This window comes from Pseudoalteromonas luteoviolacea DSM 6061 (assembly GCF_001625655.1).
Lineage (GTDB): Bacteria > Pseudomonadota > Gammaproteobacteria > Enterobacterales > Alteromonadaceae > Pseudoalteromonas > Pseudoalteromonas luteoviolacea.
The window spans coordinates 1-57671 of sequence record NZ_AUYB01000095.1; the positions used below are offsets into that span (position 1 = coordinate 1).

Annotated in this window: 52 protein-coding genes and 1 pseudogene (1 of these 53 running past the window's edge); 29 read left to right on the forward strand and 24 right to left on the reverse strand. The window is 42.1% G+C overall.

Annotated elements, in window-relative coordinates:
- Positions 1-218: pseudogene (locus N475_RS07325) on the reverse strand (signal recognition particle-docking protein FtsY); the annotation flags it as partial.
- A gap of 285 nt (positions 219-503) precedes the next feature.
- Between N475_RS07325 and rsmD the strand changes: the two are divergent.
- The 12 genes from rsmD (at position 504) to N475_RS07385 (ending at position 13431) form a co-directional block, all read left to right on the forward strand.
- Positions 504-1085 carry a 16S rRNA (guanine(966)-N(2))-methyltransferase RsmD gene (gene rsmD / locus N475_RS07330; protein ID WP_063358730.1) on the forward strand — a complete coding sequence of 194 codons (582 nt, stop codon included), beginning with the start codon at positions 504-506 and terminating at the stop codon, positions 1083-1085.
- Between the two features lie 179 nt (positions 1086-1264).
- A complete protein-coding gene (rpsU, locus tag N475_RS07335; RefSeq protein WP_010362466.1) occupies positions 1265-1480 on the forward strand; it encodes a 30S ribosomal protein S21 in 216 nt (71 codons plus the stop codon).
- 21 nt (positions 1481-1501) lie between these two features.
- Positions 1502-1948: a GatB/YqeY domain-containing protein gene (locus tag N475_RS07340; protein ID WP_063358729.1), complete on the forward strand. Its 447-nt coding sequence runs from the start codon at positions 1502-1504 to the stop codon at positions 1946-1948.
- 75 nt (positions 1949-2023) lie between these two features.
- A complete protein-coding gene (dnaG, locus tag N475_RS07345) occupies positions 2024-3781 on the forward strand; it encodes a DNA primase (protein WP_063358728.1) in 1758 nt (585 codons plus the stop codon).
- A gap of 103 nt (positions 3782-3884) precedes the next feature.
- Positions 3885-5726, forward strand: a complete 1842-nt coding sequence (gene rpoD / locus N475_RS07350) for an RNA polymerase sigma factor RpoD (protein WP_063358727.1) — start codon at positions 3885-3887, stop codon at positions 5724-5726.
- Between the two features lie 190 nt (positions 5727-5916).
- A complete protein-coding gene (gene prmA, locus N475_RS07355) occupies positions 5917-6792 on the forward strand; it encodes a 50S ribosomal protein L11 methyltransferase (protein ID WP_063358726.1) in 876 nt (291 codons plus the stop codon).
- Between the two features lie 279 nt (positions 6793-7071).
- Positions 7072-8043, forward strand: a complete 972-nt coding sequence (dusB, locus tag N475_RS07360; RefSeq protein WP_081232394.1) for a tRNA dihydrouridine synthase DusB — start codon at positions 7072-7074, stop codon at positions 8041-8043.
- Between the two features lie 15 nt (positions 8044-8058).
- On the forward strand, positions 8059-8349 hold the full coding sequence (gene fis / locus N475_RS07365; RefSeq protein ID WP_010374122.1) for a DNA-binding transcriptional regulator Fis: 291 nt from the start codon (positions 8059-8061) through the stop codon (positions 8347-8349).
- A gap of 262 nt (positions 8350-8611) precedes the next feature.
- Positions 8612-10198, forward strand: coding sequence for a bifunctional phosphoribosylaminoimidazolecarboxamide formyltransferase/IMP cyclohydrolase (purH, locus tag N475_RS07370; protein ID WP_063358725.1), 1587 nt, complete (start codon positions 8612-8614; stop codon positions 10196-10198).
- A gap of 100 nt (positions 10199-10298) precedes the next feature.
- Positions 10299-11129, forward strand: a complete 831-nt coding sequence (locus tag N475_RS07375) for a class I SAM-dependent methyltransferase (RefSeq protein WP_063358724.1) — start codon at positions 10299-10301, stop codon at positions 11127-11129.
- 14 nt (positions 11130-11143) lie between these two features.
- The gene (gene purD, locus N475_RS07380) at positions 11144-12427 is read left to right on the forward strand and encodes a phosphoribosylamine--glycine ligase (RefSeq protein WP_063358723.1); all 1284 of its coding nucleotides are present in this window, start codon (positions 11144-11146) and stop codon (positions 12425-12427) included.
- Positions 12428-12618: 191 nt separating this feature from the next.
- Positions 12619-13431, forward strand: coding sequence for a DUF2797 domain-containing protein (locus N475_RS07385; RefSeq protein ID WP_063358722.1), 813 nt, complete (start codon positions 12619-12621; stop codon positions 13429-13431).
- On the opposite strand, the gene N475_RS07390 is transcribed toward N475_RS07385, so the two are convergent.
- Positions 13407-15923: an EAL domain-containing protein gene (locus tag N475_RS07390; protein WP_063364974.1), complete on the reverse strand. Its 2517-nt coding sequence runs from the start codon at positions 15921-15923 to the stop codon at positions 13407-13409. The genes N475_RS07385 and N475_RS07390 overlap by 25 nt on opposite strands.
- A gap of 80 nt (positions 15924-16003) precedes the next feature.
- Here N475_RS07390 and N475_RS07395 point away from each other — a divergent pair, with 80 nt between their 5' ends.
- Positions 16004-16303 (forward strand): DUF4144 family protein, encoded by a 300-nt coding sequence (locus N475_RS07395; protein WP_063364975.1) that lies wholly within the window; start codon positions 16004-16006, stop codon positions 16301-16303.
- Here the strand turns inward: N475_RS07395 and N475_RS07400 are convergent.
- The 5 genes from N475_RS07400 to N475_RS07420 all read right to left on the reverse strand — a co-directional run bounded on the left by N475_RS07400 (position 16300) and on the right by N475_RS07420 (position 20792).
- Positions 16300-17217, reverse strand: a complete 918-nt coding sequence (locus N475_RS07400) for a histone deacetylase family protein (RefSeq protein ID WP_063358719.1) — start codon at positions 17215-17217, stop codon at positions 16300-16302. The two genes, N475_RS07395 and N475_RS07400, sit on opposite strands and share 4 nt — an antisense overlap.
- 82 nt (positions 17218-17299) lie before the next feature.
- Positions 17300-18874 carry a serine hydrolase gene (locus N475_RS07405; protein ID WP_063364976.1) on the reverse strand — a complete coding sequence of 525 codons (1575 nt, stop codon included), beginning with the start codon at positions 18872-18874 and terminating at the stop codon, positions 17300-17302.
- A gap of 9 nt (positions 18875-18883) precedes the next feature.
- Positions 18884-19381 carry a gamma-glutamylcyclotransferase family protein gene (locus N475_RS07410; RefSeq protein WP_063364977.1) on the reverse strand — a complete coding sequence of 166 codons (498 nt, stop codon included), beginning with the start codon at positions 19379-19381 and terminating at the stop codon, positions 18884-18886.
- Positions 19382-19390: 9 nt separating this feature from the next.
- Positions 19391-20014 (reverse strand): LysE family transporter, encoded by a 624-nt coding sequence (locus N475_RS07415; RefSeq protein WP_063358716.1) that lies wholly within the window; start codon positions 20012-20014, stop codon positions 19391-19393.
- Entirely contained in the window at positions 20007-20792 is a 786-nt protein-coding gene (locus tag N475_RS07420) for a hypothetical protein (protein ID WP_063358715.1), read from the reverse strand. Before N475_RS07420 ends, N475_RS07415 begins: the two co-directional genes overlap by 8 nt.
- 208 nt (positions 20793-21000) lie before the next feature.
- On the opposite strand from N475_RS07420, the gene N475_RS07425 reads away from it, so the two are divergent.
- The 5 genes from N475_RS07425 to N475_RS07440 all read left to right on the forward strand — a co-directional run bounded on the left by N475_RS07425 (position 21001) and on the right by N475_RS07440 (position 25018).
- Entirely contained in the window at positions 21001-21330 is a 330-nt protein-coding gene (locus N475_RS07425) for a 5-carboxymethyl-2-hydroxymuconate Delta-isomerase (protein WP_063358714.1), read from the forward strand.
- A gap of 48 nt (positions 21331-21378) precedes the next feature.
- Positions 21379-22089, forward strand: coding sequence for a 16S rRNA pseudouridine(516) synthase RsuA (gene rsuA, locus N475_RS07430; RefSeq protein ID WP_063358713.1), 711 nt, complete (start codon positions 21379-21381; stop codon positions 22087-22089).
- 148 nt (positions 22090-22237) lie between these two features.
- Positions 22238-23869 (forward strand): methyl-accepting chemotaxis protein, encoded by a 1632-nt coding sequence (locus N475_RS07435; protein WP_063358712.1) that lies wholly within the window; start codon positions 22238-22240, stop codon positions 23867-23869.
- Between the two features lie 348 nt (positions 23870-24217).
- Positions 24218-24355: a hypothetical protein gene (locus N475_RS25380; RefSeq protein WP_155730969.1), complete on the forward strand. Its 138-nt coding sequence runs from the start codon at positions 24218-24220 to the stop codon at positions 24353-24355.
- A gap of 42 nt (positions 24356-24397) precedes the next feature.
- Positions 24398-25018 carry a hypothetical protein gene (locus N475_RS07440; protein ID WP_185843612.1) on the forward strand — a complete coding sequence of 207 codons (621 nt, stop codon included), beginning with the start codon at positions 24398-24400 and terminating at the stop codon, positions 25016-25018.
- A 1-nt stretch (position 25019) separates the two neighbouring features.
- On the opposite strand, the gene N475_RS07445 is transcribed toward N475_RS07440, so the two are convergent.
- From N475_RS07445 to queA, 8 genes are all read right to left on the reverse strand, one after another.
- Positions 25020-25811 carry a substrate-binding periplasmic protein gene (locus N475_RS07445; RefSeq protein WP_063358711.1) on the reverse strand — a complete coding sequence of 264 codons (792 nt, stop codon included), beginning with the start codon at positions 25809-25811 and terminating at the stop codon, positions 25020-25022.
- 214 nt (positions 25812-26025) lie between these two features.
- A complete protein-coding gene (locus tag N475_RS07450) occupies positions 26026-27804 on the reverse strand; it encodes a GGDEF domain-containing protein (RefSeq protein WP_405127428.1) in 1779 nt (592 codons plus the stop codon).
- Positions 27805-28003: 199 nt separating this feature from the next.
- A complete protein-coding gene (locus tag N475_RS07455; protein ID WP_063358735.1) occupies positions 28004-28534 on the reverse strand; it encodes a hypothetical protein in 531 nt (176 codons plus the stop codon).
- 164 nt (positions 28535-28698) lie between these two features.
- Positions 28699-29640, reverse strand: a complete 942-nt coding sequence (gene secF, locus N475_RS07460) for a protein translocase subunit SecF (RefSeq protein ID WP_063358709.1) — start codon at positions 29638-29640, stop codon at positions 28699-28701.
- A gap of 8 nt (positions 29641-29648) precedes the next feature.
- Complete coding sequence (gene secD, locus N475_RS07465; protein WP_063358708.1) at positions 29649-31508, reverse strand: protein translocase subunit SecD; 1860 nt, start codon at positions 31506-31508, stop codon at positions 29649-29651.
- A 21-nt stretch (positions 31509-31529) separates the two neighbouring features.
- Complete coding sequence (yajC, locus tag N475_RS07470) at positions 31530-31868, reverse strand: preprotein translocase subunit YajC (protein WP_063358707.1); 339 nt, start codon at positions 31866-31868, stop codon at positions 31530-31532.
- Between the two features lie 32 nt (positions 31869-31900).
- Complete coding sequence (gene tgt, locus N475_RS07475; protein WP_063364978.1) at positions 31901-33031, reverse strand: tRNA guanosine(34) transglycosylase Tgt; 1131 nt, start codon at positions 33029-33031, stop codon at positions 31901-31903.
- A gap of 202 nt (positions 33032-33233) precedes the next feature.
- On the reverse strand, positions 33234-34271 hold the full coding sequence (gene queA, locus N475_RS07480) for a tRNA preQ1(34) S-adenosylmethionine ribosyltransferase-isomerase QueA (protein WP_063358705.1): 1038 nt from the start codon (positions 34269-34271) through the stop codon (positions 33234-33236).
- A 269-nt stretch (positions 34272-34540) separates the two neighbouring features.
- Between queA and N475_RS07485 the strand changes: the two genes are divergently transcribed.
- Positions 34541-37048 (forward strand): two-component system response regulator, encoded by a 2508-nt coding sequence (locus N475_RS07485; RefSeq protein WP_063358704.1) that lies wholly within the window; start codon positions 34541-34543, stop codon positions 37046-37048.
- A 154-nt stretch (positions 37049-37202) separates the two neighbouring features.
- Positions 37203-37400, forward strand: a complete 198-nt coding sequence (locus tag N475_RS26030) for a hypothetical protein (RefSeq protein WP_081216044.1) — start codon at positions 37203-37205, stop codon at positions 37398-37400.
- 52 nt (positions 37401-37452) lie between these two features.
- Here the strand turns inward: N475_RS26030 and N475_RS07490 are convergent, their stop codons facing one another.
- The 7 genes from N475_RS07490 to N475_RS07520 form a co-directional block, all read right to left on the reverse strand.
- Positions 37453-38358, reverse strand: coding sequence for a hydrogen peroxide-inducible genes activator (locus N475_RS07490; protein WP_063358734.1), 906 nt, complete (start codon positions 38356-38358; stop codon positions 37453-37455).
- A gap of 74 nt (positions 38359-38432) precedes the next feature.
- Complete coding sequence (locus N475_RS07495; protein WP_063358703.1) at positions 38433-39701, reverse strand: inorganic phosphate transporter; 1269 nt, start codon at positions 39699-39701, stop codon at positions 38433-38435.
- Between the two features lie 180 nt (positions 39702-39881).
- Positions 39882-40559 (reverse strand): TIGR00153 family protein, encoded by a 678-nt coding sequence (locus N475_RS07500; protein WP_063358702.1) that lies wholly within the window; start codon positions 40557-40559, stop codon positions 39882-39884.
- Positions 40560-40690: 131 nt separating this feature from the next.
- Positions 40691-41392, reverse strand: a complete 702-nt coding sequence (gene phoU / locus N475_RS07505; RefSeq protein ID WP_063358701.1) for a phosphate signaling complex protein PhoU — start codon at positions 41390-41392, stop codon at positions 40691-40693.
- 70 nt (positions 41393-41462) lie between these two features.
- Complete coding sequence (pstB, locus tag N475_RS07510; RefSeq protein WP_063358700.1) at positions 41463-42290, reverse strand: phosphate ABC transporter ATP-binding protein PstB; 828 nt, start codon at positions 42288-42290, stop codon at positions 41463-41465.
- A gap of 29 nt (positions 42291-42319) precedes the next feature.
- Positions 42320-43969, reverse strand: coding sequence for a phosphate ABC transporter permease PstA (pstA, locus tag N475_RS07515; protein ID WP_063358699.1), 1650 nt, complete (start codon positions 43967-43969; stop codon positions 42320-42322).
- Positions 43970-43983: 14 nt separating this feature from the next.
- Entirely contained in the window at positions 43984-46218 is a 2235-nt protein-coding gene (locus tag N475_RS07520) for an ABC transporter permease subunit (protein WP_063358698.1), read from the reverse strand.
- Between the two features lie 270 nt (positions 46219-46488).
- On the opposite strand from N475_RS07520, the gene N475_RS07525 reads away from it, so the two are divergent.
- The 3 genes from N475_RS07525 (at position 46489) to N475_RS07535 (ending at position 50765) form a co-directional block, all read left to right on the forward strand.
- Positions 46489-46995: a glycine cleavage system transcriptional repressor gene (locus N475_RS07525; RefSeq protein ID WP_063358697.1), complete on the forward strand. Its 507-nt coding sequence runs from the start codon at positions 46489-46491 to the stop codon at positions 46993-46995.
- Between the two features lie 181 nt (positions 46996-47176).
- A complete protein-coding gene (gene ppk1, locus N475_RS07530) occupies positions 47177-49264 on the forward strand; it encodes a polyphosphate kinase 1 (RefSeq protein ID WP_063358696.1) in 2088 nt (695 codons plus the stop codon).
- Between the two features lies 1 nt (position 49265).
- A complete protein-coding gene (locus N475_RS07535) occupies positions 49266-50765 on the forward strand; it encodes a Ppx/GppA phosphatase family protein (protein WP_063364979.1) in 1500 nt (499 codons plus the stop codon).
- A gap of 29 nt (positions 50766-50794) precedes the next feature.
- Here the strand turns inward: N475_RS07535 and N475_RS07540 are convergent, their stop codons facing one another.
- Both N475_RS07540 and N475_RS07545 read right to left on the reverse strand, forming a co-directional pair.
- Entirely contained in the window at positions 50795-52072 is a 1278-nt protein-coding gene (locus N475_RS07540; protein ID WP_063358694.1) for an EAL and HDOD domain-containing protein, read from the reverse strand.
- Between the two features lie 201 nt (positions 52073-52273).
- Positions 52274-53110, reverse strand: coding sequence for a 23S rRNA (adenine(2030)-N(6))-methyltransferase RlmJ (locus N475_RS07545; protein ID WP_063364980.1), 837 nt, complete (start codon positions 53108-53110; stop codon positions 52274-52276).
- 227 nt (positions 53111-53337) lie between these two features.
- On the opposite strand from N475_RS07545, the gene N475_RS07550 reads away from it, so the two are divergent.
- From N475_RS07550 to N475_RS07575, 6 genes are all read left to right on the forward strand, one after another.
- Complete coding sequence (locus tag N475_RS07550; protein WP_405127422.1) at positions 53338-53565, forward strand: DUF904 domain-containing protein; 228 nt, start codon at positions 53338-53340, stop codon at positions 53563-53565.
- A complete protein-coding gene (locus N475_RS07555; RefSeq protein WP_063358692.1) occupies positions 53565-53852 on the forward strand; it encodes a cell division protein ZapA in 288 nt (95 codons plus the stop codon). Before N475_RS07550 ends, N475_RS07555 begins: the two co-directional genes overlap by 1 nt.
- Position 53853: 1 nt before the next feature.
- Positions 53854-54837 (forward strand): MBL fold metallo-hydrolase, encoded by a 984-nt coding sequence (locus N475_RS07560; RefSeq protein WP_063364981.1) that lies wholly within the window; start codon positions 53854-53856, stop codon positions 54835-54837.
- Positions 54838-54984: 147 nt separating this feature from the next.
- Positions 54985-56418, forward strand: coding sequence for a transglycosylase SLT domain-containing protein (locus tag N475_RS07565; protein ID WP_081216046.1), 1434 nt, complete (start codon positions 54985-54987; stop codon positions 56416-56418).
- 55 nt (positions 56419-56473) lie between these two features.
- A complete protein-coding gene (locus tag N475_RS07570; RefSeq protein ID WP_063358690.1) occupies positions 56474-56968 on the forward strand; it encodes an FKBP-type peptidyl-prolyl cis-trans isomerase in 495 nt (164 codons plus the stop codon).
- Positions 56969-56977: 9 nt separating this feature from the next.
- Positions 56978-57671 carry the 5' portion of an SDR family NAD(P)-dependent oxidoreductase gene (locus tag N475_RS07575; protein WP_063364982.1) on the forward strand. It continues 35 nt past the right edge of the window, so only the first 694 of its 729 coding nucleotides appear in the window; it begins with the start codon at positions 56978-56980; its stop codon lies off the right edge, out of view.

Below are 57671 nucleotides of genomic sequence, written 5' to 3' on the forward strand. Positions count from 1 at the left end.
GCTTGCTCTTTAGCTAAACGCGCTGCTTCTTCACGTTCCGCTTGCTCTTTGGCTAAATGCTCAGCTTCTTCACGTTCCGCTTGCTCTTTGGCTAAATGCTCAGCTTCTTCTCGTTCAGCTTGCTCTTTAGCTAAACGCTCCGCTTCTTCACGTTCCGCTTGTGCCTTATCAGATTTACCAAAACCCAACCAAGACAAAAATTTATTCTTCTTTCCCATAACCAACTAATACCATGAAATTTTTGAATTGCGATTCAGTGCTCATCACTGTGTACGATCCACCGTATTAAAGCCCAGCCAATCACACATTTTAAACATGAATGCCTGTTAGCTTATTACAGCTTTAACTTTAGAAACTTTGCAAAGACATTAACAATCAACTTAAACACTCAGTAATCGTTGTTATAATCACCGAGTTAACGCCATAATGTGCGCCTAGTGTATCATGTTCCAAGTAGATGAAAAATTTATAATCGTGCACATGCAACTCGATAGTGAAGTTATATGAGAAAAAAGAAGCCTCAAACCCAAAGCAATGGCCACATAAGGATAATCAGTGGTAAATTTAAGGGACGCAAGCTCCCTGTAAAAGACGTTGAGGGTCTTAGACCGACAACAGATAGAGTTAAAGAAACACTGTTTAATTGGTTAATGGCCGATATCAGAGATGCATCTGTATTAGATTGCTTTGCCGGTTCTGGTAGCTTAGGTTTTGAGTGCTTATCACGATTCGCTCAAGACGCGACGTTTGTAGAATTAGACAAAGGAGCCGCAGCTCAAATTAAAGCAAATGTGGTGACGCTTGGGTTAGAAAACGCTACAGTCTTTAATACGAGCGCTCTAGAATATTTAAAGCACAATGAAAAGAAGCAAACTTTCGATGTAATTTTTCTTGACCCACCATTCAGAAAAAGCTTACTTGAACCCTGTTGTGAGTTACTAGAAAAGAATCAATGGCTAGGTGAAAACACACTTATTTATGTGGAATTCGAAAGAGAATCGCAATTTGAGTTTCCCGCTAAGTGGCAGCTTTTGAAGGAAAAACAAGCTGGTCAAGTAACCTGTATGCTGTTCAGCAGGTCTTGAAAGCCTAGTGGCAATTTAATTGACCCGATTTGGGGCATGACACAATAATTTAGATCCGCTATAATTTGATCTTTACACGCGGTCTCGCTTCGGCTTACAATACCGCACCATTTTTGAACCAATTGACCATTTTTCGGTCAATTTGAGCCAAGCTCATAATTTAGGTAGGTGAATTTTTAATGCCAGTAATTAAAGTAAGAGAAAACGAACCGTTTGACGTAGCACTTCGTCGTTTCAAGCGTTCATGTGAAAAAGCAGGTATCCTTTCTGAAGTTCGTCGTCGCGAGCACTACGAAAAGCCAACTGCAGAGCGTAAGCGTAAGAAAGCAGCTGCTGTTAAGCGCCACATGAAAAAGCTTTCTCGTGAAAACGCACGTCGCGTTAAACTATACTAATTAACATTTGGTCTTGTACATATGAGCTTATTAGCGACGCTAAAAGACGCCCAAAAGGAAGCAATGAAAGCCAAAGACAAACCTCGTCTTACGGCTATCAGAGCAGCTCTAGCTGAAGTCAAGCAACGCGAAATTGATAACCAGACAACGTTAGACGATGCTGGTATCACCTCCGTGTTGGTAAAACTGGTTAAACAGCGCAAAGACTCTTTCACTCAGTATACTGATGCAGGAAGAGAAGACTTAGCAGACGTTGAAGCTGGTGAAATAAAAGTGCTTGAATCATTCTTACCGCAACCTCTAACAGAGGAAGAGGTTTTAGCAATGATCGACGCAACCATTGCTGACACAGGCGCAGCTGGTATGCAAGACATGGGTAAAGTAATGGGTGTGATTAAAGCGAAGGCTGAAGGTCGTGCCGATATGGGCAAAATCTCTGGTTTAATAAAGCAAAGATTAAGCGCATAATACCCGCATACAAATGTATGAAATTAGTAAACCGAGCCATGCGCTCGGTTTCTTCGTATAAGCGTTAGGAAAATTATGGCAGGCAAAATTCCACGACAGTTTATCGATGACCTATTAGCCAGAACAGATATCGTTGAGTTAATCGATGGTCGTATTGGCTTAAAAAAAGCAGGTAAAGATTATCAGGCTTGTTGTCCATTCCACAACGAAAAGACCCCCTCTTTTACCGTCTCTCGAGATAAACAGTTCTATCATTGCTTTGGCTGTGGAGCAAATGGCAATGCCATCTCTTTTTTGATGGAGTATGACAAACTTGAGTTTGTTGATGCCATTGAAGAGCTTGCGGGTCTCTACAATTTGGATATTCCAAGAGAGCAAGGGTTAGGTGGACCACAACGTAGCTTTGAAGAAAAAAAATCTGATTATGATTTAATGATGCAAACAGCTAATTTTTATCAAAATCAGTTAGCAAATCACAATAACTCTGCCTCTGTTAAAAACTATGTTCAAGGTCGAGGACTTTCTGAGCAAACGGTTAATAAGTTTTTGATCGGATATGCACCGCCAGAATGGGATGCCTTACTCTCTCGATTAGCCAGAACACCTGCACAACGCCAACAACTGGTGGAATTAAAGCTCGCGAGTGAAAAATCTCCAGGCCGTCAATTTGACTTCTTCCGTGACCGTTTAATGTTTCCTATCCGCGACAAACGGGGACGTATTATCGCTTTCGGTGGCCGCGTAATGGGGCAAGATCAGGGCCCTAAGTATTTAAACTCCCCCGAAACACGCATCTTTCATAAAAGTTTTGAACTTTATGGATTTTATGAGGCCAAACAGGCACATAAATCCCTCGAACAAGTTTTAATTGTTGAGGGTTATATGGATGTAGTTGCATTATCTGAATATGGCATTGACTATGCTGTAGCGGCACTTGGCACGGCAACAACCACCGAGCATATGCAAACACTGTTTCGAAACACAGATAAAGTTATTTGTTGTTATGATGGTGACAGAGCTGGTCGAGATGCAGCTTGGCGCGCACTTGAACATGCACTGCCAAATTTAAAAGATGGGAAGTCTCTTGGTTTTGTGTTTTTACCAGATGGAGAAGATCCTGACTCTTTGGTGCAAAAAGAAGGAAAAGCTCTGTTTGAGCAGAGGCTTTCTAACGCTGATGACTACAGTAAAGTGTTGTTCAGTCGCCTGTCAGAACAATGTGACCTGACGACTGACGCCGGCAAAGCTAAATTACTGGCAGAAGCAATTCCTTTGATAAGCAAAATTCCCAGTGAATTTTATCAAGAGTCATTGTTAACTACCCTAGCGAGGCTAATCGGAAGGACGCGAGAACAATTAAGTGCAAAATTGGCTACACCTAAAAAGCAACACGCAATAGAGCGTAAATTTAAGGTGACACCAATGCGAAGAGCTATTGGCCTGCTTTTGCAACATCCAATTTTGGCAAAGAGCGTAGATTACTTGCCTGAGTTAGCCCATATGCAGCTACCAGGTATGGCTTTATTCCTTAAGTTGCAACACACATGTTTGGAAAATGAACACTATACAACCGCACATATTTTAGAAGCGTTTCGTGATACACCTGATTATGAAGCACTTAAAAAGCTAGCAACTTGGCAACATAACATTCAAGAAGAAGCACTTGAAGACGAGTTTAAGCACACTTTTAAATTTATTGAAGATCAGTGTTTAAATCTGCGGTTGGAGACCTTACTTATTAAGGACAAAACAGAGGGCTTAAGTAGCGATGAACGACTGGAATGTGCGTTATTAACACAAGCTTTAAGCACTCGTAGAACTGGCCAGAATTAAATTTTGGTGTTATAATGTTCTATTCACTGCGTCAACCAAAATAACGCTGTTTTTAGCTGGCGCCCGTTGTATAAACTTTATCAGAGTGGAAGCAAAAATCTCTATGGATCAATCTCCTCAGTCACAACTCAAACTTCTGATTCAGAAAGGTAAAGAGCAAGGTTACTTAACTTTTGCAGAAGTTAACGATCACCTTCCACAAGACATCATAGATTCGGATCAAGTAGAAGATATCATTAGCATGATCAATGATATGGGTATTCAGGTTTCTGAAGCAGCCCCTGATGCCGATGAGTTGATGATGCAAGAAACCACCACCGACGAGGATGCGGCAGAAGCAGCAGCAGCTGCGCTAGCAACGGTAGAAAAAGAAATAGGCAGAACAACAGATCCCGTGCGTATGTATATGCGTGAAATGGGTACCGTTGAGCTACTGACTCGGGAAGGCGAAATTCTAATTGCAAAAAGAATTGAAGAAGGGATTAACCAAGTACAGATTTCTGTAGCTGAGTACCCTGAAGCAATTACTTACTTACTTGAACAGTGGGATAAATACCAAGCCGAAGAGATGCGCCTAAGTGACATCGTAACTGGCTTTTTTGATTCTTTAGAAGACGATGAGGCTACAATTTCAGCAACTCACATCGGTTCAGAGCTAAGTGAAGAAGACTTAGAAGACGAAGACGATGAGTCTGAAGACGATGATGACTCAGAAGAAGGCGAGTCAGGACCAGATCCTGAAGTTGCGCGTGAACACTTTGAAGAATTGCGCTCTTTGTATACTAGTGCGCGCCAGTGCTTTGAAGAAAAAGGTCGTAGCCACCCAGATTCACAAGCTGCAATTCAGGAAATCGGCGAATTATTCCGTAAGTTTAAGCTAGTCCCTAAGCAGTTTGACCGCATGGTCAATAACATGCGTGAAATGATGGACAAAGTACGTGTTCAAGAACGTATCATCATGAAGCAAGCTGTACAAATAGCAAAACTGCCAAAGAAAACATTCGTTAAGCACTTTGCAAACAACGAAACTGACGTAGCTTGGATTGATGCCGAAATTGCCTCTGGTGAAAAGCATTCAGAGAAACTACGCCAAGTGAGACCTGAAATCGATCGCTGTATCAATAAGCTGAAAGCGATTGAAGAAAGCACAGGTTTAAGTGTTGAGCGTATTAAAGATATCAACCGTCGCATGAGTATTGGTGAAGCAAAAGCACGCCGTGCGAAGAAAGAGATGGTTGAAGCAAACTTGCGTCTAGTAATCTCAATCGCGAAAAAATACACAAACCGTGGTTTGCAGTTCTTGGACCTTATCCAAGAAGGTAACATCGGCTTGATGAAAGCGGTAGATAAATTTGAATATCGTCGCGGATATAAGTTCTCAACCTATGCTACATGGTGGATCCGTCAGGCAATTACTCGTTCAATTGCAGACCAAGCTAGAACAATCCGTATCCCTGTACATATGATCGAAACGATCAACAAGCTGAATCGTATTTCTCGTCAAATGCTACAGGAAATGGGTCGCGAGCCTAGTCCTGAGGAATTAGCTGAGCGTATGATGATGCCTGAGGATAAAATCCGTAAGGTATTGAAGATTGCAAAAGAGCCAATTTCAATGGAAACGCCAATTGGTGATGATGAAGATTCACATCTTGGTGATTTCATCGAGGATACGACAATTGAATCCCCGATTGACTCTGCGACGATGGAAAGCCTACGTGGCGCAACTAACGAAGTACTTGCAGGCCTAACAGCTAGAGAAGCAAAAGTACTGCGTATGCGCTTTGGTATCGATATGAACACTGACCATACTTTAGAAGAAGTTGGTAAGCAGTTCGACGTTACACGTGAGCGTATTCGTCAGATTGAAGCGAAAGCACTTCGTAAATTAAGACACCCTTCTCGCTCTGATTTACTGAAAAGCTTCTTAGACGTAAAAGGCTAAGAGTAAAACTTACTAAAAAAGGCCGCTTCTTGCGGCCTTTTTATTTGAATTAATAGTGAGCGCGTGACCTCTTCAACTGTATTGCGAGCCGACGTAACAATAGGTCTCCTAACTTACAGGCGCGAACGCTCATAACAAAGAGTGCATATTACTCTTTGTGAAAATTGCGAAATTTAATAGGAACAACATTATGGCTTGGATCCAAATCCGAATTGATGCTAACAAAGAAACCGCAGATCAAATCAGCGATTTACTGATGGACATCGGTTGCCCTTCTGTAACTTTTATCGATAGTCAGAACAATCCGGTCTACGAGCCCAAGCCAGGCGAAGTGATTCTATGGCCAGAAACAACTGTTATTGGCCTTTTTGAAGCAACACACGATATGCAATCTGTGGTCACATATTTGACCGAAAACATGTCTGAGCCTTTAAAATATAAAATTGAGCAATTAGAAGATAAAGACTGGGAACGTGAATGGATGGATAACTTCCACCCAATTAAATTTGGTGAACGTTTATGGATCTGCCCTAGCTGGCGCGATATCCCAGATCCTGACGCTGTCAATGTACTGCTCGATCCAGGTCTTGCTTTTGGTACAGGAACCCATGCAACCACTTCTCTTTGCTTAAAATGGCTTGAAGCACAAGACTTAAGCGGTAAAACAGTTGTCGATTTTGGGTGTGGTTCAGGCATTCTTGGCATTGCCGCCATAAAGCTAGGCGCAGAACGCGTTATTGGTATTGATATCGACCCTCAAGCCTTAGTTGCAAGCAGAGATAATGCAGAGCGAAATGGCGTAGCTGACCAGCTTGAAGTTTACCTACCAGAGAATCAGCCTGAATTCAAAGCTGATATCATAGTGGCCAATATTCTTGCTCAACCATTGCGAGAGCTGCACGAAATCATTCTAGGTTTTTTAAAGCCACACGGTGCAATTGCCATGTCCGGGATATTAGAAGAGCAGGCTGAATCCGTCGCAAATGTCTATGCACCGTATGTTGATTTGGACGCAATAAAGCAAGAAGGTGAATGGACTCGAGTAAGTGGCATTACAAAAGAATAACAACTGTAATGACCAAATACTGAGTTAGTAGTCTATTACGCGTAAAGCCACCAATTAACAGGCTTTACGCTTTTTTTACAGCAATATAAATAATTTAAAACTGTCATATAAAGTTTTTTTGATTATTTTTAAAACAATTTTTTCCCACCTTCATATTGTTACCAAAAGTCAACCCAAAAAGTTCAAAAAAAAAGCACTTATGTTCAATTTATAGCCTTTGATTTTTGCGAAAAAAACCGTAAACTTAGCGCCCCTTGAAATGAGGCAGATTGAATAGCAGTGCGTATAGGCCCATACCAACTTGAAAACAATGTAATCGTCGCGCCAATGGCGGGGATCACAGACCGTCCCTTTAGACAGTTATGTCGACGTCTAGGTGCTGGACTGGCTGTTTCGGAAATGTTGTCTTCAAATCCAAAGGTATGGAAAACTGACAAGTCTATGAACCGTATGGATCATTCAGGTGAGTCAGGCATACGTTCAGTGCAGATTGCAGGAGCAGATCCTGAACTCATGGCACAAGCTGCGCAATTCAATGTCCAAAATGGCGCGCAAATCATAGATATTAATATGGGTTGCCCTGCCAAAAAAGTGAACAAGAAACTCGCAGGTTCTGCACTATTGCAGTATCCGGATCTTGTTGAGGAAATAGTACAAGCCGTGGTTGACGCGGTTGAAGTACCTGTAACCTTAAAAATCCGTACAGGATGGGATCCTGAGCACCGTAACGGTGTCGAAATTGCGAGAATAGCCGAACGCAATCGTATTGCATCACTGGCAGTACACGGTAGAACGCGTGCTTGCATGTATAAAGGTGAGGCAGAATACGACACTATCAAAGCGATAAAGCATTCGGTATCTATCCCTGTCGTGGCAAATGGTGACATAACGTCTCCAGAAAAAGCCAAACAGGTTTTGGAATATACGGGCGCAGATGCCATCATGATTGGTCGAGCCGCCCAAGGTCGTCCTTGGATTTTCCGAGAGATAGACTATTATTTGCGAACTGGAAAACATCTACCGACACCGGAAGTATCCGAAGTCCGTAGTATTTTGATGGAGCACCTGCTTAACCTCCATCAGTTTTACGGTGAACCAATGGGTGCGCGCATCGCACGCAAACATGTATCTTGGTATTTGCAGTCCCATGACCAAGAAGGTCAATTTAGGCGAGTATTCAATGCCCTTGAAACGCCAGAAGCGCAAATCGAGGCATTAGAAAACTATTTTGAAACACTAGCAGCTAACTAAGAAAGAGACATAAAGATGTTCGAACAAAATGTGACTTCTCCTTTTATCACTAACGCTCATGTTCAGTCACAAGAGAAACCGCAACCATTACGCGATGCAGTTAAAAAAGCTGTCCACCACTATTTAAAGCAGTTAAATGGTCAAGACGTGCAAGATGTTTACGAGCTAGTTTTATCAGAACTAGAAGCTCCTTTACTTGAAGAAGTAATGACTTACACTCGAGGCAATCAAACTCGCGCTGCAATCTTACTAGGTATCAACCGCGGTACTCTTCGTAAGAAGCTTAAAAAGTACGGCATGAACTAATCCGTATTTTTATTGCTCGAAAGCGCCTTTCAGCAGGCGTTTTCGAACACTGCCCATCTCATACCATTTAACTTCAAATTTTTTAATCTCATACCTCTCCCTTTTATAGTTACATTTATCACTCACAGACGTCCTTAGCGATTAAGTTCAGTTTTTCTCAACCTCGTTAACATGATTTCCATCGTTTTCTCATCCTAGTTGAGCTAAAATACAGCCTTTCTAAGCTAGCCCTTAACTAATCATTGAGGAAATCATAACCATCATGGATATACATCGTCCTATTCGTCGCGCACTTTTAAGCGTGTCAGATAAAACCGGTATCGTTGAGTTTGCCCGCGCTCTTGCAGAGTCTGGCGTTGAACTACTTTCTACAGGCGGTACTTGCAAGCTCCTAGCCGATAATGGCATTCAGGTAACGGAAGTATCTGACTACACAGGCCACCCAGAGATCATGGATGGTCGCGTGAAAACCCTCCACCCAAAAGTACACGGTGGTATCTTGGGGCGTCGTGGCCAAGATGAAGATGTCATGGCAGACAATAACATCTCTGCTATTGATATGGTTGTAGTTAACTTATACCCCTTTGCACAAACTGTTGCAAAAGCTGACTGCAGCCTTGAAGATGCTATCGAGAATATCGACATCGGTGGCCCAACAATGGTTCGTGCTGCGGCAAAAAACCACAAAGATGTAACGATTGTCGTGAATGCGAGTGATTATGATCGCGTCCTTGCTGAAATTAAAGACAATCAGGGTTCAACAACATACAAAACTCGTTTTGATTTAGCTATTGCAGCATACGAGCATACTGCACAATATGACGGCATGATCGCAAATTACTTTGGTAAACTAGTCGCTGACTACACTGAAGAAGCAGCTGAAGAAACGAAGTTCCCACGCACTATCAACATGCAGTTCACTAAAAAGCAAGATATGCGTTATGGTGAAAACTCACACCAAGACGCTGCATTTTATGTTGAAAATGATATTGAAGAAGCTTCAGTTGCAACTGCAAAGCAACTTCAAGGTAAAGCATTGTCATTTAATAATATCGCTGATACTGACGCTGCATTAGAGTGTGTTAAAAGTTTCACAGCTCCTGCTTGTGTTATCGTTAAGCATGCAAATCCATGTGGTGTTGCAGAAGACAAAGATATCTTAAGTGCTTATGACAGAGCTTTCAAAACAGACCCTACATCAGCCTTTGGCGGTATCATCGCATTCAACCGCGAACTAGATGCAGCAACAGCAAAAGCAATAGTAGAGCGCCAGTTTGTTGAGGTTATCATCGCTCCAAGTATTTCAGCAGAAGCTGCAGAGATCGTTTCTGAAAAGAAAAATGTGCGTCTGCTTGAGTGTGGCCAGTGGGATGTAAAATCTACGGGTGTAGACATCAAACGTGTTAATGGTGGCGTGCTAATTCAAGACCGCGATCAGGGCATGGTTACTCTCGATGATTTAACGGTTGTATCTAAGCGCCAGCCAACTGAGCAAGAACTTAAAGATCTATTGTTCTGCTGGAAAGTAGCTAAGTTTGTAAAATCAAACGCAATCGTTTACGCACGCGATGGAATGACGATCGGTGTAGGTGCAGGCCAAATGAGCCGTGTTTACTCTGCCAAAATTGCAGGTATTAAAGCCGCTGATGAAAACCTTGAAGTTAAAGGTTCAGTAATGGCATCTGATGCATTCTTCCCATTCCGTGACGGTATAGATGCAGCAGCAGAGGCCGGGATCACAGCTGTGATCCAGCCTGGCGGCTCAATGCGTGACGAAGAAGTCATTGCAGCCGCAGACGAAGCGGGTATGGCAATGGTATTCACAGGAATGCGCCATTTCCGCCATTAATCGAAAAGCGCGAGATGTTTACCGTTTCGCGCTTTTTGTTTGCACCAAATTCAAGTATTCTGGCCAAAAGACAATCACAATAACTTGAAGGAACTGAATAATGAAATTAGGTATTAAAGCTTTAATTGCCGCGGGCATCGTTACTGCATTAGCAGGTTGTAGTAGTACAACGGGTTCTGATAGTTCAACTGCCAGCATTGCCAAAGCAGCGCAAAGCAGTGAACGTGCAGAAAACAACCGTGCGCGTGATAAATACCGTAATCCAGTCCAAACATTGGAGTTTTTTGGTCTAAAGCCGAACATGACGGTAGTAGAAATTTCTCCTGGCGGCGGTTGGTATACTGAAATACTTGCACCCACTATCAAGGGGCAAGGCACGCTATATGCGGCGCACTTCCCTGCAAGTTCTGAGCGCGAGTACTTCAAAAACTCACTTGCAGCCTTCAAAAAGAAAGTAGCTACTGACTCAAGATTTAGTGAGGTTCAAGTCACTGAGTTTTCAGCAGCCTCTCACCACGACGTTGCACCAGCAGGATCTGCGGATATGGTTCTTACCTTCCGTAATGTTCACAACTGGTACATGCGTCCAGGTGACGAAGGAGTGCTAAAGTCTTTTCAGGCTTTTCATAAAGCTTTGAAGCCAGGCGGCATTTTAGGTGTTGTAGAACACCGTTTACCAGAGCACCGTGATACTGAAGATCAGAAACGTTCAGGTTATATGAAGCAAAGCTACGTCATTGAGATGGCAAAAAAAGCAGGCTTTGAATTGGTAGCAAGCAGCGAAATCAATGCTAACCCACTGGATAGTGCTAACCACCCGCGCGGTGTTTGGACACTGCCACCTAGACTTGCACTGGGAGACGAGAAGTCTGCACAGTACAAAGCGATTGGGGAAAGCGACCGTATGACTTTAAAGTTTAAAAAGATTTAATAGGAAACTTTGCCATGAATGTACTTGTCATTGGCAGCGGTGGCCGTGAACACGCACTTGCGTTCAAAGCCGCTCAAAACCCATCTGTAAAAACTGTATTCGTTGCACCTGGTAACGCAGGTACTGCACTAGAGCCAAAGTTAGAAAACGTAGCTATTGGTGTAGAAGACCTAGACGCATTAGTCGCGTTTGCTAAAGAGCAAAAAGTTGAACTGACGATTGTTGGCCCTGAAGCGCCACTTGTAATTGGCGTTGTAGATCGCTTCCGTTCGGAAGGGCTTGCGATATTTGGCCCAACACAAGCCGCTGCGCAGCTCGAAGGCTCGAAATCTTTCACAAAAGATTTTTTAGCGAGACATAAAATCCCAACGGCAAGCTATCAAACGTTTACCGAGATAGACCCTGCTATTGCTTATGTCAAAGAGCAAGGTGCACCGATTGTTGTTAAGGCAGACGGTTTAGCAGCAGGCAAAGGCGTAATCGTTGCGATGACAGAGTCTGAGGCTGAAGAAGCAATTCGCGATATGCTAGCTGGCAATGCATTTGGAGATGCTGGTAGCCGTGTAGTAATCGAAGAGTTTCTTGAAGGTGAAGAAGCGTCTTTCATCGTTATGGTAGATGGTAAAAATGTTTTACCTTTCGCCACCAGCCAAGACCACAAGCGTGCATACAATGGCGACGAAGGTCCAAATACAGGTGGTATGGGTGCGTATTCACCAGCACCAGTTGTTACACAAGAAATCCATAATCGCATTATGGACGAAGTGATACACCCGACTGTTGAGGGTATGGCCGCAGAGGGACACCCATATACTGGCTTCTTATACGCTGGACTTATGATCACTGCTGATGGGACACCAAAGGTAATTGAGTACAACTGTCGCTTCGGTGACCCTGAAACGCAACCCATCATGTTGCGTTTACAGTCTGATTTGGTATCGCTTATCGAAGCCGCAAACAGACAAGAACTTGATCAAACTGATATTCAATTTGATCCAAGAGCTGCTGTAGGTGTTGTACTGGCTGCAAAAGGTTACCCTGCAAGCTACCCGAAAGGTGATGTTATTTCTGGCCTTCAAGTTGAGTATTCTGAAGGTGAGAAGGTTTTTCATGCGGGCACTAAGCAACAAGGTGATGATGTCGTCACTGCTGGAGGCCGCGTGTTATGTGCAACAGCACTAGGGCACTCAGTAACTGAAGCGCAAAAACGCGCTTATGCACTAGTAAAAGACATCAATTGGGATGGCGTTGAATACCGTACAGATATTGCTTATCGCGCAATAGCAAGAGAGCAATAAAGACCTTACGTCTTTAAAAGGCAGCTGAATAAACAGCTGCCTTTTTTATATCCCTTGATAAATCTTGAATAAGAATAAAAACCAGTATCAATTTCAAACAATTGAAATATATCAGTTTTTTATTTTAACCATTGGTATTTTGTTGCTGACTTGCTAGGATCTCCTTTTGACTCATCTTTAGGGGCGTAAAGATGCAAGGTACTTTGAAAAAGCTCAAAGCCACACTCACAAACCCAATTCAATACCAGCTACCAATTGGTGATGAACTTATCAACCTTAATGAGTATTTCGGGCGCGAAGTCACCCTCACTTTCAGTGGTAACATTTACTGTTGTAGTTGCGGTAAAAAAACCAAAAAAAGCTACTCTCAGGGACACTGCTTTGTTTGTATGAAAAAGTTGGCTAGTTGCGATATGTGCATTATGAAGCCAGAAACCTGCCATTTCGACCAAGGCACCTGTAGAGAACCAGAGTGGGGAGAAGCAAATTGTATGATCCCTCACTATGTCTATTTAGCCAATACTTCTGGCCTAAAGGTAGGGATAACCAGACATACTCAAATCCCCACGCGCTGGATAGATCAGGGGGCTACTCAAGCATTACCAATTTTTAAGGTGCAAACGCGTTTGCAGTCCGGTCTAGTAGAAGTCGCACTAGCAGAATATATTGCTGATAAAACGAATTGGCGCAATATGCTAAAAGGCATCAACCCTGAACTAGACCTCAAAGAAAGCGCGAAAATCTTAATTCCTAAGATTGAAGAAAAGCTAGATGAACTCGCACAGCTATTTGGGGCAACAGCCATAGAAAGACTCGATGAAGAAGTTGTTGATCTCTCTTTTCCTGTGGGTGAATATCCGACTAAAATCAGCTCTTTCAATTTCGACAAAGAACCAACAGTCACAGGCGTACTGAAAGGCATCAAGGGTCAATACCTTATCTTTGATAAAGGCGTCATCAACATTCGTAAATTTACTTCTTACGAAGTCAGTTTTTCTGCCTGATAGAATCTAGCCCAAGCCGCTTGAGAGAGCGGCTTACAATATAAATACCCCTGCATAGCATGACACCCCAGTTTCTGCAAAAACTGCATTTGCTCTGGTTTCTCAACCCCCTCAGCAACAACATACAATTTTAATGCTTTTGCCATCGCAATAATTGCACTTACGACTTCACTATTGCCATACTCATCAGGGATTTTGGCGATAAAGCTCGGATCGATCTTGAGAATATCAATGGGTAGCTTAGTCAAATAACTCAGCGCAGAATATCCAGTACCAAAATCATCAAGCGCAATGCTAATACCTAGATCTTTTAATTCTCCCAGCACTTTTTTAGCTTTTTGAAAGTTACCCACAAAGCAACTTTCAGTAAGCTCTAGCTCTATTTGACGCCCCATTACATCATACTTTTCGAGTGCAGATTTTAGCGTATTGACTAAATCACCTTGGGTGAGGTGTTGCGCCGAAACATTAATGGCTAATCGACGGACCTCACACCCTTGCTGATACCACGTCGCCAATTGCGCGCATGCCCTATCAATCACCCACTCGTCCAGTTTAACAATGAGCCCCAGCTCTTCTGCTAAGGGGATAAATTGCCCAGGAGAGATCATCCCTAAGTTTGGATCTTGCCATCGCAATAAACATTCCAAGCTCATTACACGTCCACTCGCTAGACATTTTAATGGCTGAAAGTACAACTCGAACTCTCCATTTTCAAGCGCACTTTGAAAACGACTCTGCATTGATAAACGCTCTAAAGAGCGTGCATTCATGGAAGCTTTATACATTTGAAATGAGTTTCGCCCCAATTCTTTAGAACGGTACATAGCAACGTCCGCATGCTTGAGTAGGCTTTCACTGTCCAAACCATCCTCAGGGTACATTGAAGCGCCTAATGAAGCCGTGGCAGCAACGGATATCTCACCTAAGTCAAAGGACTTGTTAAACTGTCGCAATAGCTTGTCTGCAAATGTCACAACGCTGTCCATATCATGTACTTCGGTAAGTAATACGACAAACTCATCTCCTCCCAATCTTGCCAATGTATCACCCTCATGCAAGATTGACTTGATCCGCTCACTCACTTGGATCAACAATTTGTCTCCAGCGCTATGACCTAATGTATCATTCACCTCTTTAAAGCGATCCAAGTCGATAAACATGATACTAATCTTATGCCGATCACGGTGGGCTGCTGCGAGGGCCATTGCAAGTCGATCATAAAATAGCCTGCGATTTGGCAAACCAGTCAACTCATCAAAATATGCAAGGCGAGCTATTTTTTCTTCTGCGTTTTTACGCTCGGTAATATCACTAAATATGGCAGCATAGAGTACTTCATCACTATAGGGCTCATTGATCTCAATAATTGTTAGCCATTCTACGTAAATTTCGCCACTTTTCTTTTTATTACAGATCTCCCCTTGCCAGACACCCTTGGTTTTTAGCTCTTCCCACATGGTGTCATAATAGGGCTTTTCATGTATACCTGAACTCAAAATACTGGGAGTTTTCCCAATTACTTCATAATCTTGATAGCCTGTTAATGCGCTAAATGCAGGGTTAATTTGAATGATTTCACCGCTACTACGCGTGATCATAATGCCGTCTAATGATGCATCAATAATACGATTGGCAAGATATAAATTCTTCTCGGATTTCCTCAGTGCAATATCTCTTTGCGCAAGTACATTTTCTAATTCACTGCAATACGCAGTTTCAATCTCTGTAAGTACATTTTTTAATGCCAACAGACCAATAACTTGATTGGATTCATGGGATCTCACAACTAAGTGTCTAATCGACTTTACCGTCATCTTACGGTAGGCATCAAATAAACTTTCTTGAGGAGTCATTGATAGCATAGGGTAACTAGCCAACTGCCAGCATGGCATCTGCCATTGTGGCTCTAGGATTGCGTAGGCGACATCTCGCTGAGTTATGATGCCATATTCCTCAAGCTGTCGATTATAAACTAATACAGCCGTAGCTCTTTCAGCTCGCATAACTTCAATGGCATCGCTAACGCACTGATCACTGTCTAGCACTTTTACACTTTTGTCGTAGTGATCTTCAATTGGGCGAAAGTGTAAGTAGTGATCAAGACCTTGGTTACGCACGATATCAGACAGTGATACTACGCCAATAGGAACAAAATTTTGATCTTTCACCAATAGGTGTCTTATCCCTAATTGGTGGAGTTTCACGGTCGCTTCACTCAAAGTCTTATCAATGAGAATATCGTGTACAGGCGTTGTCATGACCTGCCCTATCGGCAAATCCACAATATGAATATTCTTGACATCAAGTTTGACACAATCAGACTCAGTCCAAATCCCAACAATTTCATTGTTGTTTTTGACAAAAATAGAACTAATACTATGTTTTCGCATAATGCAGAGCGCATCATACAGACTGGTCGAATAGTCACATGACAGCAAGTTAGTCGAAAACACGTCTTTAATTTTCAGCTGACGTGAATCATCCATCATAAGCACTTTCCTCGCAATAACCCCTTCAACTTGAGTATACTTGGCGACTTAATGACGACTTTGACTGAGAACAAATTATTATGATTAATTCGTACCCATTAGTGCTTATATTCGACCAAAGTATAGAGTATGTGGACAGCGCAAAAAGTCTTGAAGAGTGCTTGTTTTACCTAACAGAAAAACAATTAAAAACAGCAGTCTATATTAATGAGTCTGGAGATGTTTACGACCAAGATGGCACCCCTAAAAGTTTGCCAAGCTATATAAATTTAACAACATTAGTGCAACAAAAATTGGTCTCAGAAGGACACTGTTGTACTGCAAAAATACAAATAAATCGGCTAGACCAATTATTTAGCTTATTAAAAGAGACCAATTAGAATTCAGCAAGCGTTCTCAAATGGGTTTCAACACTGCGACCTAGTGATGATAGGTCGTAACCGCCCTCCAAGTAAGAGATAATCCCTAAACAACTTAACTCTTTGCTGAGCGTGGCAACTTCTTTGGTGAACCAAGCATAGTCGCTCTCAACAAACTTTAATCCGCCCATCTCGTCTTCTAAATGCGCATCAAATCCAGCACTAATGAAAATCAGCTCAGGTTTGAAAGCGCGGATTTTTGGCAGCCACTGTTGGCTATACAATGCTCGTAGGTCATTTCCATCGCTGGCGACCGGCAAGGGTGAATTAATAATAGTCTCGGTATTTTCAATTTCGCTATTCGGATAGAAGGGGTACTGAAATAAGGAGCAAAACAGTACATCGGGGCTATCTTTAACAATGGCTTGTGTACCATCTCCATGGTGCACATCAATGTCCAGCACAGCAATTCGCTTCACACCCTGCTGTTTGGCATACGCCACTGCAATAGCCACGTTATTAAAGACACAAAAGCCAGCAGATTGATTGCGGCTGGCGTGATGTCCAGGAGGTCGAACTGAACAAAATGCTGCGTCAAGGCGACCAGCTAAGACTTCGTCTACAGCCATTATGCCGGCGCCAACTGCTCGCTCAATCGCTTTCAATGAGTCGCGACACAGCGAAGTATCGCCATCCAATTCTGCCAGCCCCTGCGTAGGTATCGAATCAAAAACTTGATCAATATGTTCTCTGTCATGGGCCAGTGCTATATGAGCAACTTCAGCTTTGGGGGCGCTTAAATGCGTCAGAGCAATATCTAACCCTGACGCTAGAATACGATCAGAAATTGCATCCAGTCGTTTTGGGCACTCTGGGTGCTCGTCATGCATTTTGTGCTTGCGGCAAAAAGGGTGGCTAATAATGGCTGTGCGCATAACTATTCCTTGATAGAGTCTGATTCAAGTGTATCAAAGCTTACCTGCGTGAGCTTTGATACTTTGGTTTAAGACCCTGTAGCTAGTTTTTAGGCTCAGGGAAGGCTTTAAGGTTTAGGTTGTGAAAATCAAAACTAAAGTCAGTGATCTCTGGATTTACCCACTCCATAGTCGCACTTTCAACATGGTTGCTATCATTCAATTTAAAATGAATGTAGGCATCGGCTTCCAATAGCTTTTCATCCCATTTAACGACAAAACTGTGACCATCGTGGTGCAGTAGTGAACCTTTTAACAGCCCGGTATGAGTAAAATCAATACGCATCTCACCTGCGATCTTTTCTACAATCACGTCACCATACCAAGGGCTACGCAAAGTGCCTGTATAATGCTCAAGTGACAAACTCTTTTTCTTATTGTCTGGCTTAGTAGGCCCAAGCGCACTGTACTTTTCAATACGACTTTCTTTATAGGCCTTAGCGCTATCCACAACCCAGTCTTGAGGCTCTAGCCCAAGTGCTTGTTCAAACACTTCATTCGCAATTGCTCTCAGAGCAGGATAAGCTTGCTGATTTGATAACAATACTACCCCAACCCCTTTTTCTGGAATCATAGCAACTTGCGAACCCATCCCAAGGATGCCACCCATATGGCCCACTTTTTTATAGCCAAAGTAACTCTCTAACGACCAGCCTAAGCCATAGCCTTTAAAGTGCTGTCTAAATTTTTGCAATGCCTTTTCACTGGGCTGGCGCATAATATGAGGCAACCACATATTACCTTGTGATGTCGCATCAAATAACTGTTCACCACTTGGTGTTTTGCCGCCAGACATTTGTGTTTGCATCCACTTAGTCATGTCTGTGACGTTAGATGCAATAGAGCCTGCACTGCGAAAATCTTCTAAGTAATCACCAATAAATTCTTCTAGTTGACCTTGATACTCGATAGTTCCTGTAGCAAAGTTCGAATTCGTATGAGGGATCCGAGAAAATGCCGCGTACGATCCTTCCATACCCACTTTTGAGAAAATATTTTGTTCAATAAAATCATGCCAACTCATACCACTTGCACGGGCCACAACTTCGCCAGCCACAACAAACATCAAGTTGTTATAGTTATATCCATTGCGAAACTGCGATACAGGCTTTAAGTGTTTGAGACCTGCAAGTATGTCTTTTATTGATTTATCAGTATCAGGCCAGATCATTAGGTCACCGGCCCCTAATGCAAGCCCACTGCGATGACTTAAAAGATCGCGAATTGTCACCTGCTTGGTCAACGACTGGTCGTAAAGTTCAAACTCAGGTATATGCTTGATGACCTTGTCATCCCAACTTACCTTTCCTTGCTCAACCAGTATAGCCAAAGCGGCTGCAGTAAAGGCTTTGCTGTTAGAAGCAATACCAAATAAAGTATTCGCATCAACAGGATTGTCTTTTCCGTAAGTTTTTACCCCAAAGCCCTTAGCCATAACGACCTTTCCATCATTAACGATGCCGACTGCTAGTCCGGGAATTGCAAAGCTTTTCATTGCTTGGTGTACTGAGTTTTCAACTTCAGTAAGTTGAGCATCAGTGAGAGCGAATGCATTGCTGCTTATTAGTAGTGCAGAACCGATACACACTTTACGCCATAGAGTTTGCTTCATTTCCATATTGCCTTGTTATTTATATATTTCTAGTTCTCGTTTCTCCCGACGGATATCAGGATCTTGCGTGCTTGTTTGATTTTTTATGTGGTTTATATAGTCACAGGGAAAGTTATGCTCCTTAGCACCATACAGCACATGCTGCTTATACCAACTAAAAGGAGCTTCACCAGAGTGAAACGTATTAGCGATGTAACAATATGCAGTTATTTGCTGGCCACTTTGCAACTTCACCAGCTTGGCAACCCGATCATAGCGCTCTCCTTCGATACAATCTAGTTGACTTAGCTCAGTCTCTGAAAGTTGATAAATCACCCCCAGCACTTTGCCAAAGTCGGATGCTTCTGGTTTTATATCGCACTTGGCAGATCCATCTTTGCTCAACATAGCAAAGGTTAAAACATGCCCGAATAACTCGGCAACACCAACATGCTGTGCTTGCGGTAGGCGAGAGAACAATCGTTTTGTTGATAAATTTGAGCCATACGCGAAGTAATATACAGGCTTACTCACAGTGTCTCCCTATACTACAACTCTCAATGCTAACAGTATCAAAATCACACCAATTCCACGGTCAAACCAATGCCCTGCTCGGTGGAAAAAACGCCTCACTGAATTCTTTGATAAAATCACTGACAAAACAGAAAACCAGATCCAAGTAGCGAGCGCCATATACACACCATAAAAAATTTGTACTTGCTGTGGGGTTTCTGGATCTATCATGAGTGTAAACAAAGATAAGAAAAATAGGGTTGCCTTTGGATTTAAAGCATTTACCAAAAAGCCACGTCTAAGCGCTTTAAAGTTTGACTCCTCCGGTGACTCTTCTTGAATAGCTTGTTGCGCGTCTGTTTGCTTTGCAGAGCGTAGAGCCTGTATTCCCATATAAGCTAAGTAAGCACCAGCCAGATATTTGAAAGCATTGAATAGCTCAGGTGACTGCGATAACACCAACGCCACTCCCAACAGACAATAACTAACATGGACAAAAATACCCAGCCCAACTCCTGCACTCGTGTAGAGAGCGTTCTTTCTACCTTGCTGAACACTCTGTTTTAAAACTATAGCAAAGTCAGGACCTGGACTGGCTACTGCAAAAAAGTGTGCGAGCGCAATTATGATAAATTCGTCAAGATATTCAAGCACGGCTACGATCCTCCAGAGCCAATAAAAGGGGATCGGGTGTTGATTGTAATATTTGTTTTAACTGCTTTTCTGCTTGCTTGTACATGCTTTTTAAGTGCGGCTTTAAATGCTTTCCACCTTGGCTTGTTGGTTTAAAATGACAAACTAGAGCATGTAAGAACACACTTTCTTGCTCACTTAAAGCCGCTTGACGATTTGCATATGGGTTGTAACACGAACCACATCCCCCCCTAAAATGATAAGCGGTGTTGCACAGCATGGTGCCAAACCCCATAAAAATAGCTAAAACATCCGCCGCCACGGCTAAATTTTGCTGGCCACCAGGAGGCAGCTTGCCGACCTGATGAATAAGCATTAGGGCCATACTCCCTGCCATGCTAGCTACAAGGTCTTGTGGTTGGTTAATTTGATTGGGGTTATAGGAAACCGACACAGGCTGTAATGGTGCCTGAACGAGCTCAATACTTTCCCCTCTAATACCATGGGCAAAACTAAAGTGAGGAAAAGTTTGTTGAAGTTGCATAAATTGCGGTGGAGTCAGTTGGATTGGCCACTTTGTGAGCCCCGCATACTCCTTAACACGTTGAAACACTGAACCTGCCATTTCTTCAACGCTGCTTACTCGATCGGGAAAGAATTGCTCTGTAGGCTGAACAATTTGGGTATGCTGTAAAAAATACTCACTGTCAAAATGCTCTACAGCCCATAAAAATAACTCCATTATAGATTGAGACTCTGCGTCTTCTAATAATGGCTTTGACTTAAAAATAGATAACATATTCAATCCAACAAGACTATCAAGATATACAACCACACCTTACCAAGGTGGCTTCATTTGAAGCAAGCTGCTCGACTGATAAAATGAATTTAACTCAGTGTAACATTATTTGACCATTAATCATCGATTTACCTACTTACTCCTGAGTTGGCTTTCTACCTCAACCGATTTATCATAGTGCTCTGTAAAATTAATTGTCATATTTACAATGCCACACATCATCATAGAGCACTCTCCAACACTACAAATAGACGCGTCTGAATTACTCTCATCAGTACATCAAAGTGTCATCGATTCAACGTTATTTGACATAACGACAATTAAAACCAGACTTATAGAGTATCAAGCCTGCTTATTGGGCGATGGCAAAAAAGACTTTGTACACGTACAAATACACTTACTTGAGGGGCGAACCCAAGCTCAAAAGCAAATTCTAAGCGAGCTTGTACTTGCGAGGCTACAACACGTTTTGTCAGATAGTGTCAGTTTGAGCGTTCATCCTTACGACTTAGACCCAACTATTTATCGAAAAAATTAAATAATTTATAACCAATACTTTTTTACAATATATTACCCGAGAACTACCATGAAATTCCCATGCCGTTTAGACAAGTTTGTGAGCAATGTTGGCGAACTTCCACGCACCAAAGTAAAGTCGTTAATTAAAAAGGGCAATGTCGCCGTAAACGGCCTTATTTGTAAAAAGAACGAACAACAAATAACGGCTAGTGACGACATAACCCTTAATGATAAACCATTGAAGTACCTAGGTAAAAGATACTTCATGCTCAATAAACCTCAAGGCTATGTATGTGCAAATCACGATGAATTACACCCCACTGTATTTGACCTACTAGATGAGCCCAACTTAAAAGATTTTCATATTGCAGGTCGATTAGATATCGATACAACTGGCCTAGTCCTCATAACCAATGATGGTGATTGGTCACACCAAATCACATCCCCAAAGAAACAAAAATTCAAAACATACCTTGTTGAAACGAAAGAAATAATCACAGAGGAAGCGCTGTTTGATTTACGTCAGGGAGTCGCTTTACACAATGAAAAACAACTCACTCGCCCCGCTCAAGCTGAAGCGCTAGGCAAATATGCCTTGAGGCTATCTATTTGCGAAGGAAAATACCACCAAGTTAAGCGAATGCTTGCCGCCGTTGAAAACCATGTGGTTGAATTGCATAGAGAAAATATAGGAGGTATTGAGTTAGATAACGACTTGGAGGCAGGGCAATACCGCCCACTGACGGAACATGAGATACGCATAATCAATGCAATTTAATAGGGAAAAAAGTCGTCATATGAGGAAAAATCATCTAATTTTTATTCATATAGAGTAATCGGCTACTTACATACTCTGCTTAAACATGATAAATCATAAAAGTGGAGTTCCATAAACTATTAACTCGATCTCTGTTAAGGTGCATATTGTGTTTTCTACCCTGACTTTAAGACTAAAAATCATCCTATTTGCTGCTGCCATCTTTATCGCACTTATCTTGGTTGCAGTGCTAGGACTACAGTCACTGCGCCACGCCAGTGAAACGGATAATATTGCCCGTATCAACCAATTAATGAAGAGTACGGTTAATATTGTTGAGCAATTTGAGCAGTTTGTACGATCTGGAGAACTGACAGAGCAAGAAGCCAAACGACTTGCAGCAAAGATATTGCAAGAAAATAAATACCACGATTCGGAGTATGTCTATGTAGTAGATGACAAATTGGATTTTGTTGCAGCTCCTCATGATCCTCAGCTACATGGAACTAGTTTCAATGATTTTAAGGATGCCAGTGGCAACAGTATTGGCCGTTTAGTAGAGAGGCTAGTGGGTAACAAAACTAATCGCATTATTACCTATCATTGGAATTCTGAACGTAATGGCGAAGTCGTTGATTTAACATCCGTTGTGCAAAAAACGTCGTTGTTTGGATGGTACGTTGGTACCGGGATTAGTTACAAAGAAGTGGATGCTCGATATTGGGAAACAGCAAGTTGGCTTTTATCATTATCACTTATCATCGCGATTGCGTTAACTTTCGCCATTGCTAGGTATGGCTTATCACTCTCAAATAAACTGGGTGCGGAGCTCAATGACGTACTCGATATCGTAAGACAGGTATCCCAAGGCAATTTAACATCACAAATAGATACATCATCAGCTAAAGATTACAGCATCATGGCTGCAATGCGTTATATGCAAGACGGATTGAAAGGTGTGGTAAGCGGCTTGATGACCGTAAGTGATACGCTCAAGGAGCAAAGCTACGATGGCGAAGCGCGTTCTACTGAACTAGAAAACTTAACCTTAAGCCTCAGCGAAGAAACTCAGATGGTCGCTTCTGCAATCACTGAGCTAACCGCGTCAGCGCAAACCGTTGTTGAGCACGCTGAACAGGCTGCCTTCTCTGTTCAAGAAGCAGAGAATCAAGGCCAAAATGCTGACCGTTTGACCAGCGATGCATCTGAAGCAATCGCTTTGCTTGAACAACAAATTGACAGTGCAGGTAGCAATATTCAAGCTCTCGATGAAGAAGTAAACAATATTGCAAATGTACTGAGTGTTATTCAAAGTATTGCTGAGCAAACAAATTTATTAGCACTGAATGCCGCAATTGAAGCAGCACGTGCGGGAGAGCAAGGGCGAGGTTTTGCTGTCGTCGCAGATGAAGTACGTCAGCTAGCACAGCGTACTCAATCTAGTACCGAAGAAATTCATACTATGATTGGCAATTTGCAGTCTGCCACGCAGGAGGCCAAATCATCTGTTTCTTTAAGTATCTCGACCAGTGAAAAGACAGTAACAATGTCAAACGAGGCAAGTGAAGCACTAAGAAGTGTGGCAAGTTCTTTGAGCGCAATTTCTCAAATGAGTGACCAAATAGCCTTAGCTGCGAAAGAGCAATTAGCAGCAGGGGAAGATACAGCGCAAAGAGTGGTGACGATTTCAGACACGGCTTCTCAAACCGCAAATGTGTCTCAACAGGCTCACTCTGCCACAGACAGTATTAAAGGGTTAGCAACACAGCTTGAAACTGAAATGGCAAAATTTAAGCTTTAATATCATTACATTACCAAACAATGAGTTACGCAAAAAAGTAGGGATCAAGCGCCCCTGCTTTTTTGGGTAGTTTTTTTCACAAATTGGCCTGAATTTAGCATCTTATTTTTTTGTAAAAAAATGTTTAACTCCAAATTATTTGGTGTTAAATTCATTGAGTCGCCCACATTAATACAGACTTTAAGTACTATTCCTTAAACAGGTTTTGGTTCTTTTTGATTAGTGTTAGGTGGCACCTCTTCTCTGGTAAAGCAGTAAGGCTTTGCGTTGTGCCTATTGCCATTGGAAACTAAAGAGTGTCGTACATTCGTTAGCTGACTAGACAACAATGAAATAAGGATAATCACTATGAAGATGATTGCTAAGAAACAATGCCGTTTAATCGTAGGCGGTTCAGGTTTATTAGGTCCAGCAGACCCTTTTTCAAATAACTGTGACCCAAAGAAAAATAAACACACACAAAGCAAGCCCATTGTTAAACCATAACAATGTCACCCCTTAAGTTTATTTTTCAGTAAAGAACTATTTATGGCAAAACAATTTGCATTCAAAGATTTACTACTACCTTATGTTGTAATGGTAGTAGTGATCTTTATCATTCAAGACGCGACTTATTTCTTTTTTCTCGCGTACATATCAATTGTCTCTCTCGTTTTCTTAATTGGCCACAGATTAAGAGACGTCAATATTTGTTCTATCGCTTTTTTAGCTATGATGCCCGTATTGTTCGAAAATATTATTTTCACCACAGGCCTGATAAGCCTTGTGTCTGAACCTGGTGATCGCCTTATTCAAAATAGTTTGATTTATGGTATTCACCTAGTTAAAGAGTTAATGATATTGGTACCGCTTACATACCGGGTGGAAATATCCAAAAAGCTATTCCCTAAACATAAAATTAAGTACACATTCGCAGATAGCATCTTACCTTGGCTGTGCCTTATTAGTGCAGCAATGAGTTTCTTCGCTCTGGTAGAAAACTATATGCGCAATGGTAAAGGCTACGACATTACGTTTTTTTACTATGCCTTTGACGTTACCGGTTACTTAAATTACTCCATGTTTTGCGGTGTTTTAGTTGTACTAACGTTTCTCAGCTATAAAGAGGCGTACGACTTTAAAGTCCCATCCATTAAACGAACAAAATAGACTAATAAAAAGGATTAGTTAAAGGCAGCATATGACTACTGGACAGCATATCGATATCAAAATACCGTACAAGTAAGTCATGGTACGCGCCACTTTCCCTCATCTTTTTGAGACCTTGGGCTAACTTAGTTGCTAGCTCAGGGTTCTCTTTGTTTACAAAAAAATAAAACCTAGCGGGGTAAGATAAGTAATAGTCTGGCACTATCATTAACGCTGGATTATTCTGACTCGCCAATTCAGACTGTGCTTCCACAATCGAGCGTGGAAAGTAATCAGCTTTCTTTGCCAATACCATATCGAACATAGCTTGATAGTTTGCTATCGGTTTTACTTCTAGTCCATTGCTTGCAAGGATCTTAGTATCAGGCCAGTCATGTCCTTGTACTGCTGTATAACGGCTTAATTGGGCTAGCTCTGTAATCGATTTAAATTGCTCATAATGCGCTTTGTGAATGACCAGTACCCGCTTGCCAATCAGCCCATCAAATAATGGAAACTTAACCGCGATGGCTAGCTTTTCTCTCGCCGGACTGGTCATACTCCAATGTAAATCAACACGCCCTTTACTTAACGCCATTAGCGTTCTTTGCTGGTGGGGATGCACTTTCACATGTTCTATATTAACGTCATACTCAGCAGCTATTAACGCTTGCTGCAGCAACTCATAGAGAAACAAATCACGGTCATAGAGCGGCCTTTGTTCTTTTGCCACATAAATGGTTGGCTTGCTCTGCGAAGCAAACGTACAGGAAGTTACGACGATTAAACAGACATACATTAATATCTTCATCATGATAGCGACTCCCTTTAGGTCCTTCTGGACATGGTGATTGCATTGGTATTTATAAATATATATAACCTGACGAAGAATTTCTCTTCGCCTTAAGTATATATATTTCATATTTTATATTCACAAAGCAATAAGGTTTCGTTGGATCACGATAAAATTACTCCATGAGGTTAAATTCCCCCATGGAGTAGATAGACTGAATACAATGTCAAAAACTCTACGGCAGGTTCGCCGCTGCTTCAAGCCTTACCATAGGAGCACTCGGCTTTCGACGGCTGCACACAAACAAATAGCTGTTTCTATAGCGTTTGGCTTCCTTTTTGGCGTCTGTCGCCAATGCAGCTACTTGATGACTATTGTGGCAAGAATGGACATCTGGATTCACAAGGCCGATAGACAAAGTGAGTAATGGTACAAATTGCTTTTGACCTTCTCGGTTTGTAGCCCAGTAGCCACCTGCTGAAACGTGCTCTGGAGTAAACAGTGACTTAGAGCGCGCTTCAAATTGCTCGATGATCTGATGACAGAGGGATTCTGCATCGGCCCCGTCAAATACTACCATGAAGTCATCTCCGCCAATATGCCCGACAAAACATAAGCTTGGCTTGCATACTTCGAGCGTCACATCTGCTAGCAACTTAATCACGCTGTCGCCACTTGCGTACCCATAGAGATCGTTAAACTGTTTAAAGTGGTTAAGGTCTATATAGCCCAGAGAGAACTCATGCTTCGCTTTTAGCCTTTGCTCAATTGCCTCATTAATTGCTACGTTACCAGGCAACATTGTCAATGGATTAGCATGTTGCGCATGGCGAATTTTCTCTTCGGTGATGTGCTTTAAAATGTCTCTAAGCGGTGCAAGTCCCAAATATTCACCCTCTTTGGTAATCACAATATGCCTGCGAATATCAAACTCATTCTCGGTGATCATTTGGCTCACATAATCCAGCTTTTGCTGTTCATCGACGATCAAAGGCTGCTTATCCATTAACTTTACAACAGACTTTTTATCAAACAGTGCATGACCATAAGGAGAAGCAAATACTTCTGTAAGCTGGTCGCGATGTAATAATCCAACAGGTTGCCTGTTATCATTCAATACGGCAATACTCATTAACTGCTTGTTTTGCTCAAACCGCCGGTGTGCATCGAGGCACTGCGTATTGGTATGTATTGCTGTGACGTCTGTTGCTAGCCAACCGATTGCCATAGACTGTTCAAATTGACTCGAGGGAGATGCGGGCTGGCTCAGCGATGTTGGCTTCTCATTGATTTTATTTAGCTCTTCTTTTGGCCGACAACTTGGCCTAGCTAATAAGAAGCCTTGCGCATTCACAATACCAAGCTTTTTCAATAATCTAAGCTCTTCTTCTCGCTCTATCCCTTCGGCAATAACAGCGGTATTAGTAGCTTTGGCTAGATCAATAATAGACTTTAGAAATTCCCGTTTAACAATACTTTGGTCACAGTAATCGATAAAATAACGGTCAACCTTTACAAAATCAGGGCATAGTTCAGACCACTGTTTTAAACCTGAATAGCCAGCACCCAAATCATCAATGGCAATTTTAAACCCCAGCTGGCGATAATGTGATATCGTTTTGAGTAGTAAAAAGCCATCATCCACCTTGTCTTGCTCAGTAACCTCTATCACTACTCGATTACAGTTAAGACCAGCCTCTTCAATCAAATGTAAAGTTTCGCCTTTTGGATGATGTGGATCGAGCAAAGCCTTGGGGCTCACATTGAGAAATAATTTGCCAGGCAAATTAAGTGAAGCAAACTGCTCTATGGCCTTTTTTCTGCATAGCAGCTCAAGTTCAGATAGTCGGTCATACTTACTGGCTGCAGCGAACATTTTATCAGGCAGCGTAAGATCGTTATCTATACTACCTCGACTTAACGCCTCAAAACCAAGGACCTTCTCTTTCGCAAGGTCAAAAATAGGTTGAAACATTGGATACACAGCTTCGTTGCTGAGAATGTCATCCAACATGGATTTTATAGGATCCACAGGTACAGCCAATCTAATTAAAGTGTTCAATAATCAGCCAAATTATCAAGTTTTTATGACAATTAGATTGCAATCAGATGAGATTTACCAATTTTGGGGATGAAAATTGTGCATATTCGCACGATAAAATGATGAAAATATGGAGAGTTAGGTGAGAGTTAAACTCTCACCGTATGATGATTTAGTTTAACGCTCTTTCCACTTGGTCAAAGTGTGCGATAACTTCTACGATTTCTAACTCAGCATCTTGGTACTGAGCATTTTCAGTAAAGCCAAGTTTTGCAATTGCTTGCACTGTCGCTGGGTGAACCAACAAGTCTTTAGCGTGGTAACACACAGGATCGCTATACTTAGGTAGTTTGCCGTCTTCATGGTAACCACTTTCAATTTCTTCTAGTGGTAACGAAGGGATTAAATCAGCGGCTTTATCTAGCGCATCTAAATAGTCCTTACATTGAGGGTATTTAGTGACGAAGTCAGAAAGCACGTTACGTGAAGTCGCAACTAAGTTTGCAGACTCTTGCTCTAGTTCAGACGCAGGCTTTTGCTCTCTAATATTGGCTAAAAGCGATTTGGCTTGTGATTTATACTGACTTAGAGCGTTTTCAGTCACTGGCGCTTTTGCTTCTGGCTGAGTAGTTTGTGTGCTTTCTTTCTCCGAACAAGCAAATAAAGCTAATGCAGCACATGCAATTCCTAGCTGTTTATACATACTATCCTCAAAATCTTTATTATTGATAACAATTCTCATTATACAGTCTTGTCATCATTTTGAAACAACAAAGGCCACATTAAATGTGGCCTTTTTGATTTTGATCTAGAGGTCTTGCGTTATTGTATTCAGAGTAATAAACGCATACCAGAAAGAAGCCCTACCTATGGCATAGCATCCAGATCGGCACCTTCTTTTTCAACTTCAACCGGGATCAGATCTTCTTTGCTTACCCCCATTGCAACAGCGACAGAGCTTGCAACATAAACTGAAGAGTAAGTACCAATGAAAACACCAAATAGTAAAGCTGTCGCAAAACCGTGGATGGTTTGACCACCCCATACAAATAGCGCGATCAATACAAGAATAGTCGTGATTGATGTTACAAGTGTACGGTTCATTGTCTGTGTCAGCGATATATTAATGATCTCAAGAGTATCGTCGATACGCACCTTACGGAAGTTTTCACGAATACGGTCGGATACAACAATGGTATCGTTAAGCGAATAACCGATTACCGCCAAAACTGCTGCCAAAATGGTCAAGTCAAATTCAAGCTCAAGTAGAGAGAACAGACCCATCGTTAAGATCACATCATGGAATAGCGCGGCAACCGCACCAACAGCAAAGCGCCATTCAAAACGAAATGCTACGTAGACCAAGATGCACAGAAGTGCTGTCAACATAGCTAAGCCGCCATCTTCCTTTAGATCTTCACCCACGCTTGGGCCTACAAATTCGATACGACGCATCTCAACGCTGCTGTCGGCCAATTTCAGTGCATCTATAAGTTGATTGCCAATAGTTTCTGCTTTTTCACCTTCACGTGGTGCAATGCGTACCAATACCTCTTGGCTTGAGCCAAATAACGTCACCGCTGCGTCGGCAAACCCATTATCAGCAAGTACTTTACGGATCTTGGGTAGATCTGCAGGCTGTGAAAAGCCTACTTCTACCGCAGTACCACCTGTAAAGTCTAATCCAAAGTTCAGGCCTTTGATCATAAACGATGCAACAGACGCCAAAATCAGTAATGCCGAGAAAGCCATCGACAACTTGCGCGCCGACATAAAGCGAATGGTGCTTGATAAATTTAATAACTGCATATTCGCTCCTAGATCGACAACTTGTTGATGCGCTTACCGCCAATGAAGGCGTTAATCACTGCACGAGTACCGATGATAGCTGTAAACATCGACGTTAAAATACCGATTGCTAATGTCACAGCAAAGCCTGCAATTGGACCAGTTCCCACCGAGAACAAAATAACCGCTGCTATTAATGTTGTGATATTTGCATCGAAGATTGTGCTAAAAGCACTATCATAACCATGATGAACTGCTTGCTGTGGGCTTCGGCCATCTGCCAGCTCTTCACGAATTCGCTCAAAAATCAGTACGTTCGCATCTACTGCCATACCGACAGTCAGTACAATACCCGCAATACCAGGCAGCGTTAGTGTTGCACCACTTATCATCGACATCACACCAATGATCATTACCAGGTTCGCAGCAAGCGCCAAGTTAGCAACTAAGCCAAATCCTTTGTAATACATCAACATAAATGCAAGGACAAATGCAAAACCAAGGACCACTGCCGTCATACCTGCCTCAATATTTTCCTGACCAAGGCTTGGTCCTACCGTACGTTCTTCTACGATTTGAATTGGCGCAACCAATGCACCCGCACGCAGTAGTAAACTCAAGTTATGCGCTTCAGCGGGGTTATCTATACCGGTGATACGGAACGAGTTGTTCAAACGTGATTGAATGGTCGCGACGTTAATCACTTCTTCCACTTTAATTGGAGGAAGCGCTTTTCCTTCAGCGTCAACTTTGCCCGAGGGCTTGTACTCGATAAATACCGTTGCCATGCTCTTACCAACTGCGCGTTTGGTAAATGCACTCATTTTAGCGCCACCTTTGCTATCAAGGTTAATGCTCACTTGAGGACGTTGGTACTCATCCATGCCCGATTGCGCACCAGTAATATGCGAGCCCGCTAAGATCACACGTGTTTTTAGTACAACTGGATAGCCATCTTTGTGGTAAAGCACTTCACTGCCAGCTGGTACTCGACCTTGCGCAGCTGTGCGTGTATCTGCACGCTCGTCTACTTCACGGAATTCTAAAGTCGCCGTTGCACCTAAGATTTCTTTCGCACGCGCAGTGTCTTGCACACCAGGCAATTGAACGATAATACGCTCAGAGCCCTGACGCTGTACATTTGGCTCAGCGACGCCTAGTTGGTTAATACGGTTACGGATGATTGTTTCGTTTTGCTTGATTGCGTAATCGCGTAGCTCACGCTTTTTTAGATCGCTTAAACTTGAAAAGAACGCTAAGTCGTTGCTGCTGTCATTAACAAATACATTGCCTGGATAGCGATTCTTTAAAAAACGTTCAGCCGCTTTTTTGTCTTCTTCTGAACGCATAACAACTTGAATGCGCTCACTGTTAGCAACTTGGCGAATCGTACGATAACGCAGTTTTTCGCCACGTAAATCACTCTTAAAGTCTTGTTCCATCTGCTCGAGTGCTTTGCCCATAGCCGTCGCCATATCGACTTCCATGGTAAAATGAACACCACCGCTTAAGTCTAAGCCGAGCTTCATTGGGTTAGCGCCAATGTTTTTCAGCCAATCAGGCTGTGCTGGAGACATATTAATTGCCGAGATGTAATCTTCGCTCAGAGTGTCACGTAGGATATCCTGCGCTTTTAGTTGATCTTCAACATTTTTAAAGCGAATAAGCACTTGCCCTTCTTCAAGAACGGCAGATTTGATTGGTAAGTTGTTTGTTTGAAGTGTTTTATTTGCTTGATCAAGCACGCTTAAATCAGCGTCAGCCCCTTTCGTACCTGAAATTTGTATGGCCGGATCACGACCATACATATTCGGGGTAGCATAGAGAATGCCAACGGCCAATACAGCGAGTACAAGTAAATATTTCCACATTGGATACTTGTTTAGCACTGGATTATCCCTTTCTTATTGTTATAGCGACTTCATTGTACCCTTAGGTAAAACTGCTGCAACCGCTGATTTTTGAACTGTTACTTCAACTTGGTCATTCAGGGCAATTACCACGAAATCTTTGTCTTCAGCAACTTTCGAAACTTTACCGACAAGGCCACCTGAAGTTAGTACTTCATCACCTTTACCTAAAGCACCCATAAGGTCTTTATGCTCTTTTACACGTTTAGCTTGCGGACGGTAAATTAAGAAATAAAATACCAAACCAAAAATAGCCAACATAATAAGCATTTCCATACCACCACCAGCAGGGGCCGCAGCCGCTGTGCTTGCATGGGCGTTAGAAATAAATAAGCTCATTGCTTTTCCTCATTTAATTTTGAATAAAACGGTTACTCTGCTTCTACATCAGCTAAAGGCGGAACAGGCAGGCCTCTACGCTCATAAAAGTCAGCGACAAATTCATCAAATGTCCCTTCACTCAGGGCATTTCTCATACCTTCCATCAAACGTTGGTAATAACGTAAGTTGTGGATGGTGTTCAATCTTGCACCCAAAATTTCATTACACTTGTCTAAGTGATGTAGGTAGGCACGAGAGTAATTCTTACAAGTGTGGCAATCACACTCAGCGTCTAAAGGACTTGTATCTGTTTTGTGAACTGCGTTACGGATTTTAATCACACCGTCCGTTACAAACAAGTGTCCATTTCGAGCATTACGTGTTGGCATAACGCAGTCGAACATGTCGATACCACGGCGCACCGCTTCAACTAAATCTTCCGGTTTACCAACCCCCATTAAGTAACGAGGCTTTTGCTCTGGCATTTTATATGCGCAGTGGTCAAGGATTTTAACCATTTCTTCTTTTGGTTCACCTACTGACAAACCACCTAACGCATAGCCATCAAAGCCAATATCTTCTAAGCCTTTTTGTGATTCTGCACGCAGCTCAGGGTACATACCACCTTGGATAATACCAAATAACGCAGATGGATTATCACCGTGCGCTTCTTTTGAACGTTTTGCCCAGCGTAAAGATAACTCCATCGAATCTTTGGCTTCTTTTTCTGTTGCTGGGTAAGGCGTACATTCGTCAAATATCATTACGATGTCTGAACCTAAATCACGCTGAACTTCCATTGCTTTCTCAGGAGAGAGCATGATCTTTTCACCGTTAACAGGTGATTTGAACAACACCCCTTCTTCAGAGATTTTACGCATTGCGCCTAGACTGAATACTTGGAAACCACCTGAATCGGTCAAAATTGGCTTATCCCAGTTCATAAAATCATGTAAGTCACCGTGCTGCTTAATAATTTCAGTTCCTGGGCGCAGCATCAGGTGGAATGTGTTGCCAAGACAGATGTGTGCACCTGTTTCATTCAACTCATCTGGGGTCATACCTTTTACAGTACCGTAAGTACCAACTGGCATAAACGCTGGTGTTTCTACTACACCACGTTCAAAAACCAAACGTCCACGACGGGCCTTGCCATGTGTACAATCTAATTCAAATTTCATAATTACCTCGTGTCGGAAAAACAGTCCAACAATTATTAACCAATGACTTTTTCCCATGTAGGGGTCATATAAACCGTCAGATTCTACCAATAAAGGCCGAGCAATTCTAATATTGGGGCTAAAAAGCGATAAATAAAGTCACAGTTAAAAAAGGCACAGACTAAAAACAAAAAACCCGGCAATTTGCCGGGCTGTCGTTTTATTATTTAGTTTGTCGAGTTAAGAACATCGCATCACCATAACTGAAAAAGCGATAGCGTTGTTCAATTGCCGTTTCATATGCATTCATGATGTGCTCCTGCCCAGAGAATGCACTCACTAACATAATTAGGGTGGACTCAGGCAAATGGAAATTTGTGATCATCACATCAACCACATTAAATTGATATCCTGGATAGATGAAGATATCAGTATCACCATAGAACGTTTTCAATTCGCCGCCATGCACTTTTGCAGCTGATTCTAGCGAACGCACAGAAGTTGTTCCTACTGCGATAACTCGACCACCACGACCCTTACAACGTGCAACCGCATCTACGACATCAGCTGGCACTTCAATATACTCAGAGTGCATATTGTGATCTTTAACATCATCTACACGCACTGGTTGAAAGGTGCCCGCACCAACATGCAATGTGACGAAAGCCATGTCGACGCCTTTATCTTTAAGCTGAGCCATTAAAGTATCATCAAAGTGCAAACCTGCTGTTGGTGCTGCAACTGCACCTGGCTTTTCACTATAAACTGTTTGATACCTTTCTTTATCGCCTTCTTCATCTGGACGGTCAATATATGGGGGCAATGGCATATGGCCAATCTCATCTAAGATGGTCAACACTGAATGCTCACCTTCGAATGCCAATTCAAACAACTCTCCATGGCGTGCAACCATGGTCGCCTGCGCTTTGCCTTCCAAGATTAGCTCAGCACCAGGCTTAGGTGACTTACTTGAACGAATGTGTGCGAGTACTCGATGCTCATCCAAAATACGTTCGACCAATACCTCAACCTTACCACCTGTGGCTTTTTGGCCAAACATGCGAGCCGGGATCACTTTAGTATTATTGAAGATGATCAGGTCCTCTGGCTCAATTAGATCAATAATATCTTTGAATATCTTGTGTTCAAGCTCACCACTGTCTCCATTAAGGGTTAGCAAGCGGCTACTCGTACGTTCCGCTTTTGGGTGACGAGCAATTAATTCATCTGGAAGTTCAAAACTAAAGTCAGCTACGCGCATGTAGACCTCATATTCGTGCAAGTTGGCGGCAAGTCTAGTGCTGCACGGAAATGAAATCAAGCAACATAGGATATCTATTCATACTTTTTAGCCCCTTGTAAGCTGCCTCAAATAGCTTTACTCTACTGGCTATTACACGTGCACGCGCGTGACGGCCAGCCATAACAAGTTGAGTGAGGTATTGCTAAAAAGGCAATATAAAACAGTCTAATAAATTGATATGGGCAATAGAATACGAACTAGAAACATGGGTTTGAGGTAGTAACGCCATGGCAAAACAGCTGACTTTATTACTCGTCAATGCGGATCATATCGAGCGCCAGACCGTAATAAGAACGTTACAAAAGCTTAATGTATTCCAAATAATAGAGCTCAGTGACACCCAAGCAGCACTACAACTGTTGAAGCAGCAGGCTGTCGATTTAGTTATTAGTGGTCTCAATGTGGGCAAGATTGATGGTTGGCGTTTCTCTCGAATGATTCGTTCTGGACTACTTAAAACCCCAAAAAATACCCCTATTGTACTTATTCCACCGACTTATTGTGAACGTATAGCAGAAACGACTGCACGCAGTTACAGCATTGATGCGGTGCTTCCTTTGGAACGACATGATGTATTACCGCAAGTTTTAGCCAATGTATTGTCCACTCATTTGCACAAAAGTAGCCGCCTAAACCTATTGCTGCTTGAACACAACGAGAAAAAAGCGTCGGATATCATCGATCACCTTGCTTTGAGTTTTTCTACTACGCATGTCATATCAGCCAACACTGCGCTCTCAGAGTTTTTACAAAACGATTACGCCATTGTTTTACTAGATGCAACCTCAACAAGGGCTGAGACGACCAAAGAGCTAGTGGCCAATATATTGCAACACAAACCAAGCCAGGCCATTGTGACTATTATCGACAACCAAGATGCTGACTATGCTGAACAGTTACTGCTGTTGGGCGTGACTGATTTTGTCCGTACTCCTTATAATTTGTCTCTACTGAGCAAAGTCTGTGATCACGCTGCGCGTCGTGAAGATTTTATGGTGAGCTATGCTGAATTTGCCAATAAAGTAGAGCAACTAAGTCGTAGCGAACAGAGCTACAAAGAGCTATTCTCGGCCCACCAAAGAATATTACTGCACCTGAATACAGTTGTGCTTGAACTTGATGGCAAAGGAACCATTAGATTTATTAACCCGGCTTGGGAACAACTTACTGGATACAAGCTAAAAACAACACTGTCTACCCAATTATGTGATTATGTCTTACCCGAGTACTTGCCTAAATTGCAGTTAGTCGTTGAAGAGATCTTGAGCGGAGCACAATCTTCTACCTTTGAACTGCAAATCAAGCACCATACCGGTGCAGCAATATGGGTCGAGTGTCGTTTTCAGCTGATTAAGAATAAGACCAGTACAACCACAATCACCGCCACCATTGATAATATTCATGAACGCAAAGAAGCTGAATTGCAATTAAGACATTTAGCGTTGCATGATACCTTAACGGGGCTCCACAATCGCTATTACTTTGATCAACAACTCAATCTATTTTGTCAGCAAGCAAAACTTCAAAAAGACATTGAACATGCTTTGATTTACATAGACTTGGATCATTTTAAGATCATTAATGATAGTAAAGGGCATCAGCAAGGCGATATTGTTCTGCAAGAAGTTGCCCAGCTATTCGGCGAGCATATCAGTCAAGAGCACCTCATCTTTAGAATTGGGGGTGACGAGTTTGCGGTCTTACTCAAGAATAAACCTCTGCTTGAAGCACATATGATGGCTGAGGGTATCTGTAGTGCCATTGAAAATCATCGCTTTCATTCAGAAGAAGCGAGCTATACCATTAGCTGCTCTATTGGTCTCACCCAGATTACTCAAACTAATAGCGATCCAAATGAATGCCTAAAACAGTCCGACATCGCGCTGTACATTGCGAAAAACTTAGGTCGTAATCTCGTCCATTGTTACAGCAAAGAAGACGACAAGAATAGCACACTGCAAACAGGCTTAGAGTGGGGGCATAGTGTTAGAGAAGCACTAAAAAATAATCAACTTGAGCTACACTATCAACCTATTTGGGACTTTAAAAACAATACCATTGCCTACTATGAAACCTTGCTTCGTCTGGTCATTGACGACAAGCTCATTTACCCCAATCAATTCATTCCAGCGCTGGAGTTACTAAACGATACTTATTTAATGGATCAATCCGTCATTAGAGAGAGTATTAAAGCGGTAGCAATGCACCCAGAGCTTCATCAGGTATCACTGAACTTGTCTGCTCAATCATTTTTAGATGAGAGACTAATGCCACATATTCAAAGTTGTTTACGAGACTATCAGGTGCCTGCTCATTGCATTATTTTCGAGATCACTGAGTCAGCCAGTATAAACAATCTAGCTGCAACGCAAGCGATGATAAAACAGCTTAATCAGCTCGGTTGCCATTTTTCAATCGATGACTTTGGAACTGGTTTTAGTACTTTTAGTTACCTGAAACAATTACCAGCACAGCATGTTAAAATAGACGGCTCCTTTGTTCGTGACATGCTAAATGACCCTATTGATCTTGCGCTGGTCAAGGCAGTCAACGACATTAGTCATTCTTTAGATAAATATTCAGTTGCAGAGTATGTTGAAAACAAAGAGATTTTTGAGGCTCTAAAGGAAATTGGCGTAGACTACGGACAAGGTTATTTTATCTCCCGCCCATTGCCAATTGATCAACTAAAACATGCGCTAGAAACTATTTTATCACTAAAAACAGCGTGCTAACCAAAATGGGTAAAAAAGTCGCTGCAGTACAATAAAAACTCAACTATAATTAAAGCTCGCAATAAAATGTCACCTAGTTTAAGTTACTTACATAAAACTAGGCGACATCTAATGGATTTGAGCACATCTCGCAATGGAATTCGAGGAGCTAAGTATGTTTCAGTTTATTCTGTTTTTATCATTGGTACATTGTATGATAGCCTTGCAATGTTACCGCTGCGCCAAACAAAAAGGGTATCCAACTAAGTTATTCACTTTATTGGGCTTTATCCCATATTTTAATTTAGTTGTTTGGGTATATTTATTATTTTTACCCAACATTATGTCACAGAGTAGACTCAGCTCTACTTAAACATTGAGTGCTTAGTCTGCAAACTTACAGTACAAAGATCAAAAAAGCAGTGTCATTGACACTGCTTTTTAATAAAATCACCCACCTGATTACTGAACATCTTAAAGTCGCGTATCCGACCAGTGGTTTTTCGCCACAGTAATCCTATTTCTCGATAAGCTTCTGCTTGCGGCGACAAGGTCACCATCGGTTTACCCTCTAAAATACCAGCATTGAGTGCCATTTGTGGTAAAAATGTCACGCCATTTTGATATTCAACCATACTCAATAAAGTATGTAAGTTAGCAGCCTCAAACGGGTTGATACATTCACTGCGATTAAGATCACAAGCACTCAATGCATGTCCCGTCATACAGTGCTCTCTTTCAAGCAAAAAAACACTGTCTTCTGGCAGTAAGTTGAAATCTTCCAAAATTTCAGGAATTTGGTAGTCCTGATGACGCACCAGTGAAAAATGATCTTTTGCCAGTACCTGTGTATGAAACTTTTCAGTTCTATACGGTAACGCTAACATGCCCATATCAATGTGCCCTTGCTCGAGTTTCTCGAGCAAACGATCACTCGTATCTTCTACGAGAACCAACTTCAAATCAGGAAAAGTCTCTTGGCAAAATTGATACAAAGGTGCGGCAATAAAGCTGGCAATCGTTGGGATCATGCCCAATACCAACTTTCCTGACAATGGGTTTTTATAGCTTTTAGTCAGCTCCACAACACTGATTGAATCATCAATGATTTTTTTTGCTCGCTCAACCACTTCTTCGCCGACGTCAGTGAACATCAAACTCCGATTTTCTCGCTCAATGAGCTGACAACCAAGCGTTTCTTCCAAATTTTGAATTGCACTACTAAGTGTCGACTGGCCGACAAAACAGGCCTCTGCCGCTCGGCCAAAATGCTGTTGCTGGTGCACAGCAATAAGATATTGTAATTGTTTTATACTTGGTAAGTTATTCACTTGCGTACCCATAAATAAAAAGACCCCAGCACCAAAGGCGCTGAGATCTTTTCAAGCTAAAAGTCTGTCTTCTACTAAACGCCGAAAGCGGTTCTTAGAATATAGAATATAACAATAGCAAGGGCTGCACCGACTGGCAATGTAATCACCCAAGAAACCACAATGTTTCTTATCACACCCATGTTAAGGGCAGCAATACCACGTGCCATACCGACACCTAAAACAGCACCAACTAACGTTTGTGTCGTCGAAATAGGCAAACCAGTACCTGATGCAATAACCACTGTAGAAGCTGCTGCAAGCTCTGCTGCAAAACCACGGCTTGGAGTTAAATGCGTGATGCCTTCACCAATTGTTTTTATTACTTTCTTACCTAAAACTGCAAGACCTACAACAATACCAAGGCCACCTAGTGGTAAAATCCACCACGCTAGCGCCGCTTTCTTAGCCATTTCACCATTATTTTCAACAATATTTACTACCGCTGCTAGTGGACCGATAGCATTAGCCACATCGTTTGAGCCGTGTGCAAACGCCATACAACATGCTGTTAGCACCATCAGTACAGCAAACACTTTTTCTACGTTGTTAAACTGCATTTGTTTGTCTGCATTGGGGTCCATTTTCATTCGAGAAATGACAACTTTACCGATAAGGCCGATTAATACTGCAATACCAATCGCCAGTGCATAACCTTCTACTGTACCAAGGTTAATACCGATGTGCTTTAGACCTTTTTTGATAGTTACTAGTGACATTACAAAGCCTGCCAAGCCCATGTAAAATGGTACAAAGCGTTTTGCATTGCTCAAAGGTTTATCCGTGTCAAAGATCAACTTTTGCGCACTCATAAATATCAAATAAGCAATAAAACCAGAAATAGCAGGTGTTACAACCCAGCTACCTACGATACCAGCCACTTTGCCCCATTGAATAGCTTCACTACCTACTGCAACAAGCGCAAAACCAATGATCGCACCGATAATTGAGTGGGTTGTTGATACAGGCCACCCGAGTAAAGAAGCTAATAATAGCCAAGTACCCGCGGCAAATAACGCAGAGATCATACCTAAAATCATCAATTCAGGGATTTCGGCAAACGGTGCGGCGTCAATAATGCCCTTACGTATCGTCGACGTTACTTCACCACCTGCAAGGTATGCACCTGCAAATTCAAAAATCATCGCGATGATAATCGCTTGCTTAATTGTCAGTGCTTTTGAGCCTACTGACGTACCCATTGCATTGGCAACATCATTCGCACCAATACCATAAGCCATAAAGAAACCAACTGCAGCTGCGATGATGACTAGCATCGAGCCATAGGAAGCAATGAATTCCATTGAAAAACCTTTAGTGCTGTTTCAGCACTGTTTTGTACTTGTGTATACGTAATTTACTTCTATTGATTAAACGTCGCACAAATAACTATTAAACAAACACAACACTGTGCTCTCTAGCATTAACTCGCTTGGAGAGTAATCACAGTGTACAACTATTTAACTCGTTTCGCTGATTATGAATCAGCGTGCTAGCATCACCTCAAGGCGGGCACCAACACGTTCAGCGATATCGGCAAGCTCACCTACCCATTCAATGATCTTGTACAAGAACATCACGTCAATAGGGTTGAGATCAGCTTCTACCTGACGAAGTTCTTGGCGAATTTTAATTTGCATGTCATCTGTATCTTGCTCAATCGCATCAAGCTCAACTAACATTTTTTCGACCAAGGCAACTTCACGACCTCTGAACCCTGTTTCCAGTAGCTCATCTAGTTCGTTAATCGCTTTAGAGGCTTGTTTCGTTGCATCTACACAGCGTGATAGATAAGCAACAAAGTCTTTTTGAATAGATTCGGGGATGACCATTTCACGGCCAACAACTCGTCCTGCGATGTCTTTGGCTTTATTGGCAATTTTATCTTGATGGGTAATAAGTTCCAGTAAATCAGTCCGTTCAACTGGCATGAATAAACCGCGAGGAAGTTGTAAGCGTACTTCTCGTTTCAACGCATCCGCTTCACGTTCTAGGTTACGAATATTAACGCGAAGTGCATCCGCTTCAGTCCACTCCCCTTTGAAGACATGTTCAAAGAACGGGATCAAGCTTTCACTGGCTTGATGCACTATCTTAATGTGCTCTTCAATCGGCTTTATAGGAGATTTTGCAAACACTCCTAAAAACGCATTACTAGGCATAACTGACCCTTAAATCATATTAATATGCATGTGCAGAGGCCAAGTTTACAGCATTAACCGAATTTGTGAACGATTTTTATCATGAACTAGGGATTAATCGTTCACTTCGATACAATTAATCCCCAATAAAACTAAAGCGATTTTTCGATATCTTCTTGAGAGGTATGACGAATATCTTTACCGTTCACGAAGTAAATAACGTATTCCGCAATATTTTGGCAACGGTCGCCAATTCTTTCCAATGAGCGTACAGACCAAACCAGATCCATAATTTTTGGAATAGAACGCGGATCTTCCATCATATAAGTCATAATTTGGCGAGTTAGCGCCTCATATTCTCTATCTACTTTTGCATCTTCTTTGTGAACTTCAAAAGCACGTTGAGCATCCATTCGTGCAAATGAATCAAGTACGTCATGTAACATTTTAGATACCAGTCTGCCCATGTTCTCTACATTCACAAGTAAGTGCTGCTGATCTTTAGTGAATGAATCCAAAGCAACTTTTGCAATGCGCTCCGCTTCATCGCCAATACGCTCTAAATCCGCAATGGTTTTAGCAATTGCAACAACCAGCCTTAAATCACTTGCTGCTGGCTGTCTTTTAGCAATGATGCGTGTACACTCTTCATCAATGTTTACTTCCATTGCATTTACTTTGTAATCGTTTTCACTCACTTTACGCGCTTTGTCCGCATCGCTCGAGCTCACAGCGTCAAGTGCCAGGTTTAGTTGCTGCTCAACTAACCCACCCATGCTCAAAACATGGTTTCTTACGTTTTCCAGCTCTTCATTAAAGCGGCCAGAAATATGCTTATTAATATTGTGTTCCATCTAAAACCTACCTTCTTATACCAACCCAAAACGAAACTGCCCTTTTAAAGGACAGTAAGACCGTGCTCATTTAGCCATATCGACCAGTGATGTAATCTTCAGTCTTTTTCTTCGTTGGTGTTGTGAATAATGTGTTTGTATCCGAATACTCGATTAGCTCACCCATATACATAAATGCTGTTTGATCAGATACACGTGCAGCCTGTTGCATGTTATGTGTAACAATAACAACAGTATACTTGTCTTTTAGGTCATTGATCAGCTCTTCGATTACCAAGGTCGATATTGGATCTAGTGCTGATGTTGGTTCATCAAGTAACAATACTTCTGGTTCGATGGCTATCGAACGTGCGATAACCAATCGTTGTTGCTGACCACCCGACAAGCCAAAAGCACTGTCATGTAAGCGGTCTTTTACTTCATCCCAAAGTGCCGCACCACGTAGTGAACGCTCAACCACTTCATCTAGCTTACGCTTGTCTTTAATACCTTGAAGACGCAGGCCATAAACAACATTTTCGTAAATAGATTTAGGAAAAGGGTTTGGTCTTTGGAATACCATGCCAACATTACGGCGTAACGCTGCAACATCAACACTCTTATCATAGATATTCTGCCCTTGAAGGTTAATTTCACCTTCAATTCGGCAACTGTCTACCAAGTCGTTCATACGGTTGATACAACGTAATAACGTCGATTTACCACAACCAGATGGCCCGATGAAAGCGGTGACTTGGCCTTTTGGAATTAACATATTGATTTTACTCAGAGCTTGCTTATCACCATAGTAAAGGTCAAGGTCTTTGATCTCTAAAGCTGTTTGCTCTGGGCTCAAGTTTGCAAGATCCAATTTGTTATTAGCATCTGCGTTATTTACTTGTGGCGCTACTGTAATCATAAAGGGATACCTATTTAAAATCTGTACTATTAGTGCTCTAGAGCTCTGAATTTTTCACGTAAGTGGTTACGAATACCAATTGCTGTAATGTTAAGTGCAATGATCACCGTAACAAGTAAGAATGCCGTCGCGTAAACCAATGGACGCGCAGCTTCTACATTAGGACTTTGGAAACCAACATCATAGATATGGAAACCTAAGTGCATAAACTTACGATCTAAATGAATATAAGGGAAGTTACCATCTAACGGTAGTGTCGGTGCCATCTTAACAACGCCCACCAGCATAAGTGGTGCAACTTCACCGGCAGCACGGGCAACCGCTAGGATTAATCCAGTCATAATCGCCGGGCTCGCCATTGGAACAATGATGCGCCATAGCGTTTCAGCTTTTGTAGCCCCTAAAGCTAAAGAGCCGTGGCGAACTGAACTTGGGATACGTGATAGTCCTTCTTCGGTAGAAACAATAACAACTGGCAACGTCAAAATCGCCAATGTCAATGCTGACCAAATAACACCTGGCGTACCAAATACAGGGCTTGGCGCTGCTTCAGGATAGAATAGTTGGTCAATTGAGCCACCTAACATATAAACAAAGAAGCCTAGGCCAAATACACCGTAAACAATCGACGGGACACCCGCCAAGTTAATTACCGCGATACGGATCATTTTAGTCACCGCATTCTTGGCTGCGTACTCATGTAAGTAAATCGCTGCAATAACACCGAATGGCGTAACAATGACGGCCATTAGCATAACCATAAAGACAGTACCGAAAATGGCTGGGAACACCCCGCCCTCAGTATTGGCTTCACGAGGGTCGTCGCTGATAAATTTGCCCGTTTGCGAGAAATAGTGGCCAACTTTAGAGAAGAAACCCATATTGTTTGGGAACCACACATCCAATACTTGGTAAAGTGGTAATGTCACTTCTTCACCACGCATGTCTCTGACAACAACATAGTCACGCTTGGCGTCAGCACGTAATTCGAATAAACGCTTTTCAAATACTTTATAGTCTTCTCTTAGCTGCGCTCTTTGCGCCTCTAGATCCGCTTTAACCTCATCAGTTAACTCGTCATCTAACTGGTAACCGCGTTCTTTAAGACGAAGCCTTTCTAACTCATAGTTAATGTGACCAATGTCACCATTTTGTAGATCAAGGGCCTCTTCATTAAGTTCAACAGCGCGTTCAACGAGCGCTTCTAAGCGCTCAACAGGCTGCTGTGAAACGACTTTGCCATCTTCAATTACACGTACAACATAACCGTAAAAGTTACCATTTTTACTGCGCTCGAATACGGCCATATCTTCTGGCACTTTTTGACTTTGAATATCCGTTGTCAAGATCCAACGGAAATCCAGTTCTACGTATTCACGGTTACCTGTCTTAACCAATAAACGCTCAACGTATTCGTCTTGATAATTTGATAAATCATAGCCTGCCGCTTCTAAACGCGCTTTAGGTACCATTTCTCGGTCATAGATTTCACCTATTACCGTTTGTTTTGCAACAGAGCCCTCTAATTCGAACTCTACGACCTCAGTTGGCCAGAAAAAGCTAAGCCCTTTCCAAGCAATCATTGCTAATAAACCAATTACTGAGATTAAACTGATGCTTACTGCACCACCTGTCATCCAGATCCAAGGAGATCCTGACTTAAACCATTGTCTTACCATGTCATTTCACTCCGTTACATTGAGCTGTACTTTTCACGCAGTTGCTGACGCACAAACTCAGCCACCGTGTTAAAGATAAATGTAAAAATAAACAGTACAAATGCAGCTAAGAACAGGATGCGGTAGTGAGAGCTACCTACTTCTGATTCTGGCATTTCAACCGCAATGTTTGCAGCTAACGTACGCATACCTTGGAAAATACTCCAATCCATAATTGGTGTGTTACCTGTCGCCATTAATACAATCATGGTTTCACCCACAGCACGCCCTAATCCCATCATTACAGCAGAGAAAATACCCGGACTTGCCGTAAGAAGTACAACTCGAACAAGTGTTTGCCACTGAGTAGCTCCCAGTGCCAAAGAACCATTTGATAAATGTTTTGGTACACTGAATACTGCGTCTTCAGCAATTGAGAAGATTGTTGGAATAACTGCAAAGCCCATCGCAATACCCACAACTAAAGAGTTACGTTGGTCAAATGTCAATCCAAGTTCGTTCGTTAGGTACTGGCGCACGTTGCCACCAAACATCCACGCTTCAATACTGTCGCTAATAGCAAATGACAACCAGCCAATAATTAATACAACCGGAATAAGCAATACCGAGTGCCAACCGTCTGGCAGTAAGTGACGAATTTGCTTAGGCAGTTTGGTCCAGCCAAATGCAGTACCAATAATCGCGATAGGCAGTAGTACTAGCAGAGCAACAATGGCTGGTAAATGTTCCTCGATAAGCGGTGCAAGCCAAAGACCAGCTAAGAAACCCAAAATAACCGTTGGTAGAGCTTCCATAATTTCAACGGTAGGCTTGACTACTCTGCGTAATTCCGGCGACATAAAATAGGCAGTATAGATTGCAGCTGACAGAGCAATGGGAACCGCAAATAACATTGCGTACATCGCAGCTTTAATCGTACCGAATGAAATTGGCACTAGAGAAAACTTAGATTCAAAGTCATCACTTGCAGAAGTTGACTGCCAAGTATAAGCAGGTTCAGGGTAGCCTTCATACCATACTTCCTGCCAAAGTGCAGACCATGTTACTTCAGGGTGCTCATTATGTAGCTCCACAATATTCAACGTGTTACCAGATAAAAGCAGTGCAGCATTGGCACGTGGAGACACAGCAAACTTTTCAATTGCGCCGTCTACTACTTTGCCCTGCCACAGATGCGCTTCACTTGTTGTGTAGTAAAGGCCTAATTCACCAGTGTCAGTTGTTGTGAAGAAAGTTCGGCGATAAAACTCGCTAAAGATATCAACTTGCGTACCTTTTACGCTTTCGAAAGAACGAATCTTGGCAAACTGTCGACCTTCATCCGTATTCACTTCAAACCACTGTGATACTTCACCATTATCATTACTCAACATCAACGAGTTAGCACCAGCAAGTAAATTCATATTCACTAAGTTGGCATTCTCTTCATTCGCTGCGAGTAGTTGGATTTGCTTAACTTCATCTGCAAAGCGAGTATCAAATACATAAATTTGATTTGCAGAACGAACAAATACTCTTGTTGTATCAGGCGAGATCAACATATCGTCAACACGACCTTCTATTGGCAAAACACTGCGCTCTACTGTCCACTCCATTTCACCGCTGAACATATTTTCTTCTGCGCTAAAAGATGCGAAAAGTACACGCTTATCCGCCATTTGAGCCACCACTGCCGTTTTATCTTCGTAGTGGCTGAACGCAAACTGCTTAATTGCCTGACCTTGGTCATCAACCAACAACTGTTCACCATCAAGCGGATAGCTCAACCTTGGCTGCATAACACGTTGGTTGCCAGGGAATGAAATCAAAAAGCTTGGCTTGACCAATTGCACTTGACCATTGTCCAAACCATAAGCGTAAATACCTAAAAATGGTGCACTTTGAGAGAAGCTTGTCACTTGACCGTCTAAATCAACAGCCAATGTATTTAGCTTATCGCCAGAGTTTTGACCCTTGATTTGATAAAAATCGACTTGGCCTTTGTCATCAAGTAAGTATGCGATCTCGGTCTGCTCTTCCATACCCAAACCAAAATAAGTTTTATCATTTTGCAGGGTAATATCAGTGCGTTTTGTTACGCTGGCAGATTCGAAAATTGGCTGCACGACGTAAAGTAAGTAGAAGAAGATCAATAGCAAAGCAACCAAAACCATTACCCCGCCTGAGGTAATTCCGAATTGGGCAAAGCGGTCTTTAAAGAGACGGCTTCTATCCGTTTTGAAGGACGGTTTTTGCGGATTGGAAGTCATCAAAACACCTTTTTATTATCAAGTTGTGGCGCATTATATTTCATCAAGATGACAGTTATGTTACATGACCCATGATGAAATTGTTGCTTTTTTTAACTTTAATCATTAACACCAAAAGGTTTTTTTAATGTATCTAGTTTTCATTTGCATTTGTTTACAAAGCAACTGTCATCTTATTGGAAAATTCGCCCATGTTTACTAGGCTTAACAGGCGATAATTCGCTTTTCCACCACCGCCGTAAAGGCATTTAATAATAAGAGACATGTGATATGAAGCAGTTAGTATTAACACTTATAGGTAAGGACCGGCCTGGTCTCGTAGAACAGATATCTGCCACTATTTTGCAACAGCATGGTAATTGGGCAACCAGTAACCTAAGTCATTTAGCAGGTCAATTTGCAGGTATCGTACTCGTCGAAGTCGCTGAAGAGCATTTACAGTCATTACAGGATGCACTTCACGAAATACCAGAGCTTGAAGTCCGAATAGAACACGGTGAACAAGACCACAATGAAGTTAAGATAGAAAAGCTTAATCTAGTTATTACGGGTAATGATCGCCCAGGTATAATTCAAGAGCTATCAAGCGTTATTCGCCACAAAGGCGCAAATATAACGCATCTGAATTCAAGACAGCAAAGCGCACCGAATTGGGGCGTGCCTATATTTAGTGCTTTTGCTACGGTTAGTTTGCCTCCGGGCACACACAAAGAAAACGTAGTTGATGCATTAGAAGCAATTACCAGCGATTTGATTGTGGATATTGAACCAGACTGACATTGATATCAAACAAAGCTACTTTTTAAATTTAAGATACACTCATATGGCAGAGGAATGGAACCACTGCCATATTTTCCTTTCCTCTTTTAGCATATTCCAACACCTTGTACCCATTGTCATATAAGTGTCATGTTGCAGACATACTCTAGATTAAGCAACTGTTAAGACGGAATGAAAAATGCACGCATTATCTAGTGATCCAAAAGCAATCAGCTTTTTTGCAAAAGAGCTTAGCTGGCTCTCATTTAACGAGCGCGTCTTACAAGAGGCAAAAGACAAGAATAACCCGATCATTGAACGTATTCGATTTTTGGGCATTTTCTCAAATAACCTAGATGAGTTTTTTCGTGTTCGCGTCGCCGATGTGAAACGCCGGATTTTATTGAGCAACTTACCTGACGCCAATTTTGAAGAAAATGAAATTTTGCTCAATCAAATTCAAAAGAAAGTACTATCGCTTGGTAAGAAATTTAATCACATCCATAAACAGATTTTTAGTGATCTAAATGCTCATAATATTCATGTAAAGCAACCTGATGAGTTATCAGAGTTTCACCAACAATGGCTTAGAGATTATTTTAACGATCAGGTTTTACAACACTTGTCGCCCATCTTACTGACGGAAAATAAAGACTACTCCGATCTTATCAATGACACTATGACATACCTCTTCGTCGAGATGAGCAGTGAAAATGATAAGCACCATCATGCATTACTGGAGTTGCCAACAGATAGATTAGAACGATTTGTGATTTTGCCACCAGAGAGAACTCGGCGACAAAAAACGCTTATGCTATTAGATGATGTGGTCAAGTTTTATCTACGTGATGTGTTCAGTAATTTCTTATCTTTTGAGCATATTGAGGGCTATGAGATAAAGCTCACTCGTGACGCAGAGTACAACCTAGATGACGAGCTTGAAGAGGGTTTACTGGATAAAATGTCAAAAGGTCTTAAGCAACGCTTATACGCCGAGCCAGTGAGACTCACGTACGACGAAGCAATGCCAGAAAGTATCATGAAAGTAATGAAAAAACGCTTAGGGGTGACACAACAAGACGCCTTGATCCCAGGTGGTAGCTACAGAAACTTTCGAGACTTCATCGCATTTCCCAATGTTGGCAGAGGCTATCTAGAGAATAAACCACTCCCACCACTAAAAAGCTCGGCATTTGACCAACACGACAGCGTATTTAAAGCCATTTCAGAGCAAGATATCCTGCTTTATTATCCCTATCATACGTTTAATCATATGTTGGAATATGTACGTCAGGCAGCTTTTGACCCTAAGGTCACTCAGATTAAAATCAATATTTACCGTGTTGCCAGCCGCTCACAATTAATTGCATCACTCATTAATGCCGCAAAAAATGGCAAAAAAGTCACTGTAATGGTTGAACTTAAAGCCCGCTTTGATGAGCAAAACAACATAGAATGGGCCAAAATGCTCAGTGAGTATGGCATTAAAGTCATGGTTGGCTTACCAGCACTGAAAGTTCACAGCAAACTATGCGTTATTCACCGCAAAGAAAAAGGCAAAATCGTCAAGTATGCCCATGTGGGAACAGGTAACTTCCACGAAAAAACAGCGCGTATTTATACCGACTTTAGTTTGTTCACTAAGCACCCTGAAATTTGTAACGAATGCGATGATGTTTTTAAGTTTATTGAAACCAGCTACAGGCCTTTCAATTTTGAACACTTAATGATTTCACCACTCAATGCCCGCGAAAAAATCTACGCTTTGATAGATCAAGAAGTTGCCAATTCAAAAGCGGGTAAGACTGCCAGGATCACCGTTAAAGTAAATAACCTTGTAGACAAAGAGCTGATTGATAAACTCTACAATGCAGCCCGCTGTGGCGTAAAAATTCGCATGATCATTCGAGGCATGTGTGCTTTAGTCCCTGGCCTGCCACGATTCAGTGAAAACATCCGTGTTATCAGTATTGTAGATAGGTTTTTAGAACACCCGAGAGTCATGGTGTTTGAAAACGCAGGCGATCCACAAGTGTATATTTCATCCGCTGATTGGATGACACGAAACTTAGATCACCGTGTTGAAGTCGGCGTGCCTATTTATGAAGATGCCTTAAAACAGTTGATCATTGACACATTGGAACTACAATTTCGAGATCGTGTAAAAGCGCGACTTATTGATAGTGAACAGAAAAATAACTACGTGAACCGGGGCAATAAGAAAAAGATCCGCTCACAGATCGCAATTTATGATCACATTAAAAAATGGGAAAGTAGTAGGACTTAAAATGACAAAATACCCTTCTTTTGCTGCCGTAGATTTAGGCTCAAACAGTTTTCATTTAGTGGTAGCAAGGGAGGTCGACGGCAGGTTACAGTTGCTACACAAAGAAAAGCATCGAGTATATCTTGCAGCGGGTTTAGATAAAGACTTTATTTTAGATGCAGATGCCATTGAGCGCGCGCTCCATGCGCTTAAGCAATTTGCAGCAACATTAGCAGGGTTTGATAAAAAACATGTTGAAGTTGCTGCCACTTACACTTTGCGTAACTGTAAGAATTTACGCCACTTCCTGAAACAAGCTAAATTGGTATTTCCTTATAAGATTAATGTTATTTCAGGGCAAGAAGAAGCACGATTAATCTATCAAGGTGTAGCAAATTATGTCCATGATGATAACAATCGTTTGGTCATAGATATTGGTGGTGGCAGTACCGAGATCATTATTGGAAAACATCATTCACATAAACACCTCACGAGCCGCAATGTGGGTTGCGTAACGATGAGCAAGCTGTTCTTTAATGATGCGAAACTTACTGAAAAGCGCTTTAAAAAAGCCATTATACATGCAGAACAAAATATAGAACCTATCACCGCGAATTATCAGAAGGTGGGCTGGCAATCTAGCCTCGGAACCTCGGGAACCATCAAAACGCTCAGTGCCATCAATGATGAACTATTTGAAACTCGAGTCTTAACTTTAGATTCTTTAAGAGACATTCAGGCACATTTTGTTTCGGCAGGAGAGCTGGACAATGTGCACATAAAGGCGCTGCCAGAAGAGCGTAAAACCAGTATTGCAGGCGGTCTTGCAATATTAATTGCAGCGTTTAACCAACTTGGGTTGGAACAACTCGAGTATTGTGACTATTCGCTTCGCGAAGGCTTGCTGCACGAGCTTGCGCAAAATGATGAGTTTGATATTCGCACTCGCACCATCGACTCCTTTGCAGAGCAGTATACGGTAGATGCACAACACGCAAAGCATATTTGTCAAACCTTGACACAATTTTACAAGGTCGCCGAACCTATTTGGCATTTAGAAGAAGGCGATCTTGCTATCTTAAAGTGGGCTGCCTACCTTCATGAAGTGGGTATTGCGATTAACTCATCGGGGATCCACAAGCACAGTGCATACATAGTCATGAACAGTCAATTGCCTGGCTTTACCCAAGATCAGCAACTGCAGCTCGGCGCACTTATTCGCTTTCATCGTAAAAAGATAAAAGCACATGACCTCAATGAATTGGTAGACATAGAGTCTCAACCTCGATTCGCGCGAATTTTAACTTTACTACGCCTAGCTATTTTATTTCATCAGAAGCGCCAGAAAACACAAGTGCCCAAGCATGAAATGTTAATTTCCAAAAATAACGTCACATTAAAATTTGAAAACACATGGCTGGAGGAACACACTTTACTGGCAGCCGATTTAGAACAAGAGCAACATTACTGGAAGTCACTAGATATTGATTTGTCTATAAGCAGTCTAACGGGTCTGGCTTAAGAAACAAGCATTGATGAATAGACGAGTCTTTACTCGTCTATCTCAGTTGCGACTGCAAACATTTCATCACCATAGGCACGACTTTGAATGATCAATTCAAATAGCACCTGAACCTCAGTTGCTGGGCGAATGGCATTCAGGATTAATTCTGCCTCAGTTAAATTATTACGTTCGACTTCTATTGCAAGACGCAGCGCTCCGCCAATGAGCCCCTTATAGTTTAACAGTGCACTGCTTAAATTCGGGTCTAGGGAGAATTCGTCTACAATGACGGAAAGCTCTACATCAAGAATGGCATCCAACACAGACATAAGCCCGATTAAGTAACCTTGCTCAGCCATCTCATCGCCGCCAGGTTTTAAAAATAACTCCAAAAACTTCGCTCGGTTCAAACCCAGCTTAGTCAATTCGGTCGGCTTGTCTGCCCCTAACTCGCTTAACGCCAAGACTTTTACAAACTGCCGGATCGCATCTTCACCTAGGTATATTACCGCTTGAGAAATGGAGCGAATTTCAATGCGATCTTCGCCCGCTTTAGCGTTAGCTAGTTTCAATACACGTGCAGTGAGACTTAAGTCTTTCGCAACACGAGCCTGAACCTCTTTAAAGCACAGTGACTTTTTCGCTGTACAACGCAGTAAATCAAAAACAGCCAATTTAGAAGGCTCAACATTGCCATGGTTGAGCATTTCAGGTTTAGCAAAGAAAAACCCTTGGAAATAGTCCGCGCCAGCGCTACGAATAAAATTAAATTGTTCTAGGGTTTCTATGCGTTCAACCACAACTTTGAGACGCGGGTACTGCCTCTTTAACTTTTTAACCATCATGGTGGTTTTAATTATCGGTAGTTGAACTTCGATTTTGACAAAATCAACAACCTCTAGCAGCGGCTCCCATCGCGCATCACCATCATAATCATCCAACGCAAAGCGATACCCCACTTTACTTAATTTACATACAGTCTTGGTCAAGCTCTCAATATCTTTTGAACGCTCTACTATTTCTACAACCAACCCTTGAGGACTGAGCAATTTTGGAAGCTCTTGAATGAGTGTTTCGTCTGAAAAATTAACAAAAGCAAGTGAACCCGCAGCAAGTCTGTCTAAGCCAATAAACAAAAGAGAATTAAAGAACAAACGACCTGTCGCCAACCCATCACTCACTCCACTGGGAAAGACGTTGTTGTGTGAATCTCTGTACAATAGTTCGTAAGCATGCACTTGCTGCTCGCCATTTAAAATGGCTTGTCGGGCAATATACTGTACGGCATTGTTTTTTACCTTGGCAGTTTCGCTACTCATTAACATCCTTCACTCTGTGCACGCTTTAGAGGCATCCATAACTTCAGCATATGAGAAGTTGCTCTGCGGGGCAAATAAAATACTTCGAGAAAATAAACTCATTTGAATTAATTGCCTAAATCTCCAAAACCACACATCAGCATGCATCCTAAAAAATCATCAGGTATTCTTATTTGGAAGCAGCTACTTTTACGCTGCTTCATCAGATTACTCTGCCACTAGCTCTTCACATCGATAAAAACCATCTGCTTGCGAAAGTTCACTAACTAGCTCAGGTAAAACTTGTTCCATGGTTTGTTTTAACACGTACGGTGGGTTGATCACTATCATCCCAGAAGCTGTCATACCACGCTCTTCTGTATCCGCAGAGGTTGCCAGCTCAAATAGCTGAATATTTCTAATACCTGAGTCCACCAGCGCTTGTTCCATTTGGTCTATACGCTCCCTATCGACGACAGGATACCAAATCATATAGGTGCCAGAAGTAAAACTTTTGTGCGCTTTTACGATGGTTTTTACCGCTTTTTGATAGTCGGTTTTTATTTCATACGGTGGATCCATTAACACCACAGCTCTTCTTGATAGAGGCGGTACTAAGCCAATTAGACCTTTGAACCCATCTTCACCTTTGACACGCAGCGAGCGCTTGTGTTCAGTATTCTTTTGTAACATCGGCAAGTCTTGCGGATGAAGCTCAAAAAACCACCCTTTATCTTGCTTTCGTAAATATTGCTCGGCCACTTTGGGAGAGCCAGGATAAAAAGCCAGTTTATCTTGGTTAAAAACACGTACCATATCCACATAGCGCAGAATCGCTTCATTACTACCGCCATAGTCCATTAACTTACCAATACCATCGGCAAATTCTTGTGTTTTTTGTGCATCGCTGGAAGCGAGTTCAAATAAGCCAGCACCTGAATGCGTATCAATATAGTCAAACGGTTTATCCTTACGAGTCATGTAAGATAACACCTCCGCCAAAACTAGGTGCTTAATAACGTCTGCCGGATTACCGGCATGGAAAGAGTGTCTATAACTGAGCATAAGGCGCCTTATATGCTGAACATAATTGCTTTTTGAAAATTAGTCTCAATTCACTATGTGCGAAATATGACCGCTTTAATGAATGACAAATGAACAAAATACGAAGTTATCGGAATTATCTCTCAAAACGGCGCAAAAATCAGTATAAAGCTACGTAATTACTGGTAATAGAACCCACTTTGCTTTACATTTGCATGACAAATCACAGTGATAAGAGCGCATTTATAATGAACGATATTCTTCCACAACTCGAACAACTGATAGATCAACTCATTGGTAAAAATGAGCAACTTGAGCAGCAAATTACGACGTTAAAAGAGCAAAATACTAAGTTAGTTGATGAAAATGAAACTCTGCAACTTGAATTGCTGGAGCGAGAAGAAAAACAAAAAGAGACTAGCACCACGCTGAGCAGCTTACTAGATAAATTACAGAGCGCCCATCAGGCTAACTAATGACGAATAAAGTAAGTCAGGTGGCAGTTACCTTACTGGGTAAAAGTCACCAGTTTTCATGTTCTGAAGGACAAGAGCAAGCGCTTGTTAATGCAGTTGATTTACTCAACGAACGCGTCGATGAAATGAAGCGCAGGGATACGGTCCGCACTGATCAAAATGCGTTGCTAATGGCCGCGCTGCATTTATGCCATGAATATCAAGCACTACAGCAAGATCAGCAATCGGCAAAACAACATAGCCAACAGCTGGTAGAGCGACTTAGTACACATTTGGAGGATAAGTAAGATGCCACATGTGATACCTAGCCTCTTACTTATCGCTTTAACTTTATTTCCTTTCTCGACATTCGCCAACAACTGGCACATCTTAGATAAAAACACCATATTACTAGAACCACACAAAGAGGCGCAGTATCTAATTCCAAATCAAGCGCTGATCCAAGGGGAGAAATGTGCAGCCCTAATTGATAGCCATGGCGATTTCGTCGCTTTGGAGCTTCTCATAGCGCAAATTAGGGGAAAATTATCAGTTCCTCTGTGTTACTTGGTGGCTACGAACTTAGATATAAAACAACTTAGTGGTATGAGTTTATTGAAAAGCGCTTTTCCAAATGCGCAATTGTTGATTCCAAATAACCCCACCACTACCTCCGCCTCGATTAAAAGTGCCATAGATCTAGAATTGGAAGAAAAGCTATTTGGCTTCGAACAAAGTTTAGAGCTGAGCAAGCAACGAATTGCACAAGCCTCTGCTGAGCAGCAGCTTCATTGGCATGCCAAACTACAACAAGCAGAGCAACGTTTAACTCGTTGGCGTGCAATTGCACCCATTGAGTTTCAACCACTCTCAAGTAACAAGCAATTAGAGTTAGGCAATTACATACTTAACCTTGAAATTAGAAATGGCTATAAAGGGGCTGTTTTACATGTCTATAGCCCGAAAAACAAGGCGCTTTATGGTGGCCATAGCTTAGACTTGCTGCCTTACATAGCGCAGCCAAACACCATAGGTTGGCAACAAAGCTTGGCGCAATTGTCACAACGCAAAGATATAAAATGGGTTTTACCTGGATATGGTAAACCATACAAAGCAGGACAGCTTTCATTACCTGCAACTTTTTTGGCTTTGATAAACACCCTACCTTCGCTCCAAGCATTAGAGCAACTTGCCAGTAGATACCAACTACAAAAAGTATCTCGAGAACGCTTTGACGCTTATTACCAACAAGCAACGAAACAAAAAATTCCCAACAAGGTTTTGAACAAATAACCACCAAAAGGTATAGTGGAAACTATGAACTATGCCGCTAATTCTTTGATGAAAATAAATGCTGCCCAATGCGTCTGCTTATTAATCAAAAACCACGCTTTGACAGCCTTTATCTGTTTCTCACTAACGGTTGTATTGGCTGGGTGTATGCAAACACAAACCCATACTGCAACCAAACAAGAAGTGCTTAATGCGCTTTTAGTTGAAGTGCCTGCTCCTAATGCCCCTAAGCCTTTGCTGCCATCCATTCAGGAGAAAAAGCCAGAAGCGCTTAAGCCTTATATTGAGCAAGATTTATGGCAACACATTGCGTTTAATTTACGCTTTGAGATTTCACCTCACCCAAGGCTGAAAAAGCGTATCGATTGGTATTTGGCTCAACCAGACTACTTGCTCAAAGTCAACGAGCGTGCAGCCCCTTATCTTTACCACATCGTTAAAAAGGTAGAACAACAAAAATTGCCACTGGAGCTTGCTCTACTGCCCTTTGTCGAAAGCGACTTTCGACCTCATGCGGTCTCAAAACAGCAAGCTGTAGGGGCTTGGCAATTGGTCGACGCAACAGCTTATCACTTTGGCCTGCAAAGCAACGATTGGTATGACGGCAGAAAAGATGTTTTGGCTGCAACCGATGCAGCTTTAGCGTACTTAAAATATCTTCATAAAACGTTTAATGGAAATTGGCTGCATGCTATTGCTGCCTACAATTCAGGTGAAGGGCGAGTCAAAAGTGCCATTAAAAAGAATCGTAAGCAACGAAAAAGCACCCACTATTGGTATTTGAAGTTGCCAAAAGAAACATCTGACTACGTACCTAAGTTATTAGCACTGAGTTATTTGCTGCAGCACCCTGACACCGGATTTAAAAGACCCAATCTCATCAATCAGGCAAGCACAACGATTTTAGATGTGGGTCAAGAGTTTAGCTTTGGCATTCTCGCGAGTCTCCTTGAGATCAACAAGCAACGGCTCCATGAGCTAAACCCAGGCTATTTAAGACACCAAAGTCCAACCAATGGACCACACAAAGTGCTCGTGCCACTCACTGAAAAAGCACTGATGAAAAGCGCTTTTTATCGCGACCAATTTAGCCTGAATTATACTGTCGTACAAAATGATACCCTCTATGGTATTGCAAGGCGTTTCTCAACGTCAGTTGAAAAAATAAAGCAATTAAATGACAAAAAAAGTAACCTAATTAGAGTCGGCGAGCGCTTACTTATAAACCAGCCAAATATCGATCGCTCATTAACAGTGGATTATAAGATCAGTCCTTATTTACAACAGCAGGCCCCAGTCAAACAAGCTACGATTGAACACCATCATACAATCGTCTCAGGAGATTCTCTCTGGGATCTTAGCCAACACTACCAAGTACCACTTAAAGACTTACTGGACTGGAATAACCTACAAGCTGCCAGTATTTTATCACCCGGCAATGTATTGATTTTACACCTTCCCGCAAAACAGGAAGCAAAACCCAAACGGCCAACAAACGCTCCCTCATACTTAGATAAGTTAGAAAATGCAGTGAATGCCTCAGAAGTACCGAGATCTGCGGTCCCCAACTTGCCCCAATGACAAGCTCTGACGTAGAATACAGGTTCACATGATAGAGACATAAATAAGAGCAGATATGCAAATAGCAAAAGACACGGCGGTAGAGTTTCACTACACGCTTAGCGAAGGGACTGAACAGATTGAGTCAAGTACCAATGGTGAGCCACTCAGTTACCTACATGGGCAAGAAGGCATGTTACCGGGCCTTGAACAAGCATTAGAAGGCAAAGCTGCAGGTGACAAATTCTCGGTTACACTGGAGCCTAAAGATAGCTATGGTGAATACCAAGAAGGCTTGGTTCAGCGTATTCCTATCAAGCACTTACAAGGCCTTGGAAATAACAAAGTATGGAAGCCTGGTATGAGTGCAATCGTCGAGTCAAACCAAGGTAGACACCAAGTCACTATCGTAAAAGTAGGCCGCTTTAACGCGGACTGTGACCTTAACCACCCATTTGCAGGTAAAACATTAACCTTTGATGTTGAAGTCATCAGCGTGCGTGAAGCAACTACTGAAGAATTATCTCATGGCCACGTTCACGGTGCTGGTGGCTGTGGCCACAGTCACTAAAGGATCCTTATGCAACCAGTTGCCATCATAACCGGTGGCAGCTTCGGCATTGGTAAAGCCATTGTTGAGAAGCTGCTAAACCAAGATTATCGTGTCTTTAATTTAGACATCAATCCTAGCGACCTTGGTGAATATCACTACTGTGATGTCAGTCATGTTGCGCAAGTAAAAGAAGTTATTCAAAACATCGTATCCGAAACTGGCCGTGTGGATGTGCTTGTTTCTAATGCAGGAAAACATCTGAGTGCTACAATCGAAAACACCGATGAAGCGACGCTAGATGCATTGTTCGCGCTCAATGTGAAAGGTGCATATGCAGCCGTTCAGGCAGTTTTACCAGCCATGAAGCAACAGCAAGATGGTAAGATAGTGTTAATTTCTTCTGATCAGGCACACGTTGGCAAACCAAATTCATTCGCCTATAACCTGACTAAACATGCTCTAGCCTCAATGGCAAAAACTACAGCATTGGATTACGCGGCGCATAATATTCGTGCTAACGCTGTTTGCCCAGGTACCATTGAAACGCCTTTATTTCACAACGCCATTGATAATTACTGTGAAAAAAGTGGTGCGGATAAAGATCTCATTGTCGCAGAAGAAGCTGCTTTGCAACCACTAGGCAGATTGGGCCAACCCAGAGAAGTAGCCGCATTAGTCGCATTTTTAATCAGCGATGACGCTGCTTTTATCACTGGCAGCC

Excerpts from the sequence above, each read along its gene's own strand:
- N475_RS07550 (WP_405127422.1), top strand. The coding sequence starts at position 53,338 with ATGAACGATATTCTTCCACAACTCGAACAACTGATAGATCAACTCATT.
- purH (WP_063358725.1), top strand. The coding sequence starts at position 8,612 with ATGGATATACATCGTCCTATTCGTCGCGCACTTTTAAGCGTGTCAGAT.
- queA (WP_063358705.1), bottom strand. The coding sequence starts at position 34,271 with ATGCGCGTAGCTGACTTTAGTTTTGAACTTCCAGATGAATTAATTGCT.
- tgt (WP_063364978.1), bottom strand. The coding sequence starts at position 33,031 with ATGAAATTTGAATTAGATTGTACACATGGCAAGGCCCGTCGTGGACGT.
- N475_RS07405 (WP_063364976.1), bottom strand. The coding sequence starts at position 18,874 with ATGGAAATGAAGCAAACTCTATGGCGTAAAGTGTGTATCGGTTCTGCA.
- N475_RS07485 (WP_063358704.1), top strand. The coding sequence starts at position 34,541 with ATGGCAAAACAGCTGACTTTATTACTCGTCAATGCGGATCATATCGAG.
- phoU (WP_063358701.1), bottom strand. The coding sequence starts at position 41,392 with ATGGAACACAATATTAATAAGCATATTTCTGGCCGCTTTAATGAAGAG.
- N475_RS07540 (WP_063358694.1), bottom strand. The coding sequence starts at position 52,072 with ATGTTAATGAGTAGCGAAACTGCCAAGGTAAAAAACAATGCCGTACAG.
- N475_RS07455 (WP_063358735.1), bottom strand. The coding sequence starts at position 28,534 with ATGTATAAACAGCTAGGAATTGCATGTGCTGCATTAGCTTTATTTGCT.
- N475_RS07500 (WP_063358702.1), bottom strand. The coding sequence starts at position 40,559 with ATGCCTAGTAATGCGTTTTTAGGAGTGTTTGCAAAATCTCCTATAAAG.
- N475_RS07375 (WP_063358724.1), top strand. The coding sequence starts at position 10,299 with ATGAAATTAGGTATTAAAGCTTTAATTGCCGCGGGCATCGTTACTGCA.
- N475_RS07425 (WP_063358714.1), top strand. The coding sequence starts at position 21,001 with ATGCCACACATCATCATAGAGCACTCTCCAACACTACAAATAGACGCG.
- rsuA (WP_063358713.1), top strand. The coding sequence starts at position 21,379 with ATGAAATTCCCATGCCGTTTAGACAAGTTTGTGAGCAATGTTGGCGAA.
- fis (WP_010374122.1), top strand. The coding sequence starts at position 8,059 with ATGTTCGAACAAAATGTGACTTCTCCTTTTATCACTAACGCTCATGTT.
- N475_RS07340 (WP_063358729.1), top strand. The coding sequence starts at position 1,502 with ATGAGCTTATTAGCGACGCTAAAAGACGCCCAAAAGGAAGCAATGAAA.
- N475_RS07390 (WP_063364974.1), bottom strand. The coding sequence starts at position 15,923 with ATGATGGATGATTCACGTCAGCTGAAAATTAAAGACGTGTTTTCGACT.
- N475_RS07565 (WP_081216046.1), top strand. The coding sequence starts at position 54,985 with ATGCAAACACAAACCCATACTGCAACCAAACAAGAAGTGCTTAATGCG.
- N475_RS07545 (WP_063364980.1), bottom strand. The coding sequence starts at position 53,110 with ATGCTCAGTTATAGACACTCTTTCCATGCCGGTAATCCGGCAGACGTT.
- pstB (WP_063358700.1), bottom strand. The coding sequence starts at position 42,290 with ATGATTACAGTAGCGCCACAAGTAAATAACGCAGATGCTAATAACAAA.
- N475_RS07520 (WP_063358698.1), bottom strand. The coding sequence starts at position 46,218 with ATGACTTCCAATCCGCAAAAACCGTCCTTCAAAACGGATAGAAGCCGT.
- N475_RS07555 (WP_063358692.1), top strand. The coding sequence starts at position 53,565 with ATGACGAATAAAGTAAGTCAGGTGGCAGTTACCTTACTGGGTAAAAGT.
- prmA (WP_063358726.1), top strand. The coding sequence starts at position 5,917 with ATGGCTTGGATCCAAATCCGAATTGATGCTAACAAAGAAACCGCAGAT.
- N475_RS07525 (WP_063358697.1), top strand. The coding sequence starts at position 46,489 with ATGAAGCAGTTAGTATTAACACTTATAGGTAAGGACCGGCCTGGTCTC.
- dnaG (WP_063358728.1), top strand. The coding sequence starts at position 2,024 with ATGGCAGGCAAAATTCCACGACAGTTTATCGATGACCTATTAGCCAGA.
- N475_RS07385 (WP_063358722.1), top strand. The coding sequence starts at position 12,619 with ATGCAAGGTACTTTGAAAAAGCTCAAAGCCACACTCACAAACCCAATT.
- N475_RS07560 (WP_063364981.1), top strand. The coding sequence starts at position 53,854 with ATGCCACATGTGATACCTAGCCTCTTACTTATCGCTTTAACTTTATTT.
- secF (WP_063358709.1), bottom strand. The coding sequence starts at position 29,640 with ATGCAGTTATTAAATTTATCAAGCACCATTCGCTTTATGTCGGCGCGC.
- N475_RS07420 (WP_063358715.1), bottom strand. The coding sequence starts at position 20,792 with ATGTTATCTATTTTTAAGTCAAAGCCATTATTAGAAGACGCAGAGTCT.
- rsmD (WP_063358730.1), top strand. The coding sequence starts at position 504 with ATGAGAAAAAAGAAGCCTCAAACCCAAAGCAATGGCCACATAAGGATA.
- N475_RS07440 (WP_185843612.1), top strand. The coding sequence starts at position 24,398 with ATGGCAAAACAATTTGCATTCAAAGATTTACTACTACCTTATGTTGTA.
- N475_RS07450 (WP_405127428.1), bottom strand. The coding sequence starts at position 27,804 with ATGTTGGATGACATTCTCAGCAACGAAGCTGTGTATCCAATGTTTCAA.
- rpoD (WP_063358727.1), top strand. The coding sequence starts at position 3,885 with ATGGATCAATCTCCTCAGTCACAACTCAAACTTCTGATTCAGAAAGGT.
- N475_RS25380 (WP_155730969.1), top strand. The coding sequence starts at position 24,218 with ATGAAGATGATTGCTAAGAAACAATGCCGTTTAATCGTAGGCGGTTCA.
- N475_RS07535 (WP_063364979.1), top strand. The coding sequence starts at position 49,266 with ATGACAAAATACCCTTCTTTTGCTGCCGTAGATTTAGGCTCAAACAGT.
- rpsU (WP_010362466.1), top strand. The coding sequence starts at position 1,265 with ATGCCAGTAATTAAAGTAAGAGAAAACGAACCGTTTGACGTAGCACTT.
- N475_RS07495 (WP_063358703.1), bottom strand. The coding sequence starts at position 39,701 with ATGGAATTCATTGCTTCCTATGGCTCGATGCTAGTCATCATCGCAGCT.
- pstA (WP_063358699.1), bottom strand. The coding sequence starts at position 43,969 with ATGGTAAGACAATGGTTTAAGTCAGGATCTCCTTGGATCTGGATGACA.
- purD (WP_063358723.1), top strand. The coding sequence starts at position 11,144 with ATGAATGTACTTGTCATTGGCAGCGGTGGCCGTGAACACGCACTTGCG.
- N475_RS07445 (WP_063358711.1), bottom strand. The coding sequence starts at position 25,811 with ATGATGAAGATATTAATGTATGTCTGTTTAATCGTCGTAACTTCCTGT.
- N475_RS07570 (WP_063358690.1), top strand. The coding sequence starts at position 56,474 with ATGCAAATAGCAAAAGACACGGCGGTAGAGTTTCACTACACGCTTAGC.
- N475_RS07395 (WP_063364975.1), top strand. The coding sequence starts at position 16,004 with ATGATTAATTCGTACCCATTAGTGCTTATATTCGACCAAAGTATAGAG.
- N475_RS07400 (WP_063358719.1), bottom strand. The coding sequence starts at position 17,217 with ATGCGCACAGCCATTATTAGCCACCCTTTTTGCCGCAAGCACAAAATG.
- N475_RS26030 (WP_081216044.1), top strand. The coding sequence starts at position 37,203 with ATGTTTCAGTTTATTCTGTTTTTATCATTGGTACATTGTATGATAGCC.
- yajC (WP_063358707.1), bottom strand. The coding sequence starts at position 31,868 with ATGAGCTTATTTATTTCTAACGCCCATGCAAGCACAGCGGCTGCGGCC.
- ppk1 (WP_063358696.1), top strand. The coding sequence starts at position 47,177 with ATGCACGCATTATCTAGTGATCCAAAAGCAATCAGCTTTTTTGCAAAA.